We start from the raw sequence: 57,671 nt of genomic DNA, 5'->3' as shown, positions 1-57,671 counted from the left end.
ATGCCGCCCTCCAGAACTCTGCGCTGTCCGGGTCGATTTGAGGACGTGGCCGCATCGCAGCCTGGGCCACGGTGTCTCTGCTCGAAGTGCTCACCGGTCCACTCCGTCCGCTCCGTAGAGGACCGCTCCGCCGCCAGGTCCCGCACCCGCAGTCACGAGCGCGACCTGCGCATCGTCGACCTGCCGGGCGCCCGCCTGACCCCGCAACTGCAGGACGGCCTCGTAGTGGTGGTTGAGACCGTGGATATAGCCTTCGGAGAGCAAACCGCCGTGCGGATTCACCACGATATCGCCACCGTAGGTGGCTCGACCTTCCGAGTAGAACGCTCCGGCCTCTCCCTTTCCGCAGAACCCGTAGTCCTCGAAGGTCACCAGCGCTGTATAGGTGAAGCAGTCGTACAAACACGCGACGTCGACGTCGGCGGGCGTGAGGGAACTCCTGCTCCACAGACGCTTGGCCGCATAGTGCGAGTACATGGTCGACAGATCCTCGAATTGACTCCACGAGCTGCTGTGCGTATGGGCCTCTGCAGAGGCCAGCGGAACAATCGGGGCATGGCGCAGATCTCGGGCACGCTCGAGAGAGGTCACTATGACGGCAACTGCTCCGTCGGTCTCGAGGCAGCAATCGAGGAGTCGAAATGGTTCGACGATCCATCGGCTCGAGAGGTAATCATCCATCGTGATCGGTTTCCGTTGACTTGCATGAGGATTCGACACCGCATGGCTTCTGTGCGTGATCGCAATTTGGCCGAAGTCCTCGGCGGTCGTGCCGTAGATCTCCTTGTGCCGCTGAGCCCACATCCCGATCCACATCGGTGGGATGATGTAACCGTTGGGTGCACTGAATTGAAACTCGCCGCCGAGGTTTGGGGAATCCTCGCCTCGGCCGAACCTGCTGCCTGAGCGACCGTTGAGCGAGCGGAAGACCACTACCGTCTCGCACCGGCCGGTTTTCACCGCTTCAACTGCTTCGGAGATGCTCAGGCATGCGACGTTTCCGCCGCCGAAGATGTCGAGGGAGAATGCTAGGTCATAGGCTCCCACAGCGCCCCCGACCTCGGGCGCTGCCACCGAGTCGTTGAGGTGAAAGCTGACAACGCCATCGACGTCCGTTCCCGACAAGCCGGCATCAGCGAGTGCATTACGCACTGCTTCGGTCGCCATTCCCAGCGTGGTACGCCCTGATTCTTTACTGAACACGGTTCGCCCGATCCCGACGATGGCCGCTTCTCGGTCCATGACCTCTCCTTCACTGGGACGACAACGGCGGTCCGGCGTGCGACCGGCCGCGAAATCAGCACCCTTGCGCATACTTGCAATGATGGCTAGTTTTATCATGGAAGATCGTCGATGGCTAGAAGACTGATCAAGACCTAGCCCAAATCGGAAGGTGGTACGACCTCGCTATGGGACCACTGGCTGGTATTCGAGTTGTGGAGTTGGCAATTTGGGGCATGGTCCCGATGGCGGGGACGATTCTGTCCGAGTGGGGCGCAGACGTGATCAAGGTCGAGCATCCTGAGACGGCAGATCCTATGCGCGCGCTTGTCCTCAGCGGTCGCGGGCCCGAGGACGCTGGAGTCAATTTCATGTGGGAGATGCACAATCGTGGAAAGCGTGGCATCACCCTTGATCTGACCAAGCCCGGAGCTCATGACATCTTAGGTCGACTACTGGAGGAGGCCGACGTATTCCTGACCAACGTTCGTGTGGGTTCTCGGGTGAAACTCGGAATCGACGTCGAAAGCGTTCAAGCAATAAATCCAGCAATTGTCTACGCGAGTGCAACAGGTATGGGCTCGCTCGGCCCCGAAGCAGACCGTGGCGGCTTCGACACCGCAGCGTTCTGGGCTCGTTCCGGCCTGTCCTATAAGATCACGGCGCCCGAAGCGGAGTCTCCGCCGGACCTGCCCTCACCTGCTTTCGGGGACATCCTGACCGGCCAGATGCTGGCGGGCAGTATCGCTGCAGCCCTGGTGAATCGGGCAAATTGGGCAGACGGCCGCGGGCCGGTTCTCGAGACGTCGCTGCTCGCCAGTGGGATGTGGGCGATGCGCAATGAGATCGCAGCCTGTGAACTGTTCGACGTCGATCGATTCTTCGGACTCGAGCGGTCTTCGATCAAGAACCCTCTTGTCGCCGCCTACCGGACCAAGGACGATCGATTCGTTCAGTTGGTCATGTTGGAGGCCGAGCTTCATTGGCCGGACCTCTGCATGCGCCTCGAGCGCGAGGACTTGATAGCGGATCCCCGGTTTGCCTCGATGAGCCTGCGTGCCGATAACGCATCGGAGTGTGTCCGCGTCTTGGAAGAGGAGTTCGGGAAACGGACGATCGAGGAGTGGACCAAGATTCTCACGGACGCCACCGGCGTCTGGGGCGTGGTCCAGACGCCGCGCGAACTGAGCCGCGACCCTCAAGTGCTCGCCAATGAATACCTGGTGGATGCGCCAAGCGCCACCGGCAAGTCGTTTTCGATGGTGCCCAATCCGGTGAAGTTCGATGGAGCCGTTCTCGACCCCGGCCCGGCACCCGACTGGGGTGAGCATACGGATGAGGTCCTTGCGGAGGTCGGTATCGAAGACGACCAGATAATCGATCTCCGCATATCCGGCGCAATTCTCTGACGTCTGGCAGGCCCGCGCATCGAGCTCGGCCCCTACCCCCATCGCGGACCGAGAGCACGCCCATCGAGGAACCCGACGCCCTACACCTCGCACGCGACCGGCTCGGCGACGACGTCCGTATTCGACCACGAGAGGGTCTCGACATGTTCTTCCTTCACGCCAATATCGTGTGCACAGATTTCGATCGATCCCTCGACTTCTACACACGGGTGATGGGCGGCTCGACTCTTGGCGTCGCCGAGGGTGATGGCGGTATCGACCTCTCCCTCGCGCTGGGAGCGACCGGGCCGAGCGGGTACCGCGCCGCGATGATTCACTGGGACAACGGGAGGCACGGTCCATACCTCGACCTTCTGGAGTGGCGTGAGAAGGGCGAGCATCCCAAACGAAACGGCAAGGACGTGGGCCTCGGTCGACTTGCGTTCCGAGTGGACGACCTCGACTCGACTGTGGCCATGCTCGAAGCAGAGGGCATACAACTGAACTCCCCTCCGGGCTTCGACACTGTCGGGCGGTGGCCCATGAAGTTCGCGTTCTTCCACGATCCCGACGGCGTACTGCTGGAGATCATTCAGTTGATGCCGCGCGGTACGACCGAAGTCTGACCTGCAAGTCGCCTTCTCGACCTCCTTGCAGGACTTTGTCGCCTCTGCCCCTTTCGGTGTGTGTCTTGAGTTTCGAGGTAATGACCGGGTGCGCGCCGCATCCCTGTCTGAGATCGATGAATGCGTCGATAGTTCTGTCGGCGAGTGTTCTTCACTTCCGTCACAAGGCGGCGGCAACGGGTATGTACACATGAGGTCGCTACTCACCGATAACCGTAAGGCGGTGCATGCGGGATAGCCGGCGAACTGATCGTCGGGTGGCCGACCACGACCCGGCAGGGCGGTTGCCGGCTACGGTGACAGCGCACAGTTCGCGCCAACTCACCGATCGCGACCTCGACCTCGACCTCGACCTCGACCTCGACGGTACTGTCGTGGTTGAGGGTGCTGCCGGATTTGGGAGACTATGCCGCCTCAAAGGCGGCCGTCGTTCTATTGACGGACACTACTGCCGTCGAAGCGGCCGAGTATGAGGTGTCGGTCTTCCCCGTCGGGCCCGGTATGGTCGACACCGTTCTGACGCGTGACTTGGACGCCGCCGACTCGGGACGTCGCTGGATGGGCCCGTTGTACAAGAACTCCACATCGGTTCCGGCCGCGTTGGCAGCGCACGCCGCGGTGTATCTCGCCTCTGGTCGCGCGGATACTCTCCGGGGCGATGGGTCGACGCGATCGACGATCTGGATGAGGTTGTGCGTCGCGCCACCGAGGTCACCGAAAATGGCCTGCTCCAACTGCGGAGGTCCAAATCCGTGGACCCCTTCAACCATGGAGCCCAGCGCTCGGTCGGTGGGTCGGCCGGGTTGTCGCGCAGAGCGCAGGTCCACGATCGGAACCGTCCGATCATCATCTCTGAAGCGAGCCGTCCGTCAAGCAGGGTCTCGCAGACCAGTTCGCCCTGCGTCCTCGCTAAAACGCCGAGCATCGGTCCGCTTTGGACGGTGGAATCGCTTGCGTACGACCGATCAGCATGTGTGGGCGAACAAAAAAGGGCTGTACCTGAACTTCTAAACATGTATCATTACAAGTATTGCGATTGTGGACGCAGGCACCGGAACTGATCCTCACCTGCGCCGACTCCGGAAGGACGCGAAGTGAACATAACCTTGCTGCTCGACTTGGCTGCGGAACACTATGGCGACCGCATCGCCCTCGGTCACCCGGAGACCGGCATCTCGTACCGGGAGTTGGAACGGCGTAGTCGCGTCGGAGCTGCCGAGTTGATGCGAGTGGGCGCACGATCGCTTGTATATGTCGGAGTGAACGGCCCAGCAGTACCCGTCTTGTTGTTCTCGGCGGCGCGCGCGGGGATTCCGTTCGTACCGCTCAACTACCGCCTGGCGAGTACAGCTATCGATGATCTGATTGCCGGCCTAGACGATCCACTGATCGTGGCAGACGAGTCGATTTCGCAAAATTTGACTTTGCCTCAAGATGCTCGAGGCTGCATTACGAGCAATGACTGGATAACACGTTCGTCGGTGACAGACGCGGAAGCGGTCGAAAATCCCGATGCGCGCGAGTCTCCTGTTGCGATCATTCTTTTCACCAGCGGAACCACGGCTAAACCCAAGGGAGTCCTACTTCGTCACGAAAACCTGGCGAGCTACATCTTGAGTACCGTGGACCTGAATGGCGCTGTGTCTGGTGAATGCGTCCTAGCGAGCGTGCCCCCGTACCATGTCGCGGGCATGAGTGGCGCATTGTCCAACATTTACAGCGGTCGTCGAATCTCATACCTGCCCGACTTCGACGCTGATGCTTGGCTCGATGTCGTGGTCGAGGAGAACGTTACCCACGCAATGCTGGTGCCAACGATGCTCAGCCGCGTGGTCGCCGCATATCGCACCGCTCCTAGAGATCTCCCCTCACTTAAATCGATCGCATACGGTGGCGCCAAGATTCCCGAGCGGGTACTCCACCAGGCTCTTGAACTCTTCCCTCGAATCGAGTTCACTAATGCTTATGGTCTGACTGAGACCAGTTCTACCATCGCCTTGCTTTCACCGGAGGACCACCGCATTGCGGTTGCCTCGAATGACACGGAGGTGAGGTCCCGTCTGCGCTCGGTCGGTCGACTGGTGCCTGGTGTAGAGGCTCAGATTCGCGACACGGACGGACGCGTGATCACAGAGGCCGGGGCCGTCGGCGAACTCTGGATCCGCGGACCCCAGGTATCCGGGGAGTACCAGAGAACAGGTGCAGCCCTCGACGCAGAAGGCTGGTTCCCGACGCGGGATCGTGCGCGCTTCGATCATGGGGGCTATCTTTTCATCGAGGGACGGGCAGACGACACGATCATTCGCGGCGGTGAGAATATCTATCCTGCCGAGATCGAGCGGGTACTCCAGATGCATTCAGCTGTGGCCGACGCCTGCGTATTCGGTCTTCCCGACGAAGACTGGGGAGAACGAACGGTCGCAGCTGTCGTTCCTGCGCAAGGAATCGTTCCGGACGCCGAGGAGATTCGCAGCTTCGTGCGGTCCCGGTTGAGAGGCTCCCGTACGCCCGATCTGGTGGTGATCCGCGAAGACTTGCCTTACGGCCCCACCGGAAAGATTGTCCGCCGTGACCTGGTCAGCGAAACTCTTGCTGACCTCGAGAAGAAGGAGGTTATGCAATGAAGCTGGGAGTGGGCGCACGTCTGCGCAGCCAAGTTTGCTCAACTCAAGTCGTTGTCGTCCGCACAAACGGGGACGACCATAAATTCACCTGCGGGGGCCACCCACTGGTCCCACTCGACTCCCCCATGGACACGAGCCTGACGCTCGAGGACGAGTCCGATACTGGGAATCTTGTAGGTAAGCGTTACGTCAACGCGTCTCGGGACTTCGAGGTACTGATCACCTCTCCTGGCGCCGGAGCTTTGATCATCGATGGGGAGAGTCTGCAGATCAAACAGGCAAAGCCGCTGCCGTCGAGCGACTGAGCGCTTTCCGTCGAGGGGCTTGTCCTCCGCGTCGGCATCACCGAGGCGAGCCACGCGTCCGACTTGATCTACCTGGACAGGCAATTCTCATTCGACCACCCCATAGTCCTCCGAGCCGAAGGTGCACGCCATGGAACAGAACAGAAGTCTCGAGGAACGGCTTCGTGCGGTCGAAGCACGCCTTGCCATCGGCGAACTCTTGAACCGCTATGCCCAAGCTCTCGATTACGGTGACGAGGACACCTTCGTCGACTGCTTCACCGAGACAGCCCGGTACGACATGTACCTTCCCCCCGACTCCGAAGACCCGCCATTCCCAGCCCGCGGAGGAGAACTCGTCGACGGCTGCCTGCGCTATACAGGACACACTGCGATGCGTGCGTTCATCGAGGGCCACACACGCGCGCCATTCGTCATCCACAAGCACTACGCAGTCAATCCGATCATTACGGTCGACGGATCGACAGCATCCTCGGTAAGTTACATGCTGCGCCTCGATGTCTCGCCCGAGCACACGGTCTACGTACGCGCCTTCGGACGCTACGTAGACGACCTCATCGAGTGTGCCGACGGACGGTGGCGCATCGCTCACCGTCGCGCCTATGCAGAGAACCTCGACATGCGCCAGTTCCAACGCCTGGAACAGGTCGGTCCAGGCGATTAGCGCTGTTTCTCGCCACCCACCGCTTCTCATCGGTCGTGCGTGCACATGATGACAGTCGAGAGGCGCACTCTCGAACGCGTCCTCGAAGGCCCTACGACGGGTTCACGTCACGTCCGGTCAGGCTTGATCGCTCGCGGGCTCAGGGTCTACAGGATCTTGCACGCGGGCTCGGCCAGCTCTCAACCCTCTCGCGATCCCGCAGTCCCGGCACCGTCCTCCCCCAGTGGCGAAACGCCGCGACCTGATCCTTCCTGTTAGGAGTCCGCATGACCAGATCTACACCTCGAACCGCCCTCGTCACCGGCGCTGCCCGTGGAATCGGCGCCGCCGTCGCGCGCCGCCTGGCTGCGGACGGTCTGTCCGTCGCCCTGGTCGACCTTGATGAGGCGTCATGCGACTCGGTGGTCAAGGAGATCCATGACGCAGGTGGGCGGGCGCTGGGGTGCGGCGTCGATGTGGCCGACGAGAGTGCCGTACATGCCGCCATCGAGCGAATCGACTCCGAGCTCGGTGAACCGACCGTGCTCGTCAACAACGCGGGCATCCTCCGTGACAACCTCCTTTTCAAGATGAGCGTCGAGGACTGGGACGCTGTGATGAACGTCCACCTCCGTGGTTCGTTCCTCATGACGCGTGCTGTTCAGGAGTACATGACCACCGCAGGTTGGGGTCGCATCGTCAACCTGTCGAGCACCTCGGCTCTGGGCAATCGAGGTCAAGCCAACTATGCGGCCGCGAAGGCCGGGATTCAGGGCTTCACCAAGACCCTTGCTATCGAGCTCGGGAAGTTCGGGATCACGGCGAACGCTATCGCGCCAGGGTTCATCGAGACCGAGATGACGATGGCCACCGCAGAGCGCGTGGGCGTCACATTCGACGACTTCAAGTCCGCCGTGACCAAGCAGATCCCCGTCGGTCGCGGCGGGTTGCCAGATGACATCGCCCACGCGGTGTCATTCTTCGTAAGCGAGGACGCGGGGTACGTTTCCGGTCAGGTACTGTACGTCGCTGGAGGTCCCGCGGCGTGAGAACATTCAACGGGGTCGCCGAGCTCGAAGAAGCAGTTGGAAACCACCTGGGATATTCGAAGTGGCACAAGGTTACTCAGGACCAGATCGATGCTTTTGCTGAAGCAACCGGAGACCATCAGTGGATCCATATTGATACAGAACGGGCTGCCCAGGGACCGTTCGGCACGACGATCGCACATGGATTTCTGACGCTCAGCCTGCTCCCCAAGTTCACCGAGGAGGTCTACGAGGTCGCCGGCGTGAGGATGGGCATGAATTACGGCGCAGACAGGGTGCGGTTCCCGTCTCCAGTCCCGGCGGGCGCACGAGTCCGCGCCGGGGTGGAACTGTTATCGGTCTCGCAGATCGCTATGGGCTACCAGGTCGCCACGCGGGTGACGATCGAACGTGACGGCGGCGAGAAACCGGCTTGCGTTGTCGACATGCTCGCGGTTGTGGTGCCCTAGCTGCTGCGCCGCTCCGATGGCCAGGAACCATCGTGGCCTCCGTGGTGCAGATCGTCCCATCGACGCTGCTACGGAACTAGTTGTACTGCCCAGGCAGGTGTTGGTTGAGGGATTGCGGCGACACGCTGTAGCGGGCCGTTGAACAGCGAAGGTCTCCCGTCGTGAAGTGGCGCTGCTACAACACACTTCACGACCCGGAGACCTTCGTGGTTCACGCTAACGCACCTTGGTCTCCAAGGGCCGACCGCCAAACTCTTCTCGGCGAGGTGGTGTTCGCTGGTCCAGGTGCGGCATAGAGGAACTCTTCCACGAGGATGCGGTGGTAGCGCTCGGCCTTCCCGTTGTGGCGGTGTGTGTACGGGGTGATCCGCTGATGCCGGGCCCCGTACAGCGCTTTCACGAAGTCCTTCGCCCGATAGCAGGACCATTTGTCGGTAACGACACGAGAATGTGTGTGATGCAGTGGGCGGCGAAGAAATACCCGTTCGCGATGCATGAAATGGATTGCGGCTACCGAGTTCTCATAGGAGACACCTCGGTGTGCGCCAAGCCGGAGAGCCCGTCGACCGCCGAATGCAGATAGACGTAACCGGCGCGGACACCGGCGGTCCTGGTCCGGTCGACCTGCTTGGCCTGCTCACTGTCGCGCCCGTGGCGGGTTGGTGGTGCGGGATGTCGGGCGGTCGAGCATGTCGTGTTCGCGGTAGCGGGTCATCCATTTGCCGGCGCAGGCACGGGAGATCTCCCATCTCGGCGGTGACCTGGAAATCGGACGGGGCCGGCACCTCTCGACCGGACGGTGGTGGCCTTCGACGGACAACGGGTCATTACTGTGGACCGCGGACGGGTTCTTTCGTTCGGTGGATGAATTGGTGGTACTTCCCATGCTGCCGCCGAAAGACCCGTCCGCCTTGTTCCGCCCCTCGTGGTCTCTACACCGTCATGACCCGCAACAAGTAGTTTCTCGCTCATTGAGCGAGCCTCATGGTGATGTTTCGTCTGCAGATTCCTCAGACGACTTCGTCACCTTGCAAGGAAGCCGTATAGCGCGTTGTCGAAGTACTCGATGAAGTTTCCGATTGCACCGGCTCGATGCATGGTGCGGATGTCGGAGGAGGTCGATGATCGCTAGGATACCAAGTGTCATAGCCTCGTTCGGGTTGGGTAGGGGTCCGCGGCCGTGATCAGGGACGGGTGCGCGATCCTGTGTGGGCCACGATTCGAGGAAACAATCGAGGTTCCGGCCGAGTGTTGGCGAACGCCTCAGTCGCAATGCTCGGAATCCGATGTATTTATAATCATTGTAATGTAGTTTACTGCCATGCTTTGAGGTCACATGGATCATATCGGACTGGTCCGCTGGCAGATCAAAGAGCTTCAGATGAGATTCACTGGCACGAAGCTGTTTCGTCTTCAGTCTTGGGTCCTGCCCGGGCCGACATCAGGGCCGGAGACTTGCCGCGGTGTGCGGCAATGCCCTTGACTCACTTGACCGGGGCGTACCTTCCAACCCCTCTCGAGGGTATCTGGCGAGGCAGATCGTCGAGAGGGGCGACGGAGTTGCTCTGCGAACCCTGCTCCTGCGCGGAGGCGAGGCCGATGCCACTGCAGTATCTGCAGCGACAACACAGCAGGGCTGCTGTGTCCACCACGTCGAGGTTGTCGTAGACGACCCGAGAGTATCTAACGACAAGCTAGCGGAATGGAGTTCCTGTGCCAAGGAAGAACGTAGGGCGTATCGATCATATTGCGATCTTGGTGCGTCTCGAGAACCTGACGAAAGCAGTTGAGCATTATTCGAACCTATTGAATATCTCGTTCGAGGGACCGTTCGAATCTGACGTTTCCGGAATCACCTTCTATATCGACTGGGAGTCCGGCGTAGAGATCTACGCACCCCGAGTCCGAGAACTCGCCGAGGATCGCTTCAAGTTCCTCGAGGAGCATGGCGAAGGAGTGTTTAGGGTCGTGTTCGGGGTCCCCGATATCGACAACGCCGTGGCGCGTGCCCGCGGGATGGGCCATGATGTTCCGGTTCAGTTGACAGCATTCGACCTGAATCCCTCATGGAGAGAGCGTTTCGACAGGATGGATGAAGCTTTCGTGGCGGACACCGTCCACGGTGTACGAATTGCATTCAGTCAAATCGAACCGAAGGAAGAGTACTGACACTTGGCCTTGGACACGCGGAATCCAGCACGATGCTGTGGAAGCGAAAATCAAGGGTGGCCAGGAAGAACTACACGGACGAGTCGGCCGCCGGGCGATGGACTGTTCGAGTCCACGCCGCGCGCGACGCTCAAGAGGATCACAGCGGATCTGGGTGTGTCCCGGGCACATTGAACAGTGGGTCGACAAACTCGGCTCCTGGACGACGATCGCACCGGCCGCTGTAGGTGTGGTGGCGGGGCGGCCGGAGTCGCAAGCGGCGAGGATCGCCCGGTTTGGAAGCCGGGCTGGCCGCCTCGCAGGCCTGGGGCCCGAAAGCTCGCGTCCGGCACGCCCGTGGCGGCGGCGTTCAAGCCACACCCGAGGGCTGCCAAAAACGAACCACTGCTAACCCGACCCACCCGGGGAACAGCACAACGTATCGAACGAAGTAACTGAACCTACGAACTTAAGGAACATCACCCATGGGACAGCTCAACGGCCAGGTTGCCTTCATCACCGGCGGAGCGAGAGGTCAGGGGCGTTCGCACGCCAACCTCTTGGCGAGCGAGGGCGCAGACATCGTTCTCTTCGACATCCTCGGCCCCAACGACCACACGCCCTACGACATGGCCTGTCAGTCGGACATGGACGAGACCCTGGCGATCGTCGAGCGCCATGGACGTAGGGCACTCGCCATTCAGGGCAATGTGAAGAACCTCGACGAGTTGGTCGCGGCGGCGGCCCAGGCCGTCGACACATTCGGCAGGATCGACATCCTGCTCGCGAACGCGGGGATCATGACCGGTGTGCCGATCACCGAGATGACGTCCGAGTTGTGGGGGGAGACGATCGACGTCAACCTGACAGGTGTCTTCAACTCCTTCCGAGCGGTCCTGCCTCACATGGTCGAGAAGGGGTACGGCCGGGTTGTCGCTACCTCGTCTGGCGGCGGGCACATCGGCCACAACAACCTGGCCCACTATTGCGCCTCGAAGTGGGGTGTCATCGGGCTGGTGAAGTCCGCGGCGATGGAGGTCTGCAACCACGGCATCACCGTAAACTCTGTCACACCGACCAACATCAGAACCGACATGATCACGAACGATCACTGCAAGTCACTATTCCTTCCCGGGATCGAGAACCCGACCGAGGAACAGATGCGCAAGGCCTACGTGATCAACCCGATGGGCGAGCCCTGGCTCGAGCCCATTGAGGTGTCGCGCGCGATACTCTTCCTGGTGAACCCGGATAACCGCTTCATCAACGGCGAGACCATTGGTCCGCTCGCCGGGTCGGGTGCCGTCAACGGCGCCGCTTGAGCGAGCAACGACTGACCTGGGACTTGGTGCACAGGCGTCGCGGGTCCGGTGGAACATCGGCCGGGCCCGCAAATCGGTCTTCGACATGCGAAACGACTGCTCGACATGCCACAGGTCGTGGTACTTGCCGATCACCTCGCCCGGTTCCATGGGGGTGACGGGAATGTTGGTGCCATCTCCCTTCGAGCCCACCAGCGAGCGGGCTCGTGCCAGCGCCGCATCATCGACCTGCTGACCTGCGGTCGTGGTGTTGACGAAGCGGGTGGCCTTGGCCTTCTTTGTGCCCTCGACCACCGCCCGCGCCCGCGCTTCCTGCGCGTTCAATGTTTGGTTGTCGCGGACAGCGCGTTTGCGGGTGTACTGCCAGATCGCCCGCCACGAGGTGGGATGCCGAACCGGATCCCAGATCGGTTCGGTTCGCTTCTTCACGGGGTTGACTACGCTGCGGGCATACCGGGTCGTGACGGTATCGATAATCCGCCCATCGGTGAATACCTCACCGTGCCAATGGAAATAGGAGCTTAGACCACCCGGCGTTTTCGTGACCCGGAGCCGTCGATGAACTTCAGGCCGGCCTCGTCCAGGACGGTCAGATCCGATGCCGACAGCATGCCGGCATCCGCGGTGATGACCATCTCCACACCCTCGATACCGTGGCGGGCCCGGAACTGACGCACGATCGGGACCAGGGTGTGGGTTTCGGCCTTGTTGCCTTCGAAACAGCCGATCTCCAGTAGCAATCCGAGCCCGCCGGTGCTGGCCGCGTACTCGAAACAGCGGCGGCCGATCCGGTCGCGGTAGCCGCCGGTGATGGTCTGCGCGAGGCGGCGTTGAATTATTTTGTACGACACCGGATTCGCACCGGGGTCGTCGAGCACGCGCAGCGCATCGATCTTCGAGGTCGGTTCGACGATCCGGGCGATGACAGGTCTTCGAAGACCGGGTCGGCGATGATGTCGAAACCGAGTCGGTCGTAGACGAAGGTAAGCACGTCGTAGAGCAGCCGGGCGCTGGTGCACATGGTTCGTCCCGCGCCGGCGAACTCACCGGCCTTGCTCGTCGTCGGGCCCGACAGCTGACCGGTCCGCCAGTCGGCAACATCGGCACTCTGCTCGACGAGCGTCGGCACACCCAAATCCAACATGCCCTGATCGTTCCGTCTCGGAGTCGCGTGCGGTGTAGGGGAACAGGATGTCCGCATCGGTGAGTTCACGGCGACGAGTTTGAGGTCGAACTCGTGACGATGTGCTGCGGTGGCAGTTTGGACACCGCGACCCTCGTTCCGAGAGTGTGAACGACGATGGATCCCGCCGAGCGGATACGACCGGGTGACCGCATCTGGTGGGGCCAGGAGCGCGGAACCGACCCCCTGATCAATGCCGTACTCGATGCCGCCGGCAGGATCGGGCCGATCACGGCGTTCGCCGGAGCGACCTCGAACGCACAAGCTGGGCAAGGACCTGCCGGACTCGCTGCCCCTCACATATGTATGAATCTCGGCGCTTCTCATCCATGTAGTCCAGGAAGCACTTTCCTTAGCTGACCGGCCACAGGGGTGACGCTGGTGCATCGGAGGAGAGACAACGACAGGGTGACCGTTTCGTCGCACGCCTAGGAGAGCTGTTCCAGTGCGTGGTGATAGGCCACGGGAACCTGTTGCCCGCCAGCACGAACAGGGACGACACCGCCGAGCCCACATTTCCCACACACGCAATCGTGAATCAGCGTACGGATGTGCGTCGATCTTGGATAGACGGCGGGGCGGGAACCGACCGATGGCCGGATTCCCGCCCCGCCTCCGCTCCGCGAGCACTGAGTACGTGCTCACTCAGGCTGTCTGCGCCGACCCTTTCCAGGCCGACGCAGAAGAATCGTCCCCGGTCTTGTCGAGCTCGGTGTAGGCGGCGAGATCCAAGTTCCGGCCGTCCCGAGTACGGGTGACCGCGATACCGGAGACCACGAGGATCGCCAGCGTGAAGCCGGTGACGAGTCCGGGGCCACCGAGCGTGCTCAGCGCAGCGGCGATGAAGGCCGACGGCGACGAGAAGATCAGGTTCGAGATGGAGTGCGACAGTGCCGCACCCGAGAATCGCACCTCGGTGGGGAACTGCTCGGCGAACACGGCGGGCTGCACGCCGGCTATCGCCTGGAGGGAGATGAGGACCAAGGACATGCTGGCCCCGGTGATGAAGTAGTTGTCGGGGCCGGAGAAGGGGAAGAACACCGCTATGCCCACCATCGTGGAGATTATGCTTCCGATCCACACCGGCTTGCGACCGATCTTGTCGGACAACCACCCACCACCGATACAGCCTACGATCGACACGGCGTTGGCGATCATCAGGAGCAGGAAGCCGCTGCCCCGCGACATCCCCGTGTTGCTCGTCAGATGGTTGAGTCCGTAGACCGCGACGAGATAGAACGACAGCGCCGACCCGCCTAAGGCCAGGACGAGCGTGATGACAGTGCGCGGGTGGGACCGCAGGACCGCCAGCCCTTTGCCGCCAGTGCTCGGCGCTTCGGCGCGCATCTCTTCCTCGACGACGAATGCCGGGGTCTCCTCGAGCTTGGCGCGGATGAACATCGCGACGAAGACCAGCAGGATGCTCGACAGGAACGGGACACGCCAGCCCCACGATTCGAACTGTTCGGTGGTGAGCGTAGCGCTGAGCGCCACGAGCGCCAGGTTCGCGAACACTTGGCTGAGCGGGGAGCCGAGGGTGATGACCGAGCCGAGGAGCCCTCGTCGACTCTGATTGCCGTGTTCCATGGTCATGAGCTGGTTGCCGACCAGCTCACCACCGAGCGAGACGCCCTGGATGAAGCGCAGCCCCACGAGGATGGTGGCGACGACGACGCCCTGCCCGGTCGGCAGCAACCCGATCGCGACAGAGGCGAGGCCCATCATCACGAGCGTGGTCAGCAGGATGGGTTTGCGTCCGAAGCGGTCACCCAGGTAGCCGAAGAGGAGAGCGCCGATGGGCCGGGCCGCGAAACCGACACCGAACGTGGCGAACGACGCGAGCACGCTTCCCGTGGGGCCGAGGTCGCCGAAGAACAGTTGCGGGAAGAGCGTGGCGGAGAGGACGCCGTACAGCGCAAAGTCGAAGTATTCGAGCGCCGACCCTATCGCACCGCTGGTCACTGCGCGTCTCTCCATCCGCTTCGAATAGCTTCCCGATGCGGATGGAGTGGGTGATGTCTGCCCGTCTATGTCATGGGACGCCATGCGAACTCCAATCGGTTTCTACCGCTGAACTGCGGTATGCTTGTCTGCTTCGTACAGGGTCTGCATTCCACAGCAGACCGAGCAGTCGGTGCGGAATACCCCGGGCGGATGTGGTGGGGCCAAACGGAATACCACCGAAGTGTGTCCGCGGTCACGCACAGCGTACAGTATTGTCAACGAAGTCATAATGTCAACGGCTCGACGACTTTCCTCGGGGGTTTTCGAGCGCCGGAAAATACGGCTTCGGTTGCGGTGCAGAAGAATCGACTTCTCAGTTCCTCCGAACCGCAGCTGAACACATTTCGACAGTCGTCGGCGACGCCATTTCACCCCGACACCCGCCACAGGATGACGAGCTCGCTCCCCCTTCGGGAATCATGGCTCGCAGACCGAATTCGACAGCCACAGCATGCTTTCCGGACACAGAATGAACACCAGGGCCAGCGCATAGGGTGATGCGCTTCGAAAGTCCTCCATCGTGTCGCCACCTGCCGACCAAGCGACCACGAAGATGTTCAGACCCAGAGGAGGTCGCCCACGTGGTGGTAGACGAACCGAAGGGTGACCCTTACTCCCAGCCGAGCGGGTGGACAGGTCACCGACTCGTGAGGTCGACACGTCGACCTCCGCGATACGCAGATCACACACCTGACGGGCACTCTTACGAACACTTTTCCTACCAAGTATCTTTCACAACCACAGGGATTTTTGAGATGGCATGCGCCGGTCTCCTGAACTTCCCGTACCTTGCTCGTAGCTACTGCTGCGGAATCGGCGTGACCGCATGCGACGACCCTGTGTCGAGATAGGTTTCTATTACGGCCTCGCTGATGACGAACTCATCAGGTGTACCTTCCCAAATCTTTTCGCCGGTGCGAAGGAGCAGCATTCGCTCGCACAACGGCAGCAGGAACTCCATATGGTGGTCGACGGCGGACCGGGCCGCTTCGGCGGTACGGTTTCCGGTCAACCTTCAGGGATAGGGCCTCAAGTCGAGACACCCAGACAGTTGTTCAGGAGACGCCGGCTCCGAGGGGTGCTCAACCCGGGTCGGACACACGTAGTACCAGCAGGCCGCAGCAACCATGCGCCCTGAGAGCAGGGTCGAATTCTCGAGTTGGTTTCTGTGCGAGTCGATCTCGATGAGATCATCCGACAACCATCGGCTGTGCATCAGACCAGCGAGCGTCGCACGCGCGATCACAAATATGGAGACATATTTATCACCGTCCCAAATGACGAGGAAGCCATTGCGCCGGTGACTCGCGACTTCCCCCGATGTCGCTATGCCGACCAACCAGATAGCCCCCAGCGCGGTCGCAAATCGCAACAAGAGTCCAACGCCGGCAGTCAACTCCAGGCGCTCACCGGCCGAGACATGCACGCGCTCGGACCAACCCGCGCTCTCGAACAGCGTCGCGGTCCTGCCCCCGCCTCCGAATCCCGAGGTGGGATTGCATCTCCGGGCGATCATCGTCGAACCCAGGACGACGCGAGGCGCCGCTGACGCAATATCTACGTCGTCCATGTTCCGTCTCCTGCACCTTATTTGCTCAACGCGAGGCAGGCCGTCCGAGTTGGCTCCATCACAACACCCGGACTGTAACTTAACTCATAATGATTGTAAACACACAAGTCTTTGGACTTTTCTCGCCGAGAATTCAGCCGCTACTCCGAGTTACGTCTATCAGCGCGGTGTGGCGTGCCCGCGGCAGAGCCACGGGTTACGAGAGTCTCTCCGTTGTCAGGCACGTCGTTCTCGGATTGACAGACCAATATCGTTGGTTGAACGCCCACGCGGTGAACACCGCCAGCAATTTCGCCATCAGACCTTCGACCAAGGCTCACATGCCCTTCGTCGCTGTCGAGACCCTGATGCTGAATGTCCGTGAGGACGGTCGGTGGTTCAAATCCATGCCATGAGGCGGTCCGCGGCAACACAGGCCGCCGCTTCCGTGACGGGTCGACCTGTCCCCCGCGGTCCGGTCCGACGCCGTCCGGCGGCGATGTCAGGTAGTCCGGAAGAGCGAGTCGATAGGGATATTGACGGACAGGGCGAACAACCAATAAGATGGTTGGCGACCTGGGCGGTGGCCAGGTACCTCACGCGCATTTGTCATAACGCGATGTCACCGCCCCCACACCTGCGGTTGGCAGATCCCTACTCGACCGCATTCCGCAGGCGGTAGACATCTTGATTAAACACCGGCTGCCGTCCGCTTCTCGGGCCGCGGTTGCGGTGGTAGACAAGACTGCCGGATGAATTGTAATTGTGGCTCGATGCGGCGTTTCAACAGATAGAACCGGTGCCCGCGGGCCAGCTCGCCGATCCGACGGCCTCCGCGCTCACGGAGCCCCAACCGAGGAACCGAGCCGCAGCGGACTGCGGACTGCGGACTATCACCGTGCCAACCGGCAGTAAGCACCAGCGACAATGCGCCGACTCTGCTCACCCTGCACGTAGCGTTGTCACCCCCTCAAGCACCCTCCCCGACGAGTGGCGGTAGGTTCTGATCGCCAAAGCCACAACGATTGGCTGAACGCGTCCAGGATCGTGCCGCAGTAGACCCCCTCTTCTGTGGTCGGATGCTCGACGACCGATACCATCGGTCCCGTCGGATCGGTAGGTCACGACTCCGCTGAAGCCGTTGGGGACGGGACTCTTGCCAGCTGGTGCTCGACCCTGGAACACAGTGCCCCGGGAAACCGCACGTGTTTGGTGATCTTCCCTTCCAGCTCCAATTGTCGGTATCTCGGCGCAGACGCATATTGCGCCAACACGGCATCGAGCGAATCTGCAGGGGCGTCCAGTCCGCTCCCCAAGGCATGCGACGACAGGAGCGAACCGCGGAGTAAGCTCACACGTGTTGCCGAGGTCCTTCGTGTCCCACGGCAACCACGAAAACCTCATGTCCGTTAGTTCTCGAAGGTAGCCCGATGCGCCCCACGTCCCACCGAAGTGTCCGCGCAGCGCAGCGCAGCGCAGAGGTCCTCGATGCTGCTGCAGCCGTCCTGGCACGACAAGGCTACGACGGTACAAGTGTCGACGCCATCGCCGACGAACTCGGTGCGACGAAGGGCGTCATCTACCACTACTACCGCAGCAAGGCCGACATCCTCCTCGGCGTGCTGGAAGCCGGCTTCCAGCACCTGATGGCAGACGTCGCGCCAATAGCCGCCCGTTCTGATGTTCCAGCAGACGAGCGGCTGTACGAGATGTGTCTCGCCCACTCCCGAGCGATGATGAATCACCACTCATACCAGGTCGTGTCGATTCGAAACATCGAGCAGAACATCGGGCACCGTGACGGTCGCCAGGAGGGACAATGGTCGAAGATCGTCGCGCGCCGGGGAGAGTATGAGCAACTCTTCGTGCGAGTCGTCAGTGAAGGATGCGACGACGGCATCTTCAAGACCGCGGATCCGCGACTGACTACGCGTGCACTTCTTGGGGCTTTGAACTGGATTGCCGTGTGGTTCGACCCTGCAGCGGATCCTCATGGAAAAGCGACCCCAGCCGAAATTTCCGAACACATCTCTCGGTTCGTCGTCGCGGGAGCCCACGGACTGCCCGATTGGCCAGCATCGTAAGCAACGACTACGCGCACCAGAAGGACGCTCTCGACACCGGTGGAGGGCGACAAATTATGGGGCCTACTCCTCACCCTGGATGGCTCGTCGCCTCTTCACGGGGCCTTTGGTTATGGTTGTTGCGCGGCACTGCGGCCGTCACGATCTCCTCGTCCAGCAATGGACTGAGAATGCTGCAAAGATGCGTCTCGGAGGCACGCTGAGCGCCCCTGACGTCGCCCCGTTCGATGCACGTGATGAGTCGACGGTGCTGCTTAACGACGCTCTCGCGTTCCTTCCGCGTCGTGTACGAGCCGTGGAGCTCGGTCCACTCGTCCACATGCTGGTGATAGAGGACAAAAAGGCTCGCGATAATCTCGCGCACCGCGAAGTTGCCACACAGATCGCCGAGTGCATCGTGGAAACGCATAGCTTCGTATTCCCACGGGTCGACATCGATCCGCGTCTCCGACTCGTCCACGATCTTCTTCAAGACGGGAACGACTTCGGTTGCTCGGTCTTCGCGTTCGGCGCAAAGTCGTGCGCTGACCGGCTCCAGGAGCCACAACGACTCCGCAACCTCCTTGACATGGACGCGCTTCGCTTGGAGCGCCAACCCGAGGGCATACGCAGTGTCATTGGCATCGGGGAGCCGGATGGACGCTCCCCCCACATTGCCGCGACGTACCGAGATCAGTCCCTCGGACTCGAGAACGCGAAACGCCTCGCGTATCGATGGCGCGCTGACCTGGAAATCCTCCATGAGCGCCTCCTGCTTCGGCAGGGAGCCGACATACTCGCCGCGAAAGATTCGCTCACGCAGCTCCTGAGCGACCATTTCACCCACGCGTAAGGGCTGATAGTTGGCTCTTCGAGCGCGAGGTGGCACGGTGCATCCTTTGAGGTCTGAGGTGTTCGACACAGGCTTTGACTATAAGCATTGTAGGCCCACACGGGCCACCCTGTTCGAACCTGTCTCAATTGGTGTTTACTCCAGCACGTCAGAGCGACGGCGAGTCGGAGATAATCGGCGAAGCACTCCCATGGCGGGCATCGCGGAGCGTCAACCGGCGTAGCCGTTGAGCCAGGCCAAGAGGCGCTCGATCTTCCACCGGCACCGACTCAAGCGCTCACTGCTGTCGATACCGCGACGGTCGATCCAGAGACGATTCCTGGACCCCGATTGTGAGGCGGCGGCGATAGGCGGTCGGCACGCCGGCCCGAACGACGGCGCCAGGTGCCACCAGGCCCATCCTGGTGAGTACGTGGACGGCGGTGGTGAAGACCGCCGGGTCGTCCAGCATTGCCCTCCAGATGTCCTGCGGCCGCGCTCGGAATCTGGGCAGGAACGGTTCGACGATATCTCACAAGGCATCCGCATCAGCCGTTGACGACGCGTCAACCGCGACCGTGATCATGGCCGCACAGACCGATCGACCCCATAAGGGACACGCTGTCGGTGGCCATATGCGAACACCTACGTCGATGGCCCGCGAACAGGGACCGCGCCGTCGGCATCGAGCCGGCAGGCACCCGGTTCCATGGATGGCAGCATGCCGCAGTGGATCAAGGTCGGGCCGAGGATCTCGGCTCCGCCTGGCACGTTCCTGCCCATGCGCCGGCAGACGACGCATGGCCTTCGCTGCCGGCGCCGCGACGGAGCGCTCTGGATCCGCATGCCCTCGAGCCCGTTCACCCCCGACGTCCCCGAGCGAACCCAACCAACCTATTGCACTCACAATCATTACATGTATAGTCGCAGGACGATGTAGAGACGTGACGGTTCATCCGCTCCGTGATTCGCGAGTCGATGCCCATTGTCCCGCGGGGTACCGCCGAACCGGACAGTGAGTCGCGGTTCAGGAAGCCGATTTCGACCGACACACGGGCAACCATCGAGGGGCCGGCAGACGCCCCACACAATACAAAGTCGCGAGCATTTGAAATGGACGCTTCCGCGTAGCAGTAGTCACTGTGCGCGATAAACCGAAGTAGGGAGTCGATCAGATGTCGTTCGAATCGAGTACTCCGAGGCCGCGGACCGTGGTGGTGACCGGCGGCACGGGTGGCATCGGCTTGGCCTGCGCGCGCCACTTCCGCAGCGCCGGCGACCGAGTCGTCGTCCTAGCCCGTGGGCAAGAGCGACTGGACAATGTCAAAGCCGAATTCGGACTCGAAGGCTATCGCGTCGACACAACGGACCTGCGCGCGATGGCGCAGGTGCGTGACATCGTCGGACCCGTCGATCTGCTCGTGCACTCCGCCGGGACACTTTGGGGACAGCGGTTCCGCAAGCAAGATCTCTCGGACTTCGAGTCCGTAGTGCGAGCCAATCTCTCATCTGCCTATGCAGCAGCGTCCACGTTCGTTCCCTCGATGACCGCCGGCGGACGAATCGTCTTCATCTCATCGACTGCCGCACTTGATGCCGGGATGTACATGTCCGCCTATGGCGCCTCCAAAGCAGCAGTGCGGATGATGGCCGCCACGATGCGCGAAGAGCTGGAGCCGGAAGGCATCGGGGTCCACGTGGTCATGCCCGGGGTCGTCGATACCGAGAGCATGTCCGTCACCCACATCGTTCGGGCAGCGATGCTCCCGGAAGACGTCGTGTCGGCAGTCGCCTGGCTGGCAGAACTCTCGCCGCGGGTTCGCGTCGACGAACTCGTATTACGACCCGTGGAAGCCTCGCCGCTGGCCCACTCGATACATCCTGTGGCCGCGAATTCCGAGAAGACGGTTGCTGCGCCGTGACCGACCTTGCTGTGAACGACCTCACGGAGCGACTCGCAACTCTCGTCTCGACCTGGAACCCGACTGCACGAGTTTCGCAGGTTGTGCCCATGACCGGCGGAGCCTCGAGCCTGACATTCCAAATGAGGCTGACCCTAGCGGACGATACCGAGCAGCGGGTCGTCGCTAAGGTTGCCCCACCCGGCCTTGCGCCAGTGAAGAACAGAAACGTACTTCGTCAGGCGAAGATCATGCGAAGTCTCGAAGCGCGTGCTGTCATCCCCGTCCCGACGATCTATCTGGAGGATGGTGGCGAGCCCCCTGGTACCCCGCCGCTCTTCTTGATGGAGCATATCGAGGGAGACTGTTGGGAGCCATTACTCGATCAGCTCGATCTAGGACTTTCGACAACCGAAGTCTGCGCTCGGGAGATCGACGCCGCGCGAGTCCTGGGACAGCTGCACTCAGTTGATCCACACGACATCGGACTGGCCGATGAGCGGGTGGTGCCCCTTCAGGACGAGCTCGATCGCTGGGTGAAGGTGATCGGCACGCTCGACGAGGACGTTCGCGAACACAGCGAACCTGTGACTCGAAAGCTGCGAGTCGCCATGCCGCCGCAGGTCGAACCCGTACTGCAGCATGGGGATTTCCGTCTCGGCAACACTCTGGCGACAAATGGAAGAATTGCGGCGGTAATCGACTGGGAGATCTGGAGCGTCGGAGATCCACGGGTCGACCTCGGTTGGTTCCTCATGAGTTCGGATCCTTCGAAGCAGGCGATGGCGATTCGCGAGGTAGCAGGCCTTCCGTCAGCCAGCGAACTGCTCGCCGCCTACGAGAGCGCATCGGGTCGGAAAGTCACCGACTTGGGCTGGTTCGAAGCCCTGGCTCAGTTCAAGGCGGCCGCCATCACAGCACAGATCCTCAAGCACAACCGACGGCGCGCCGAGCAGAACCCCATCGTGAACTCTTGGGATCCCGAACTGCCGAAGGCGCTGCTCGACTCGGCCGCACGAATCCTGGATGATCACGTTTCGTAGACGCTTGTCGCGCCGACCTCGGTGGAGGTGGCCTGCCTGACCCGGTGGCATCAGGGTGGGAAGAGCGATATCGGTGCAGATGCCCTCTTCTGGCACCTCGAGTCCGGTTCTACACACTGACCTAACCCCTCGGTCGGAGCCGCTTGATCCAGTACACGACGTCGACCAACTCGAACGTACGGTCCCGTGGTGAGAGACCTACAGCGCTCGGCGGCCGACGCCAATGTCGAACTCGCTCCGGTCTAGGACTGTGCGCAGGTCGTCGACGCTCCCTCTCCGACCGGCGCTGGTTTCGCCGCCCTTTGTGGTGGCAACCGACACCGGTTGTCTGCGTGACGATCCCGCTCGGGTCGAAGAGTATCGACACTTTCCGACGGGTGCTGCTTCTACTCATCTGGCGTTGGTATCGCGAGTCCCGGCATATGCCGCGTTCTCAGCCGACTCCTGCCACGTCGAGACAGTGGTGCGAATGGAGACATTGCAGCGACACCTATGGTCCGCCTTCCGGACGGCGTGCGGGCTCAGCATCGACAGCACGAGCAGTTTGGATGCGTACCGACAGCCGGCACCCGGAGATCCCGACTCCGATCCGCATCGGTTCCTCTCCGCCCGGACAGAGCACCTGGCAACCGCGTCGGATCATCACCTACAGGCCCGGACACCGCACTCTGAAGGGTGAAATCAAGAAGATCGGTGTGACAAAAGAGATCCAGGATTGCACCGGCGTTTGTCGCGCAACGTGCTTCGACCGAAACTCGAGTGATCACTCGCCTACATCGACGCCTACAAGACCAATACGGGGATCGAACCGATCTGCCCAGCCCCTCATTCAGTTCAGCATGCCCAATCACCCCATCGACGTACTACGCGGCCAGGTCTTGTTGACTCTCGCACGGACGGTTCGTGACGGGCAAATGGTCCACCAGACCCAGCGCGACAACTACGGCATCTATGGTGCCCGCAAGGTCTAGGCGGAACTGAACCGGGCAGAACGTGCGGATCCGCACTCGGCGCACTGAAGAGGGGTACGGACCTGGGAACATGCGAGCCACCACCTTTCTCGGCTGATTCATCACTCCGACCGCGGCGCGTAAAAGCGGATACAACCGGTTGATTCATCAAGTGCCATCCCGATGCCGGCGCGGTCGCGTCGGTCTGCAGCCGTGCCGATATCTACGGCCAAACCCTCCCCGAGACGTCCAACTTTCTGTTCGAGGCCGAGCCGGTCCGCAACAAGGGCCGGGAAAGTCGATCGACGATTTCGAGATCGAAGTAACCGCGTACAACACCCGGTCGGCGTCGCCGGAGTCTGCACGGCGGGATCGGGTGGTCCGACCCGTCGACGCGAACGGTCCTACTGTCATTCACACAACCACGGGACACCCGAGCGGATCATCGAGCGCGCCCAACTGAACTCGAGGGCGCAACAATTGTCGACGAACGGGACGAGATACGAGACCTGAGCCGCAATCAGACCTGGAATGAGACGCCGGCACGGCAAGCAGTTCAGTGAAGTGTCTTCTCCATCGCCTTCGTATAAGCGCGTACCTCACCGAATCGTCCGTCGGCAACCTTCCGCACCCAGTCCGGATCTGCGAGGCTCGCTCGACCGAGACCCACCAAGTCGAACTCACCGCGATGGAACAAATCCACCAATGGAGTGAGATCCGTGGCCTGACGTGCCTCATCCTTACCGGTGCCGGCGAAAGGCGAGCTGACGCCTACTGATCCGAGTGCGATCACGGGGACGTCGAACAATTGCTTGGTCCAGCCGGCCAGCGTTCGGTCGGAACCGGCGAAAGCCGGTTGCCAGTAGCGGCGGGTTGAGGGGTGCAACAGATCTACTCCTGCATCGACTACCGGTGTAAGAAGATCCTGTAGTTCCTGCGGAGCATCCGCGATGCGCGCGTCGTACTGCCCATCCTTCCACTGAGAGAACCTGAAGCCGATCGGGAACTCGTCGCCGACGGCGGCCCGGACGGCGGATACCACTTCCGAAGCGAATCGGTTTCGCCCTTGCGGACTGCCGCCATAACCATCGGTGCGGCGATTCGTAAATGCCCACAAGAACTCGTCGATCAAATACCCATGGGCGCCGTGCAATTCGATGCCGTCGAATCCCACATCGCGGGCGTTTACGGCGGAACGTGCGTATGCAGCGATGATGTCGTTGATCACGCCGACCGAGGCGGGATTGCCGCAATTCTCGCCAGCCAAGCCGATGCCTGACGGGCTCACCACAGGACTTTCGCGCCCGGGGGGACCTGCCGGGCGCCGCGTGCCGCCAATATGCCACAGCTGCGCCCAAATCTGACCACCCTGGTCATGGATTGCGTCAACGACCTGCGACCATCCTTTCAGGGCGTCGGTGCCGTACATCGTCGGTACCTCGCTCGAATCGCCGGCAGAGCCGTGGTCGATATACGTACCTTCGGTGATAAGGAGTCCCATGCTCGAGGCCCGACGTGCATAGTAGGCAGCAACGTCCTGTCCCGGAACATTGCCCGGCGATCGACGACGAGTCATCGGCGCCATGACAAAGCGGTTCTTGAGTGCGATGCCACGCTTCGTGTCGAACGGAGTGAGCAATGGTGAGAGGTCCACCGCAGTGAGCGCTTCCATGTATTGACCCTTACGTGACAGGTGGTCCGGTCGAGGAGACGCCTTCTTGGCGACTCAACTTGTCTCGGTCGGCAATGCCAGCGCTGATCGGTCGGGGCTAGCTGTCCGCAATGGGACGAGAGCAAGGCTTCCGGCTTCCTGATTTGCCGGCTACCCCCGCAAAATCCACAGCACCGTCTATCATTGTAATCTTTACTCAGATGAATTTCTATCAATTACCTTGCTCGTAGTCAATCCCTTGTCGATCGCATGTCGCACAACCGGCTACTACAGCCGGCGCACCGGGCAGGTGAGCGTTGCTGCGGAAATTTCAGTGAGCGCCATCAATGCGTGGTGCCGACCATGGGCAACGCTCCGACGACTGCCTTAACATCCGCAATGGTAGCGACATCAGAACTTCGCTCCCCAAGGACTTCGCTCAAGGCGACGATGGTGCTCGAAGTCCCCGAGGACGACCGGCGGGGTGATCGCGTATGCCTTGGTTGAAGTCGATATCAGCGCCGACGACTGCAGTCGACGTGATACGGACCGGGCGCAGTAGCTGACGATGAGCGACCCCGTGACTGCCTCGCACACCACTTCTGGGATATGAACGCCTCGGCACTCGGTGTCCGCTGAACATCCGGACATTTCCACACTCTCCCAGAAAGCAGGTGATTCAACAGTCACAACAACTACGAAGCGACCTGCACGAGCACTGTCGGCCATCTCCAGGACGGTCACCACGAAGACTTACAGGCGATTCAGTCCTTTCGACGCGAACTGCCCGGAAGTGTTCGAAACACACGCTGGTCCGTCCATGGGTCCGAGCGGACCAGCGCGGCGGATCGGTGTTAGAGGGATGCACCCTCTTTCACGCGAAGATCGATGTGCTGCGACTCCGCCGGGGTGGACCGACTCGTCCGGGCACGTCGCTGGCGCACCAGCGAAAGCAGGTACTGGATGAGCGGCAGTGCCACAATTCCTGCTCCCTGGACGAACAACTGGCTGGACTTCGGTGCACCCAGAGAGAGGGTGAACTGAGTGAGTTGCGTGAGGAACAGCGCACCCAACGCGGTTGCCACGAGGCTGATCTTTGCGGAGCCGAACGAGTTCCCACCCAGCACTACGACCGCAATCGACGCAAGCAGGTACTCATTACCCACATTCAGACTGGGTGAGCTCAAGTACCCTGCCAGCAGCACTCCGGCCAGCCAATAACAGACCGAGCACGTGACGTAGGCAACGACTGCGTGGAAGTCGGCTCGCGAACCGCGACTGATGGATGCAGTCCGGTTGATCCCGCTCTCCACGAAGCGCCTGCCCACCGACGTCAGACGTAGGACGATTGTTCCCAATCCGACGACGACACCGACGATCAACACGCTCACCGGGATACCGAGGACCGATCTGTTGACGAAGGCGCTCAATGACGCGGGCACGGAGCCGGCCACACCGTTCGACCATTCGTAGACCACCCCGGTCAGCACCTGATAGGTGGCGAGCGTCATGACGATGGAGATCAGGCCGAAACGCACCAACGATCCGTTGATCAATCCGACCAGGATGGCAATTATCAGTGACAGCAACAGTGCTGGCACCAGACCCTGCGTCTGCTGGGAGAGAATGACCGCTGTCAACGCGATCACTCCCGCACCCGAAAGATCCATGCCTCGCTGTTGGATGACAAGGCTCTGTCCCACGCCGGCGAGGGCAAGCACCGCGGCCAGGGGAAGCATGGTCCGTAGGGACCCGCCACTGAGAGAACCGCTCGCGAAGATTGCACTGACCACAAAGATCACGACAACCATCACGATGATCGGCAGGTTCGGAACGGAACGAAGCCTCATGAGGATCGACTTCGCTTCTGCAGTTGGGTCGTTGCGGTCGTTCACGCGTGCTCTCCCTTCGAGCGGAGCCGTAGTGCGGAACCGACACGGTCGACGAGATCGGAGAACCGACCGCGACCACCGTTGATGAGGGCGGCGATGATGATGAGACCCCCGACGAAGTAGTACTGCACCGCGTCGCTGAGCCCGGCGAAGGTCGTCGCGGAAAATGCCTGCTGGACCAAGGCCGCTCCCAGCAACGCAGTGAGGAACGAACCGCGCCCGCCAGTGAGGACAGCACCACCGACAATCGCCGCCGTCATACTGCTGAAGGTGTAGTTCAGTCCGGCGGTGTTGACGCCGGTGCCAACCTGGGTCATCAGCATGATCCCGCCAATACCGGCGAGCGTCGACGCCAGCAGATAAGCACTCAACCTCAACCGTTTGGTCTTCATCCCCACGGTGGCAGCGACGTCAGGTGCGCCGCCCACCGCCCTGAGCGAGGCGCCCCACACCGTGCGAGACAGTGCCCACTGAAGCAGGAACCCGATCGCGATGCACACGATGAGAATGATCGGAACCGGCCCCACGGTCGCGCCGATGATGTCGGTCAACCCGGCATCGATGACCCCGCCCGGAGCCGGCCGCATGGTGATCATCACCGCCTGAAGGACGGTATACGTGGCCAGTGTTCCGATGAACGGAGTGAGACCGATGGTATCGCCGACAAAGTAGTTGATCGCAGCCACCACTGCGATCATCGCCAGCAAAACCCCCACGAAGATCAGCAGATTGGCCGCGAGATTGACCCCGGTCAACAAGAAGGAGGCGACCACGACGGTGAGACCGGCAAGCGCACCGACCGAGAGGTCGATACCACCGATGAGCAGCATCGCCTGCTGCGCCATGGCCACCAACCCGAGCGTGGTGAATGCCGCCAACATGAAACCAAAATTGAGCTCGGACAGATAGCTGGAGTCAATCAGACTCACCGCAGCGGCAAGCAGCACGTTGAAAAGCAGCAGCAGCCACGAGCGTGACAGAGTGAGAGACACACCGCCTTTGTGGCGCGGCTCCTCCTCACTGTCACGGTGATCCGCGTCTGCGGTCACCGCCGCTCCGACGATGTTGCGCTCGGTGAGGTTGTTGCCGGTCAACTCCGCGACGACGGCACCCCGAGCGAACACCAGTACCCGGTCGCACAGACCCTCGAGTTCTGCCGCGTCCGAACCGGCGATCACAACGGAGGCTCCGCCGTCCACCGATGACCGGATCATTCTGTAGATCTCTTCACGCGCGCCCACGTCGACACCCTGCGACGGCTCATCGAGCAGCAACACTTTCGGATCACGATTCAATGCCCGTGCGAGAACAGTTTTCTGGGCGTTTCCACCCGACAATGAACTGACGACCGTTTCGGGCGAAGGGGTGCGGATCCCGAAGCGTCGGACGACGTCAACCGCCGCTCGCTGTTCGACAGACCGCCGGATCAAGCCGCCACGCTTCCCACCGTCAGCCGTGTCGAGTTGCAGGTTCTCCCGCACCGACAAGCTCCCGAAGAGGCCCTCTGCCCGGCGATCACGCGGCACATACTCGATACGTTGCTCGCTGGCAGCCTGTCGGGTGCGGCGACGCAGACTGTGCCCCACGATCTCGTAGCTACCGGTGGTCGGAACCAAGCAGGCGAGGCCGCGCAGGAACTCTCGTTGCCCGTTGCCCTCGATTCCGGCCAGTCCGACAACCTCGCCCGCGGCCAATGTGAAGTCAACCGCCTTGAAGCCCGAGCCCGCGAGCTGGCGCACCTCCAACACCGGGGGCAGTGTCTCGTCGATCTTCGGCGACTTCGGTGGGAAGATTCTATCGACCGGTCGGCCCGCGATGTGCGCGACTATCTCGTCGATCGTGAGTTCTCCGGAACCAAAGGTCTCGACGAGTCTGCCGTCTCTCATGACGCTGATTCGGTCAGCGAGCCCCTGCACGTCACGGAGTCGGTGCGAGATGTAGAGCACAGCACAGCCGGCCTCGCGGAGCTCACGCAGTCGTTCGAACAGCGTCGCCACCAGGTCCGCCCCGAGATGCTCGGTGGGCTCGTCCAGGAGCATCACTTTCGGATTCTGAGCGAGCGCAACAGCGAGCTCGGCCGTGTACAGGGCCTCGACACTGAGGTCGCTGGCCAACGCGCGCTCGCTCACCAGACCCGGCGCGATGCCGGTGTCGAGAACCCTCCGCGCCCACTCATACATCTCCGAGCGTGGCGGGCGGATCGACTTCGGCGCCTTGAGCCAGAGGTTCTCCGCGACCGACATATCCGGGAATATCGCTGGATCCTGTCGAACTGCGGCCAGACCAAGTTGCTGCGGCTGGCGGGGGTTCGCCCCCTCCAGTCGCTCGCCCATGACCTCGACAATCCCGGTGGTCTGAGGACGCGCGGCCGTCGCCATTCCCACGAGAGTCGACTTACCGGCGCCGTTCTCCCCGACGACTCCATGGATCTCGCTGGCCAGGATCTCGAGACTCACGCCCTTGACGGCGACGACCGGTCCAAAGGTTTTAGTGACGCCGATGAACCGCAACGACGGCTCGGCCGAGTACATGGATGCAGCCTCTGGCGACATCTCCCCAGTTGCAGACCCTGCGTTCATGTTGTCTCGCTTTCTAACTGTGGTGAGGCCGAGACGCGCACCCCTCACCTCACGTCGCTGAAGGGTGCGCGCTCACTCCACTCATTCCAGTACTTTGGCCAGGTCCTCAGCAGTAAGTGAGCTGGAGAGGTCAGCGCCCGGCGGCAACGTCGGATCACATTTCGGCTCAACGCCAGCGGTGGTGTCGATGTACGGGAACAGCGAGTAGGTCGTCGACTCGTCGTTGACGCTGCCGGTGAGATCCGCGAGCACCTTCCGGAAGGCAATGCGAATTCCTCGGGTCGTCCCCTCCACCGAGAACATTTGGGTGTCCGGCTGGCGCAACTTCAGCCAGTCGCATGCCATCTCGTTGGAAGTACTGGAGGTCGCGATCGGCGGGAGCGGCTTCCCCGCAGCGGTGTAGGCACGGAAGGCGCCGGGTAGTCCGGCACCGTAAGGGGCTACCAGTCCGTCGATCTCCGGGAATCGGGCGAGCATTCCAGCCATGGCCTTCTGGGTGCTCTCCGCTGTCCAATCGGTCGGAACCGGGGCATCGCTGAGCATCTCGATGCCGGGGTACTTCGCGATCTGTTCCTTGAACCCGTTCCAGACCCCGGTGTCCCACGGGTCACCGGCCATTCCACCCAGGTAGGCGACCTTGCCCTGCTCTCCCAGTTGCTTCGCGATCCAGTCGGCGTGCTGCTGGCCGATAAGATCCAGGGCCTGATCGATGCGGGCGGTGTAGTCCTTGCCGACTTCTCCGCCGATGACAATGTTGAACGGCGCGATCGAGACACCCTGCTCGAAGGCAGCTCGGATACCAGGGAGCTGCGCGTCGGGCCAGTTGGTGCTCACGAGCACACCATCGAATCCCTGCGCGACCACGCTCTGCAGGTTCGCTATCGCCTTCTGCTGGTCGCCCTTCGCGTTGAAGAACGCAGTCTCGACGTTGGGGCACGCCGAGGCCTCGTCGATCATCTCCGCGTTGGTGATCGCTCCCCACATGTCCGACTGCCCCAGCATGAAGGCGATGCGCAACGGCTTGTCCCCACACAGCGTGCTGGTCTCGGGATGAACCAACTCATTAGCAGGCAGGACCACGCCTCCTGCCTTGGACGTGCCGGCGACGCCAACTCCGTCACCGTCGCTCGCCGTGTCACCCAGCCCGCACCCGGCCAGTATCAATATCGCGGCACCCGCGCTGACACCCTTGATCAAGCGAGTACGCTTGTCTAGCTGTCGATTTCCTCGTGCATCAAGCATGTAGGGTTACTCCCCTTCGAATCCGTTGAGCACGCGGATCGACCGCGCGCGAGCAGTACGATCAGAACGAGCCGGAATCCGTTCCGGGGAGCACGGTCCCCGGCCCACCCCCGCGAGGTACTCCGCGAGTGACTTCCTGCGGCATTACCGTGCCCGGATCCATAGATATTGTGCGACTGTGCAGGTACTCGTCCACAGCCGTCGGGCCGTGCTCACGTCCAATCCCCGACTTGCGATATCCGCCGAAGGGCGAGCCGAGGTCGGCGACGAAGGTGTTTACCGAGAAGATCCCTGTTCGGATACGTCGTGCCACCTCAAAGCCGTGGGCATCATCGGCGGTGAACACCGAGCCTGCGAGGCCGTAGGGGCTGTCGTTCGCAATGCGGATCGCGTCCTCCTCACCGTCGTGCGGAATAAGGACAGCGACTGGGCCGAAGACCTCCTCGCGTGAAACCTTCATACCGTTGTGAGCATTGGTGATGAGCGTGGGTTCGTAGTACCACCCCACCGGCAGGTCTGCGGGCCGACGCCCGCCTGTAGCGACGGTGGCACCCTCGCTACGGGCTGATTCGACGAACGACTCCACTCGATCACGCTGTGTTGCGGTGACGAGCGGGCTGATCACCGTGTCCGCGTCCATCGGGTCACCGACCTTCAGAGACGAGAACGCCTGCGCGAGTACCTCGGCGTACCCGTCATACTGCTGGGCCGGCACGATGAACCGGGTCTGCGCAACACAGACCTGACCAGAGTTCGAGCCGACACTGCTGTCCACCAGCACGGGTACGACATCTTCCAGCCGTGCATCCTCCAGGACGATCGCTGCGGATTTCCCCCCTAGTTCCAGAACGCATGGTCGCACGAGCGCGCCACACGCGGCGGCCACCTTGGAGCCGACCTCGTCCGACCCGGTGAAGCTAACCATGTCGACGCCCGGGTGTTGGACAAGGTACGCGGACTCGCTCGCCCCCGCGGCCACGATATTTACTACGCCTGGTGGGAGACCCGCTTCTTCGAAGATCTCGCCGTAGACGAATGTGGCCAGCGGGTTGGGTTCCGTGACCTTGAGGACCACCGTGCATCCCGCGAGCAGCGCTGGCCCCAGCTTCTGTCCGACCGCTGCGAAGGCGAAGTTGTAGGCGGGGAACGCCGCCACCACGCCTACGGGTTCCCGGACGACGAGGCTGTTTCCTCGCATGGGAATTATGCTCGCCCCCCCTGCGCTACCTGCTAGGGGGGTGAGATCACTGACTCGCACCTCTTCTAGTTCGAGCGTGCGGCCGAGTTCGGCGGAGTAGTTGAAGCTCATCGCCGGTGCCGGCACCTGGTAGAGCTGGGAGTAGCGCAGGGTGCAGCCGAGCTCCTCGGAGATGAGCAGCGCCAGTTCGTCCTTGCGCTTCTCGATCCCTGTAGCGATGCGCTTGAAGTACTCTGCCCGTTCCTGCGGGTTGATCCGTGGCCAGGGTCCCTCGTCGAAGGCTCGGCGGGCTGCGGCGACCGCGGCGTCGATGTCGGCCCGCGACGCGGCGGGGACACGTCCGATCCGCTCTTCCGAGCGCGGGGAGATTACGTCGAAGGATCGGTCGGTCTGGGCGGCGCGCCAGGCACCGTCGATGAAAAAGGATGTGTGGTCAATCGGCTGCATCGGTGCTCCGCATCATCTGGGCGTATGGAAGGCTGCGGCAGATTTGCCGTCAGCCCTTCTTTATGGCGTTTCCGGCGTCAATCGGCAGGGAGACGCCCGTGACGTACCTGGCGTGCTCGGAAGACAACCACAGGACCGCCTCCGACACGTCGCTCGGTTCGACCCAGGGCAGGTTCGGCAAGACGTGGAGGGAGGCAAACCCATCCCGTACGTCGTCAACTCCAGGGTTCTCGATGTGCGGCGCGAAGACGTCGAATGTCTCTTGGTTGATGATGAGGGGTGTATTGACATTGGTGGGACACACGGCGTTCACCCGGATGTTGTGGGTACCAGTTTCTTGCGCAAGCACTTTCATGAGCCCGATCACGCCATGTTTCGCCGCCGTGTAATGCGCGGTATGACGGTAGCCGTTGATGCCAGTCGCCGAGCTGATCAGAATGACAGATCCACCCTGACCCCGCTCGACCATTGACGGCAACGCCGCACGTGTGGTGTTGAATACGCCTGTGAGGTTGGTGTCAATCACGTCGCGCCAGTTTTCCGCAGTTATCTCCCAGGAGACCCCGATAGCACCGATTCCAGCGTTGGCACAGACGATGTCGATGTGGCCGAATGCGGCGAGGCCCTCGTCCACCACTTTCTGCACCTGGTCGAGCTCACGCACGTCGCCTACTCCTGCCACCACCCGGCGGCCGACGCTCTCGATGAGCCGCACGGTCTCGTCTAGGTCGGCCCGGGTCGCCAGATCGTAATTGACCGTTCCGATGTCCTGGGAGCAGATGTCAAGGGCGATAATGTCCGCCCCCTCCTGGGCCAGCCGGAGAGCGTGCGAGCGACCCTGGCCACGAGCGGCTCCCGTAACGAATGCAACTTTGTTCGCCAGCAGTCCCATGCATCTTCCCTTCAGATCCAACTCATCGATGTCAATGCGCACACCACCGCCGACAGTCCGCGTACGCGACGAGATATCATTATCTCTATCATTGTAGTGATTGCAATCACATCATATTCAGACTTCATGTAAGTGCGCAAGTACCTCCGCTGAATCGCCTACCCTGTAAGGCCTTCGCCTCCAACACGACTCCGGTTCCGCCTCCGTTTGATCGAACGTTTCGTCAAGACGCCCGCTCCGCGCGCCCTGATTCTGTTGTCGCAAGATCACCCGTTTTTACCAACATCACCTCGTCGGTGGACATGCCGATGTCACCCATCGCGGGACGACTATCGACAGTCCCCTGACCCAAATCCTGGCGGGACGTCTCGGGCGAACTCCACGTAAGTCTGTGGCCGGCGATCGCATATACTCCACTGCGTGCGAGCGGTGCTCTGACGGGTGGTGGGCATATGCGCGCTCGTGAGGCGGCGCTGCGGCGGAAAATCTCCAATATCCTACGGCGCGTTGATCGACGGGGACAACCGTCCAGGCAATGCCGACGAGCCTGCGACAGGATCGGCAGTCGAAGAGGTGGGCCCGGCGCCGCGAAAGAGTCTCGTGCGCAATCGAGTTTGAAGGTGTGGTCTTGAACACACCGGTCTCAAGCAAGCGCGCCCAGTCCCACATTCATCGCATTACTGTGGGACTGGGCGCCGCAGCGATCTGGCGTTGTAGTTGGTCAGGTCGCGAAACTTAATGTGGAGCCACGGAGGTTAGGCTAAGTACCCGCCGTCCACAGCCAGGGTAGTGCCCGTAATCATCCGCGCCTGGTCCGAGCACAGCCAGACGGCCGCATTGGCCTGGTCCTCGGGCCTCAAGAGGTCGCGCATCGGCAGAGACGCGTACATGGCGTTTTTAAACTCCGGCGTGTGACGCTCTAGCGCTTCGGTGAGCATGGGGGTGGTCGTGGGTCCGGGAGCCAGGGCATTCACGCGGATGCCCCTGAACCCGTAGTCGATCGCGACATTCTTGGTTATGCCAATTACGGCGAACTTCGAGGCGTTGTACGAGGCGTTGCGGGGTATACCGATCAAACCATTACTCGAGGATGTGTTGACGATTGCACCGCCAACGCCTGCCTCCATCGCAAGGACCTCATGCTTCATGCAGTAGAAGACGCCATATAGATTGATCTTCATGACCCGGTCGAAGACGGCACTGTCCATTTCGCCGATTGGGGCGAACTCTCCATCGGTACCAGCGTTATTGAAAGCGAAATCCAGCGCACCATACGTACTTACGGTGAAGTCGACAAGTGCCTTAACCTGATCTTCTTCGCTCACGTCACACCGGAAGAAATCGGCCCGGCCCCCGGCCTCGTTGATCAAGGCAACGGTCTCTTGGCCCGACTCTTCGTTGTAGTCCGAAACGACCACTTTACCACCGTGGTTCGCGAAGGCGATGGCACCTGCGCGGCCGATACCAGAGCCCGCGCCTGTCACCAGACCGGCCTTACCATCCATCAGTTGCATGTACGGTTGCTCCTATTCGTCTTTTGTTGAGCACGTGGATCGCCCACGCGCGGATGTGCACTCAGAACGAGCCTGGTCCCGCTCGCGGTCCCCCGATTTACCACCGCCCAGGGGCATCTCTCAAGCCGCGTCGTCTAGATCATGCTTGCACGATTTTTCGGCGGCTGCGCGCGGTCGCAGACCTCCCCAAATTCCATGGTATTCGGCGTGCGTTTCGGCATAATCACGGCATATCGCCACTTTAAATTCGCGATGTAGAACAGCGGACTGCGGCTTCAACGGCCTACTCGCGTTCACGGCTCAAAGTTAACTCCGGACAGCTCCGGACGGGCATAGAAAAAGACGCCAACCAGTCATGAAAGTCCGTCACCGCGCTGAGGTTTTCACTCTCGGCCAGACGGTGTGAGGGTGCCCCGGAAAATTTCACTAGCTCCGAGGGATGCGGGGCCGGGGCCCTCTCACCCATGTAGGAATTGGCCCTGCTCGGTCTATCCAACAGTGGTGGGAGGCCCCGGCGATTACCGAGCGACGAGTGTCGGTCTCGATGTGTACGCACCGTTCGGTCGCAGCAGCAGCGATCGAAGGCGTGAGCGGCGAGACCGTCAGACCCACGTTGACCCCGGATTACGAACACATCCGATCCTGGATCGCGGGTTTGCCTGGTCCGACCGCGGTCGCGTACGAAGCAGACCCGAGTGGGTTCGGCCTGTAGTCGCAGTCAATTTCTGGAACAAGCCGACCACGTTCTGGCGAGAGACTGCTTGCATATCGTGCACAACCAAAGTTTCTTACCGGACCTTCAATCATCGAATTCGAGGTGCAGCGAATATGCAAATTCGAGGTGCGGTCCAGGCAAGCGGTACAATGGATAATCGTAGAAACAGCGCTGGGAGTGGAGCAACGCAGAGGCCATTGGCTGGTGGCAGCCTAAGAAAGGCACGCCCTCTGCTCGGATCGCAGTTGAATCAGCAAAACGATGCCATAATGGCCTTCGCAGTCAAATGGCGACATTGGAATGGTGGGTCGGCCGAAGACATATTTGTTGAATTCGGCCTGACCGCAGGCCATTCTTTCTCCGACTCGACACCTCCTCGAAGCGAAGGATTGGCCCTTGCCGAGTGTGATATTGGGTGACATCAGGCGCATCTGCAACAGACGCCTCGGAATCACCCGGCGCTAGCCTGGCGCTAGCCTCGATCTTTCCTCCTAGACACCAACCGCCCTACTGGCCGTCGGCGCCGTTCGGGCCCCCAAGATCAAGGATCGAGTCCTACCGCACCGCAAGCCCGACGAGATCGGCCAACCGTGCGTAGTGCACCCTAGGAGTACCCAGAGCCAACGAATCGGCCTTCGCGCGCTTCAAGCACAGATGCAATTGAGGTGATCCGGGACTGCGGCGTGATCGGCGCACAACAGTGGGGCACCGAGGTTGTCTACGCGATCTGTTCGCTGCGGTGCGAGCAGGCGCCGCCGAGATTGCTGGCGTCGTGGATCCGGGGTCGCTGGGCAGTCGAAAACAAGGTCCATTACGTGCGGGATGTGACGTTCGATGAAAACAGGTCCACCGTTCGCACCGGACGCGCTCCTCAGGTGATGGCGGCGCTGAGGAACGTGGTCATCGGGCTGCATCGTCGGGTTGGGCAGTCGAACATCGCCCAGGCATGCCGACGTCTGGCGGCGACTCCTCATCATGCTGTCGACCTGGTCCTGAGCGCGTGAAACGCTGGTGAAAGATCTCTGGGATTCAACAACTACGGAACCCTGCCGCCGTCTACAACGAGGGTCGTACCTGTAATCATTCGTGCCTGGTCCGAGCACAGCCAAACGGCCGCGTTGGCCTGATCCTCGGGCTTCAAGAGGTCGCGCATCGGAAGAGACGCGTACATAGATTCTCTGAACTCCGGCGTGTGGCGCTCCAGCGCGTCTGTGAGCATGGGGGTCGTCGTGGGTCCCGGAGCCAGGGCATTCACGCGGATGCCCTTGGCCCCATAGTCGATCGCAACATTCTTAGTTATGCCAATGACGGCGAACTTCGAGGCGTTGTACGAGGCGTTACGGGGGATGCCGATTAGACCGTTGATCGAGGATGTGTTGACGATGGCGCCGCCACCACTGGCCTCCATCGCGAGGACCTCATACTTCATGCAATAGAAGACGCCATACAGGTTGATCTTCATGACCCGGTCGAATACGGCGCTGTCCATCTCTCCGATAGGGGCGAATTCGCCGGCGGTGCCGGCATTGTTGAAGGCGAAGTCCAGTGTTCCGTACGTGTTCGCGGTGAGGTCGACCAGCGCCTTCACCTGCTCCTCTTCGCTGACGTCGCACCTGAAGAACTCGGCCTTGCCTCCTGCCTCGTTGATCAGGGCAACAGTCTCTTTGCCCGACTCTTCGTTGTAGTCCGAAACGCCCACCGTGGCACCATGATTCGCAACGGCGATCGCAGTTGCGCGCCCGATACCGGAACCCGCGCCCGTCACGAGACCGGCCTTACCTTCCATCAATAGCATGTACGGTTGCTCCTATTCCGAATTTGGTCGAGCATGCGGACCGACCGCGCGCGAGTAGCCGACCGCGCGCGAGTATGCGCTCAGAACGAGCCTGACTCTGCGGCCGGGAGCCCGGTCCCCCGTGCACCATCGGGGGTACTGCGCGAGGCGCCGCCTCCGGCATTGCTGTGTCCTGACCCATAGACAAGACCGAGTCCTATGTCACCGCAAGCCCGACGAGATCGGCCAACCGTGTGTAGTGCACCCTAGGAGCACCCAGAGCCAACGAATCGGCCTTCGCTCGCTTCAAGTACAGATGCAGCGGGGCCTCCCAGGTGAAGCCGATGCCGCCATGAAGCTGAATGCACTCTTCCGCCACTCGGACTGCCACCGCGCTGATGTACGCCTTTGCAACCGATGCCGCCACAACCGTATCCGGATCATCGTCCGCCAAGCAAGCAGCGGCATAGCGAGCCACCGCTCGCGCCTGGGTCATGAGGGCCCACTGGTCCGCCACTCGGTGCTTCAGGGCCTGGAAGGATCCGATGTGCATACCGAACTGACGACGCTCCTTGAGGTAGTCGATGGTCAGTTCCATGCAACGTTCCGCCACGCCCAACAGCTCCGATGACAGCATCACGGCACCTGCGATGAGGCCGGCATCCACGGCCCGGCGAGCGGCCGTACCATCTGCCAGCAGCCGGGCCTCCGACAGGTCGACGTCGAACGTCGCATCGGCCACCGGGCGGGTGAGATCAAGCGAGACCACCGCCGTCACGGACGCCGATTCTCGCAGAACGCGGTACAGGGCGCACCGGCCTTGTGAGTCGGTGACCGGCATGAGCAGGTAATCGGCCGCGGCGATGTCGACTACGTTGCGAACTCGCCCGACGATGCGGCCGTCGCGAACAACAAGGTCCGTTGGCCACGCTCCGTGCGCACGGTCGATGGAACAGACCAATGCAGCTGTACGCGCCCCCGAGGCAAGATCCCCGAGCAACTCGACGCAGCCGAGGGATTGAACGGTCGCCGTAGCAAGGACGGTGCTGCCGAGGAACGGGGTCGGGGCAAGGCTCCGGCCCAGTTCTTCGGCAATTACCGACATCTCGCGCCAGGTACCACCCTGGCCTCCTGAGCTGTCGGCCACGGCGAGCCCCGCCACCCCTAGGTCACGGGCCAGCGCCGCCCACAGGTCCGAATCGTCGGAATCGACGGCCTCTACCCTGGCTGTCATCTCGGTCGACGGCCAGAACTTGTCGAGGAGTGCGCGAGTCGAGTCTCGAAGAGACTCCTCCACGTCGGTGTAGAGTAAATTCTTCATCGAGGCAGGTCCTTCCACGGCTTGGTCTTGTCCGGCCTCTCGCCGACAGGCAGGCCAAGCACCCGTTCGGAAATGATGTTGCGAAGTACCTCCGATGTGCCGCCCTCGATGGAGTTGGCCTTCGCACGGAGGTAGCGATAGCCGGCGTCGCGGCCGAAGAAGTTGATCCCAGGGGCGCGTTCCTCGGGCCAGGTGTCGGTCAGCCAGTCGTCGTAGCGAAGTCCGTCACCTCGCAATAGTTCCAGCTCGAACCCCGATACCTCTTGGGTCAGTCGGGCGAACTCCAGCTTGATGGCAGACCCTTCCGGACCCGGTTCGCCCGCTGCCATCTGCTGGGCGAGCCGCGCGCTTGTGAGCCTCATTGCCTCGTTGTTGACCCACAGACGCATCAGTTCGGCCAGGGCGACAGGATCCCGCAGTTCCCGTCGTTCCCGCCACGTCCGGGCCACGGCCGCGATGGCCCCTGATTCCCGAGGTTTCACGTCTCCGCCGAGGGCGACGCGTTCGTTGAACAGGGTGGTCTGCGCCACCCGCCAGCCGTCTCCGATCTCACCTACCCTCTGCGTGTCCGGGACCCGGACGTCATTGAGGAAGACTTCGTTGAACTCCGCATCTCCCGTCATCTGCCGCAGGGGTCGGACCTCGACACCGGGCGCTGACATATCGAGGATGAAGTAGGTCAGGCCTGCGTGCTTGGGTACGTTCGGATCCGTGCGGGCCAGCAGGATCGCCCAGTCTGCTTCTCGGGCCATCGATGTCCAGACCTTCTGTCCGGAGACAATCCACTCATCCCCGTCCTGCACAGCACGCGTCGCTAGACCGGCAAGGTCGCTACCTGCTCCCGGCTCGCTGAAGAGCTGGCACCACACCTCCTCGCCGGTCCACAGGGGGCGCAGGTGTCGCGCACACTGTGCCGGAGTTCCATGTGCCACGATCGTCGGGGCAGCCATCCCCAGGCCGACTGGCAAGGAGTCCGGGTCGTTGTCCGGGGCGCCGGCCGATGCGAACGCCGCATCAACCACCTGCTGCAACTCGCGAGCGGCGCCCAGACCGCCGGAGCCGGTCGGATAGTGAACAAACGCAAGCCCGGCATCGAACCGCGCGCGCAAGAACGGCAGGCGGTCGGTCGGATCATTCTGCTCAAGGACCCTGTCTGCGTGTCTCAGGATCTCCATCTCATCCAATGTTCCTCCTTCACCGCGAGACCCTCACGATCCGCGGTACGCAACAGCTCGACTTGTTCCCGAGTTTCCTTCTTCGGCCTTTACTGACGTCGGCGCACTGCGCCTCACGTCCCGTCAGCGGCGAAAGTGCAGCACCGGAACTGGGATTCTTGTGGGTTATTCGCTCTCGGCCAGCTCGGCGAATCCGATCAGCCGCTCTGCCAGGCTCCGGGCTTCTTCTGATGTCAGGCCAATTACGCGGTATCGCCCGCTGCGATGATGAGCGAGTTCCACGTACGTCCTCACGTCACCTTCGTCCTTATACTCGGATACGTACTGCACCGTCTTGATATCGAACCAGTCGCTGGGTCCCACTTCGGGGGGCCAAGTAAGGGCGATGGCTTTCGACTCACTCTCGTGCTCGTGTAATGCCGCCCGATACCTATGGCCTTGGTGAACACACCATTTGGGGCACCGTTGGGTGGTCAACCGACATCGCCTCTTGCGGACACAACCCCGGAGGGTAATAGAACGCCACACCGTCCGCTCTGTGGAACCGCTGCTCTACAGGTTCTCGGCATGGGCAGTATTCATCATCTGAAAGTTTCGAACGTCACCCAAGCGCTGGCCGCCATCGATCACCATCGTCTCACCGGTGATCCAGGAAGCCGCGTCTGATGCTAGGAAGGCGATGGCCGCTGCTACATCCTCTGGTTCACCAATGCGCCCTGATGGAGTCGACGCAGCGACCTCGGCCTCGTGTTCCGCCCAGAGCGCCTCAGCTAGTTTCGTGCGTACCACTCCCGGCGCGACCGAGTTGACCCTGACCGCCGGTGCAAGCTCGATTGCAAGCTGCTTGGTGAGGTAAATGAGCGCTGCCTTCGAAAGGTTGTACATGCCGATTCCTGGGGATTGCGCAAACCCACCGATCGATGAGGTGTTGATGACCACGCCTCCGCTGTCTGCCATGGAGGCAGCGACGGCGATCTTGGTCCATAGAATCGGCGCCCACAGATTTACGTCCATCGTCTTAACGAACCTGGCGCGGTCCTGCTCGATTACAGGCCCGTAGGCCGGATTTGTCCCTGCATTGTTGACGAGGATGTCCAGCGAACCGAAGCGCTCGATAGTCGCCATGATGCAGCGCCGGGCCTGGTCCTCGTCAGCAGCATGAGCAGCGAAGCCCACGACTGTGCCGCCCGGGGCGACAATCCGCCCCGCCGCCGCATCCGCCGACTCCTGGCTGCGGGAGGTGAGCACAACGTTCGCCCCAGCCGACGCCAATGCTTGGGCGGTCGCAAATCCGATACCTCGCGATGCGCCAGTGACGATTGCAGTCCGCCCGCTCAGGTCGCCACCAGGCTTCGTTTGCTTGTCACGCAACGTAATCACAATCCTTCCGACCGGAGTGCCACATACTGTTTCAACTCGCGGCGAGCGATAGCGCGCTTGTGCACTTCGTCCGGGCCATCGGCCAAACGCAAAGTCCTGATGTGGGCGTAGGCCATCGCAAGTGGAAAGTCGCCAGTAACCCCGGCTGCGCCATGCACTTGAATCGCGCGATCGATTATCTTGAGCGCAATCGAGGGAGCCGCTACCTTGATTGCCGCGATTTCAGTCTGCGCAGCCTTGTTGCCGACAGTGTCCATCAGATGAGCTGCCTTCAGCGTTAACAACCGAATCATCTCGATTTCAATGCGGGCCTCAGCAATCCAGTCCTGGATGTTGGCGTTGTCCGCGAGCGGCTTACCGAAGGTCACACGCGACTGGGCACGCCGACAGAGCAGCTCCAATGCTCGCTCAGCCATGCCGATCGTACGCATGCAGTGATGAATGCGACCGGGGCCGAGTCGTGCTTGGCTGATCGCAAATCCTTCGCCCTCGCCTTTAAGGACGTCTTCGATGGGTACCCTGACGTTGTCGAATCGAATCTCGGGGTGGCCCTCGCGATCGCGGTATCCGAAGACGCTGAGGTCTCGAACAATCGTGACTCCCGGTGCATCTGCAGGAACGACCATCATCGACTGCTGTCGGTGGGGAGGCGCAGTCGGATCGGTCTTACCCATGACGATCAGAACCTCGAGGTTCTTGTGCATCGCGTTGGACGCGAACCACTTACGCCCATTGAGCACATATTCGTCACCGTCACGAACCATTGAAAGCTCGACGTTTGTTGCGTCCGCGCTCGCTACTCCGGGCTCAGTCATGGCAAAGGCGGACGCGATCTTGCCGTCCAGGAGAGGCTTTAGGTACTTCGTGCTGTGCTCGGCGGTACCGAAGAGTTCCAGTACCTCCATGTTTCCGGTATCTGGCGCGTTGCAGTTGCATGCCTCCGACGCGATGTGACTCCGACCCATGATCTCCGCCAAAGGCGCGTATTCGAGATTCGTCAGTCCAGCGCCTGTTTCCGGGTGCGGATGGAACAAGTTCCACAGACCACGTCGACGAGCCTCGACCTTCAAATCCTCGAGGATCGGAGGCTGGAAGTGCGGGTCACCCGACTCCAGCATCTGCTGCTCATAGACAGCTTCAGCCGGATACACATGGGCGTCCATGAACGACAACAATTCGTCTTGTAACTGCTGAGCGCGCGGGGAGGTCTCAAAGAAGGACACGAGTGCTCCTGGGTCTGGCAATTTGGTCGCCGGCGCTGCAGGTGAACCCTCACGGCGGCAACTGGTCGATTTCAGATAGAAACTGTTATGTAGGCACGTCTAGGTTCGGCACCGGCTGGCTGTGACGTAATGGATCGCCGCCCACGGTGGCCCCGATCCGGAACGCCCGGCCCTAGAGCGACTCGACGACGGTGGCGTTTGCCATGCCACCGCCCTCACACATCGTCTGTAGGCCGAAGCGCCCACCCGTTCGGCGCAAGTTGTGAACCAGGGTGGTCATCAATCGTGCGCCGGTTGCACCGAGAGGGTGCCCGAGCGAGATTGCGCCCCCTAGAGGATTGACCCTGGCAGGGTCAGCGCCCATCTGCTTCTGCCAAGCAAGCACTACGGAGGCAAAGGCCTCGTTGACTTCGAAGTGGTCGATCTCATCAATCCCCAGACCCGAACTCTTGAGGACCTTCTCGGTAGCGGGAATTGGTCCGGTCAGCATTCTGATCGGGTCCGACCCGACGACTGCCAAGCTGTGAACCCGAGCGAGCGGCGTCAGGCTATGCTCTCGCACGGCCCGCTCGGAGGCGATCAGCATTGCCGCCGCCCCGTCGGAGATCTGACTCGACACAGCCGCAGTCAAGAGGCCGTCCTCCGCGAGCGGCCTCAGTCCTGCCATTCGCTCGAGAGTCGTGTCCGGTCGAGGGCATTCGTCACGAACCATTCCGAATACTTCGGCGATCTCGGCATCGAAAGCCCCATCGTCCTGTGCCGCAGTCGCGCGCTGGTGGCTGCCGAGCGCAAAACGCTCCATGTCCTCACGCGAAATCTGCCACTCACTGGCAATCAGCTCAGCTCCCCGGAACTGGGAAACCTCCTGATCCCCATACTGCTCCTGCCAGCCAGCGCCGCCGTACGGACTACCCATTCCAGCCTCGTCGCCGACAGACGCCGGGCTGCCGATCGGAACCAGGCTCATCACCTCAACGCCGCCGGCTACCACTAGATCGGCAAAGCCAGAACGCACAGCCTGAGCAGCGAAGTGCACGGCTTGCTGAGATGATCCGCACTGCCGGTCGAGCGTTGTGCCGGGAACGTGCTCGGGAAGCCCGGCAGAGAGCCACGCGGTCCGAGCAATATTGCTGGATTGCGCACCGATCTGGCAGACGCAGCCAAAATACACATCGTCGACCGCTGCTGGATCGGCACTCGTGCGCTCAAGCAGCGCACGAAGAATCTCAGCACCGAGGTCGGCTGGGTGTACGGCACTGAGGGCGCCATTGCGGCGGCCTACGGGGGTACGGACCGCTCCCACAATGAATGCGTCGGACACGATTTGCTCCTTACTGGTCGGATCGGCGCATGCTCACGCGGAGGCGCACCGTGCTGCTATTGCGTTCAGGTCCGTAGGGCTGTCCCCAACACTGCGTCTACCCGGCCGGACCAGGCGGCGTTGAGGAGCGGATGAGATGGCGTCCGTTCGGAGCCTGCCGACTCGTTGTTGAATATCCCGCGGGTCGTTTGCCGCTCGCCTCGGATCGATGACGGTTCCCGCGACAGTAAGTCGGCAACTGAGCTCACAGGAGATCTCCACATATCCGGCGACGTCCGGCGTCGCGGGGCGAACGCCCGAGAACAGAGTCCGGCAGCGAAGATTGAGCCTGTTCCCCCAATGCCAGTTGGATCAGGCGTAGGAGGAACAGGACTCATTCCTGCAAGGCGATGGGTACGGTCGGCCGACCTGAGCCCTCGCCCCACCGTCCCGTTTCGCGAGGCGGCTGTCTACAGGTTGTAGATCCGCGCGGCGTTGTCGTGGACGAGCTTCGCGATCGTTTCGTCAGGGAATCCGCCGAGCGACTCCACCATGAAGTCGAGTGGATTCTGGGCGACCGATGCCGGACCCGGAGACATGCTCGTCGGATGGGGATAGTCGGTCTCATAGAGGAAGTTGTCAGGTCCGAGAATTTCGATCGCGGCCTTGGCGGACTCCTTCTCGAACCAGAAGCAGCCGTAGATCTGGCGCTTGAAGTACTCGCTCGGGAGATCCCAGTCGGGGTGATCGCGCCGCACACCACTGTTCATGAACTGCCAGTCCATCGCTTCGAGCAACGCCGGGATCCACCCGATTCCGCTCTCAACCGAGACGAAGTTGAGTCGAGGGAACCGGTGACAGATTCCGGAGAAGATGAGGCCAGCGATCGTCCTCACGTTGCCCTGGAAGTTCATCGTAGTGGTCCACGCGTAGCCAGCGTGCTCACCATTCTCGGGCAGGCCGTAGTTGGTGATTTTTCCCGACCCGATGTGGAAGTTCACCGGCAGCCCGAGGTCCTGGGCTTGAGCCCACAGCGGGTCCCAGTGCTTGTGATCGAGAGGCGGTAGCCCGAAATTGTCGGGTTGCTGAGTCATGACGATTCCCTTGTGGCCCAGGGCGGCCGCGCGATCGATCTCCTTGCGGGTCTCATCCAGATCCCAGAAGGGCAGCGTCATGACGGGGATGTACCGGCTGCGATCGGTTGAAGAGAAGTCAACCAGAAAGTCGTTGTAGGCCTTCGTGCAATCCACAGCGAACTGCTGGTCGACAGACATTCCGAGGTAGTCAGCTGCGGCGAACACACCGACATTTGGGTACAGGATGGCGGCGTGAACCCCGTATTCGTCCATTTTCTTCAGTCGAAGCGCAGGATCAATCTGGTCCCCGGGGATGTCCGCCATCCGGATGGGATGCAGAGGCGCGTAGTCGTCGAACCCGGCCATGGCGGGGAGTCCGACCGGATAGATCGGCTTGTCGCCGACGTACCACTGCTCCTCGCCAATTACCGGATCCCACTTGACGTGAGGGATCAAATTGCCCCACTTCTTTGCTGACAGGCGTGAAGTCCATAGATCGGCGGGCTCGATCACATGCGTGTCCGCGTCAATGACCTTGAGGGCTTTGAACCCGGTTGCGTCCATTGGCCGGTCCCTTCTCGTTGGAGTCTTCGGCGTGAGGCCGTTGTGTCCAACATCTAATCATTGCTAGGATAGCAATACAAGGGGTTACTTGATCGCAATGTTGAACCGCTGAGGTGGGTGACATGGGAGATCGAGCTCCCCGCACGATCGACGAAAGAAGCGGCGAACAGGCACTCGCGGTCCAGAGGATCCCGTTGTCGCCTAGGTGATGGCGCTCCGGGGGAATTCGACCATTTCTGAGGACCTCGGTTGCGGGTGAGGCGCAACCCCAACAGCGAAGGTGGCGAGCTGATGTATATGAGAGCGCCAGTCGGTACCCGTGGAAACCCGACCGCGTTTATGCGGCAATGTGTCTCGACACTCACGAACTCGAACGACGATCGGATGCACTACTCCGACCACCGCCCGGATCCACACGGGACACCGCCACCACACTCGAAAAACCGTAACGTCGCTGAAACGCAGGTTCTCGAACTCGAATCGAGTGCTCATGCGCGGTTGCTTGTGGCATCAGCGACCGGCATAGTGCGGCTCCGGACGAAAATGGCAGCGGCGGCGGAGCCGGGTCCCTCCGTCGATGTCGGGGCAGTCGAGGTCACGAAGACCCTGCTCCGCAAGAGGGTGGGGCGGACAGACGGCGGGTTATCGGGCAGTATCAGTACCGCGTTCCGTGCCCTCTTCCCGTGGCTGACCATCTTTACCCGTGACGACCACATGAACGGTTCCGGCAACGAGCACACCAGCAGCCAATCCGGTCATTCTGCTCTTTGTAGGCCCCAGCCTTGCCCGTACACCTCGACGGCGAGATCGGGCACATCGGACACATCGAAGGTTCGAGAAACACGATGTCCAGCAACCTCATTCCGAGGTTTGCAGTCAACTGGCACATCTCGTTCGCGTGGGTCCATTGTCAGCGCCACACTCCAGGGATCATCGACGATTTTGCATCGGCACCCGTGTGGCCATATTTCCTTACCCGGCAGCTGCGAACTCGATGATCCCCTCGACAACACACCATCGCTATGGGGAGTAGCGGAAATTGTGCCGACTCGACTCGGACTACCGGAACACGTACACCGACTCCGGTACTGCCCCACACTCCATCAGGCCATAGCGCAGCTCGACCGCTATACAACGAATGGCAACCCCCGACCACATATCCCCTATGCAGTCATCCACCGTAGCGGTCTCGGCCAGCGCTGGAGAGCCGTGCACATACCGAACGTCGAATGACGCCTCCGACGACTCTGGACGATCGCCACATCGGTTAACCTTTCGCTCGAGGAAATGACGTATCCGATAGACAGACAGGACTGCGTGGGGCGCCAGGCCGATTGTCGACCGTCACGTCGATGACTTCACCGCTGCGCCTGATACCCCTCAGGCTCGACTGGTCTGGCCCCTCCCCCACCGAACACGGGTCCGGGACCGCCAGCGGCTCAACGCGACTCCGATTCCTCACGTATCGCATGATCACGGCCCGAAGTGCCGCAGTTCAAGGAAAAAGCGGTGGTGCAGACTACCCTGGCGCCCGTAGAGCATCGGCCGGGGCACTGGGTGAACAGTTGAGGGCTCACCCGTCCGTGGCCGGGCACCTCCGGCAGTGCGTCGACGACCGCCACACCCGCGATCAAGTCATCGATGCCGCGCGCGGCCGTAGTGGGAACCTCAGCTCGTCTGAGGACACGACCGGCACCGGAATCGTTGGAGCCGGACCCCGTGGGCGCGAGAGCTCCCAGCGTTCACCAGCGCGGCAACGAGGGCACCTCGAGTGACCCGGTCGTCGTCAGCCTGCCCCGGCCCGGCCATCGCAACAGCGTGGTTGCGCACCAGCCCGCAATCGATCTCCCCGCTGCTCAATGCTCCCTGGCGATGTCCCACGTGAAACAAGCCGCTGGCGTGAGGGAGACGAATACTGCCATCCCCTTCCCACCGTGGTGCCGTTTGCGTACCGCCTCCGAGTTATCGCGGGTGGGTACCGCGATGTCCGCAGTCCCCACACCACCTCCGGCGGACGGCGAGGTTATGGGACCCGGGACCTCATGCGGCGCGTCCGATCTGCAGGGTGAGCCAGTCCGCGACTACGCGGTGGCGGTGCGGCCGGCCGCGACGAACCCGACCGCACCGGCTCCCATCTCAGGGCCGGGCGGATGCCGGGCGTACTGCGCGGACACCGACGCCAAAAGGCAGGTGTTCCGTGTATTTGACCTGTAAACCCTTACAGTCGAACTCATGGCCAATGCTGCCTATCGGCCACCGGCCGAGCCGCCATCGGTCCACTTGCATTCTCTGATGGGGACGGAGCGAGGGGGATTCTTGTGTACGGTTGCGCGCGTTGAGGAGCGGAAGCCTCCCGCTGCTGAAGCACGCCACAATCGTCAACCGGCACAGGGTTACCCACGGTAAGGGCCGATGCATCAAGGGCGATTTCGGCGCGACACCCTCACCGCCTCGTACACAACTTCCGCACCGATCCGACTTGACAACTGCAACTTCGGCATTCACCGAGACAGCGGACGGCTGTGTACACCACCACTCGCTTCGCGTGCCATCAAGATATTTCAAATACCTATGGCGCCAAACGAAATAGCTTGGTATCTTTTAGGAACTGCTCCGCACCCCTGCTGGGGCAGTAGACCACTCCCCCACGTGTCCGATGAAGAGTGGTCGAGTCCTGCTCCACCCCCTGCGGAGCAGGGCCAAGGCCCTGCCGGGTGCGGCGCATGCCCCCGGCAGGGCCTATTCCCTGTCGGCTCTGAGTGTGGAATGCCTCCTACCTGCGGCGGGTCGCGCTGTGCCGCCGCATCCCGGAAAGTACATCGATCATGTGAAACACATGATCGATGTGTAGTACAGGTGTTATATTGTTTCGCGGCTGCTGCGGCTCTCCTACCTGCGCAACTGGTAAACTGTTAGGGTCGGCTTCCCATACGGGGATATCCGCCCTCTGAGCCCGGCGCATCCACGCCGCGGTGCCGAGACTCGCACCGAAGAACGGATCGGCCGCAAAGCGGAGCGCCGCTGTATCGGACGAATCCACACCAATTCCGCAGAGCCGAAAGATGATCAGCGCTCGCTGAGTCGACAGCAGATAAGCTATTCTACGTCGAGTGGCCGCACCGGAAGCACGTCGACGCCGGAAGCCATTTCACTCATGAACATTCGCGCGTCTTCCGGAAGTGAAGACGTCTCCTCGGTACCACATATGGGTCACTTCCAAAGGCCCACGGTCGTCGTGCCTGGTCCGCACAGCGAACAGGACTGGCGAGCCAATCGGCACCTCAAGTTCGCGAGCAACGAAGAAGTCTGCCAAACGAGCACAGATAAGTTGGTCCCCCTCTATGACCTTGAATCCCCGCTACTGGAGAAATCCCGCCATGTCGCCTACTTCAAGCGTCATTTCGTGTAAGACCAACGCCGCCAGGTGGTTTGTGAGATATAGTTTCGCAAGAATGCCGACACCTATCCCTGAAGACGACACATGCCGACGCTCCGTCGTGGAGGTAATCGAAGTGGTCGCCGGGAGGAAAGACCACGTGCCCGCCATCGGTATGGATTTCTCCGATGCGAACCCACGCCGGATCACCGCCCGGACCGAACTCTGGTCGGTCCCCGCGAAAGATTTTGCTCGACCAAATCGCTGATCCTCTTGGGGCCACCGCGGTAGCGCTTCGGGTGTTACTCAGAGGCTACGGGCCCGGCGGGCATGGCGCCCCCGCGGGCCCAGCCCGACCTCGAATTCGACCTCTTGCCCGTCCCGAAAGGCGCGGTGGCCGCATTCGATGTCGGTGTGAGCCGAGACGCCGGGATCGCGTTCGTTCGATCGTGGACCGGACGTGGCCCCTCGATGCGTCGTGCGTGGGCGTGGCAGAGTCCTTCCCGGCGACCGGCCCGGCGACGGGCACGACTGTGCCGGTGTCGCAGCGGACAAGGGGTGTGGGGACATGTCCACACAGGTCGAGACGCTGCTCAGTATTCTGCGGCTTGCGGTCGGAATCGGCGGCTCATTCTGCGTTCTCACGGGAATCGCAATCACGGCGCACCAGGAGACGAGCCGGGCACCGATTCGCGGCCCGAGGAGAACACCTGCGACGTCCCGGCAACGAAGGACACCGTCGACAACCTGAGTCTTCTACCGACCGCCCTGCCGGAGGAGGGGCCCACTCGGTCACGACCTCGCGGCACCCTCTGACCGGGACACTCTTTCTCCCCTAACACAAAGGCACCCTGCCCAGGGTGTAGGCAGGGTGCCCTGCCTCGGGTAGATGCGCGCGGCTACCCGAGCCCGGCCCGCAGGGGATATGACGGGCCGTGGACATCGTGGCGGACGGAAAACCCGTTCGACCTCGGCGACGATACCTTTCGGCTCGGCCCGGGCGCGGAATATGGTGTAGCACCTGCTCGGCGGTACCGCGAAGTTGCGCCAGTCGTGCCGCGGCGCGTGTTGAGCTGCGCGCGGATGGCGGTGATTCGTCCGGGCGCTGCGAGGCCGGCTCGGTCGTGGAAGTAGTTGATCGCCGAGACCCGGCAGATCTGCGTGTGGGATGTGGCGGGGTTTTCGTGGAGGAATTGGGCGAGCGTCACGGGTTCGGCCGGTAGGGCCGTCAGATCTGCTGCACTGCACCAGTCTTCGAAGAGTGACCAGTCGTACCGGTAACGTTGCGGGGCGTGGCGGCCGCTCGGGGCAGGCATGGTGTCACAGGCCGATCTCGGTGACGGCGTTGGTCGCTGCCGGCGTCGGGAGGTAGGTGTTGAGCATGGCGGTGCTGACATGCCCGGTTTGCTGCATGATCGCGTGAATGTCGGCGCCGTTGCGCAGGGCCTGCGCGATGAATCCCGCACGCAGGCTGTGTCCGCCGAGTCGGGCGACGATGGCGTCGTCGTAGCCGGCGTTGTGCGCGCGTCGGCGGATCATGGCTTGGATGGCTGAGCCGGAGAGCGCGGTGGCACTGAGGTTGCCGTTCTTGCGGATCGGTCGGAAGACCGGCACGTGGGGGTGGTGTGGTTTCGGCAGCGGCCTCGAGCAGAGGTGGTCGTCGAATGGTGCCGGGTGGCGAAGTAGGCGGATCACTCCCGGGCGCCCGGTGCTGTCCCATGCCTTGACCACGTGGAGCCATCGTGCGTATGCGCACGGCGGACAGGTCTCGTGGTTGTCCGTAGGTGGCAGGAACGCGGTGGGGATGCGGTCGTCGTGCTGTCCGGTCGCGCGCGTCACGTGGATGTGCAAGCCCTTGGGGCGGTTCGTGGTGACGTCGGCGACACGGAGTGTTTCGAGGTCGGAGCGACGGAGGGCACCGGCGAATCCTATGAGCAGTAGGGCGCTGTCGCGGCGCTCTGTGACGTGGGAGGCCCATCCGGTGCACGTGTTGCGCGTGGCGGTCAGGATGGTGGTGAGGTCCTCCACGAGCAGGGGTGCGGTGCGGCGGGACCGTTGGGGAGAGGAGGGTGTCGGGCTGCTGGGGAGGGCGGCCAGGGCGGTCTTGACGCGTGGGTCCGTTCCGGGGGGAGCGTATCCGGCGCGGCGATGGGCGTGGTTGATTGCGGCGACCCATCGGGTCAAGGTGGCGTGGGAGTATCGGCGTCCGTGTCGTGTCGTGCTGTGGGTGGCCGTGTCGGCCAGGTAGGTCGCGATCGTGTCCGGCTCGGCGGGTAGGGCGCGGCGGTGGGTGTGGTGGCACCACTGCTCGAATCGGTCCCAGTCTGCGGAATAGGCGCGCTGTGTGTTGCCGACGGGGGTACTGAAGATGGGTGAGGATTCAGGGATCCGGTGGAACGCGGTGAGCTGGTGCGGACCGGTGCAGAGGACGATCCAGGCGAGGACACCGCGTGCTCCCCTCTCGGCAGGTGAATCGATTGCCGCGCGAAGAATATCGCAGGTGCCTGCGGCACCTCGGGCTCCGAAGAGTCAGGCGGCGAGTTGGCCGCGGACGTTCCATATTCGCTGCGCGAAGACGTGGTGCGGGGTTCATGGGTCGGGCAGGAGACCATGTCTCATGGGGACGGATCCGGCGACGAGGACGAGGACCGCGTGACACCACTATCCGGGACTCAACTCGCCACTTGGACAGGACGGGGATGAAGGTGCGACGCTTCCCCTATTCCATATGGGAACTTATACCCCATATGGGGAAGAGGCCTGTAGTTCACCCTACCTGCACCTCTTGCTCACCGAAGACACAGAGCCCCCTCGGATAGGCCACCGCGAGGCGACCGCCACAGTATCACCGGGCCACGCCGCACCACCGACGCCGCCGTCACCCCCGGAACCCACCTCCTACCGCTGCGATTCCGGCGAGGGCGACGACCAGGCACGCCGCAGCGGAGATCTGACACAAGGGCAGGCAGCCGGAGGCGCCCCCGGTGGCGAGCCGAGGGAAGGCACGGGCCACTCGGCCGCCTCGTGCACCTTCACAAGTTCTGCCCAGCGGTCGCGCCACCCCAGGTTGTTCTTGGTCGGTTCCGATCCCCCATCACAGCGGCGACGGGACCCCGTTGGCCGGCTTCTCTTCGCTCGCCGGCGGGCCCCTCACTCGGCGCTGCCCGGGCGGCCCGGTAATCGAACTCCCGCTCATCGTCGCCAGCCCGAGTGCGCTGGCTCCGTCACGAACTGCATCTGAGCAACGCTGCGCTCGATCATCGCGAGGGGCGACGTCACGTCGTCGGTCCCGCCGGCCTCCCTCACCGAGTGGGAGTTCCCTCGGTGCTCCTGCATACCCTTCCGCACTCCCGGACCCGACAGGCAGGCAATGGATGAATTTCGTCACTGTGACATGAACATCGGACGGAGTTCCCTCCGGTGCAGTCTCGGCTCCACCGGCGTCCTTCGTCGGCGCGCCAAGATCCTCGACCGGCGCGTCGCCGTGCGCGGCATGTTCGCCGACGAACCCGAACGCCACCACGCGACCGCCCTTTTCCCGCCTCCGGCACCCAACCACCCCTACCTCGCCGCAACCCTTCCCTCACCCATATGGTCCCCTATATCCCCTATGGGTTATAGGTCCGAGCATGATCCGAATTCGCCGACGACAGAACTTCTCCCGCGTTCCGGGATTGCGGGGTGGTGGGTGCGGAGGTGCTGGTTCAGGCGGCACGGGCGATCTGCAGGGTGAGCCAATCCGCCAGCCAGGTCAGGGCGGTGCGGCCGGCGTTGTCGACGACGAGGGAGTCGTACTCGGTGTGCGCCCCGGAGGTGAAGAAGCGTGCGGCGTCGAGTCCCTCGTCGACCAGCGCCCTCAGGTCCTCGGCGCCGTCGGATTCGTCCAGGGCGGTCAGGGACCCGGACAGCGCCGGCAGATCCAGATTCGGGGCGGGGGTGGCGGGCCCCGTCGCGGTGGCCCGGGTGCCCGGCAGCGCGGGCGGGGTCGCGGTGGCGGTGCCGGTGCCGGTGCCGGTGCCGGTGAGCATGGTCCCCGCCACCGCCGTGAGCTCGAGCCCGACCGGCAGCAGGCCGGTCATCACCGCTCCCGCCCCGATCGGGTCGGGTGCCTGGCCGGGTGGTGGGAAGAGCTTTTCCACGGCGGTCCAGGCGATCTCCTGGATCTGCCCGACCAGCTCGGCGAGCCGGAGGAGGTCCACCTGGGCCAGGATCGAGGCCACCAGCGCGGCGATCCGGGCGGCCCCGGACGGGTCCGGGAGGGCCGTGAGGACTTGCGCCACCCACTCGAGGTCGACTTCGGCGGCCATGGTGACCAGCGGGGCGAACTGGTTGTTCAGCTCCCCCGCGATCCGGTGGGCGCTGCGGGCGTCGAGCGCGGCGACCTTCTGCGGCAACACGGTCAGGTTGTGCAGGATGCCGGGGAGGTCGAGGGCGGTGATCCCGGTGGCCACGGTGAGGACCTGCTCGATCACCACGGTCGGCTTGAGCACCGCCAGCACCCGTGGGGCGGCGGTCAGCGCCTCGGTGGGGGTGGCGGCGAGCGGCGACAGGGTCTGCCCCTCGGTCGAGGCGGCGGGCACGGTGGTGGTGCCGGAGTGCAGGAGCGTGGTGGCGGTGTCCGCGATCGTGGTGGCGGCGGTCAGGGCCCCGGTCAAGTCGGATCGACGGGCACCGTCGAGGACCTGCGCGGCGCTGTGCGCGGCACTGCCGGGGGCCGCGGCGGCGAGCCGCCCGGTGGCGGCCGGGTGGGCGGCGCCGGAGGCGAGCAGGTCGGCCAGCGGCGCGAGGGTGCCCCGCACCGTGGTGGCGGTGTCGGCGACCTGCGCCGCGTCGATCGTCGGGGCGGACAGCTGCCGGCCGAGGGCCTCGACCTGCGCGGCGAGGGCGGGCAGGTCCGCGTGGGAGAAGTCGGAGGTCAGCGCGGCGGTGAGCTGGGTGTGGTCGCCGGTCTGCCGGTCGGCGGTCGGGGCGGCGGGGGTCTTGCTCAGCAGGGTGCCGAGTGCGCCGAGCAGCGGATTGTCGGCCGTGTCGAGCGCGCAGTACAGATCGTTCGGGGCGCAGATCGAGGCCACCTTCCCGGACAGGGCGCCCATCCCGTGGGGGCGGGGGCCGGCGATCCCGGCCCCGGGAGTCTGCGGGCCGACGGCGGCGACGCCGGCGGTGCCGGCGCCGGGGTCGGCGAGCAGTCCGACGGCAAGGACCCGCTCCGGCGGGATCGGGCCCCGGCCGTGGCCGATGGCGGCGGCGAGATCACCGGCGGCGTCGGCGCCCTGCGAGTAGCCGGTGAGCGTGAACCTGGTGCTGGGGCACCGTTCGGCGGTGGCGGACAGAACGTGTTCGGCCCTGGTGAAGGCGTCGGCCTTGCTGTCGGCGTAGGTGTGGCCGTGGTCGAAGGCCCGCGCCAGGTAGGGCAGGGTGTAGACCTCGGCGGCGGCGCCGTGGGCGCGCTGCAGGGCCTCGGCGACGGGGGCGAGCATGCCCACCGGGCGGGTCGGGTCGGCGTGTTCGTCGGTCTCCCAGGTGCCGGGGATCAGCAGGTTGAACGTCGCCGCGCAGCCGGCCGGCGCGGCGTGCGCGAGCGCCGGCACGGTCACGGCGATGGAGCCGGTGGCGGCCGCACCGGCGACCAGCACAGCCACCACGCCTTGGGTTTTCGAACGTCTGGGGGGCACCGAGCACCTCGTTGTTGGCGGTAGGGACGCAAACGCTCTCGCCCGCCGGCGCGGCTCGCGGCGACCCGCGTCCGTGCTCGGTGTGCGGTTCACCGAAAGCGCCCCGGCGGTGAGGTGCCCACCCTGGCCGATCTCGAGCGCCGAGTTCAACTGTTCGGGGTGCGGCTCGCCCAGCCGTCCCGGCCTGGTGGTGCTGGGCGCAGGACACGTCCCCCTGGATGATCCCCGGCAACCTCCCGATCACAGTCTTTCTGGGTGGTCCGGCGCGGTTCCTCCGGCGTCCCTGACAATCTGTCCGGTTGCCGAGGACCGAGCCAGCGGGCGGGCGGCGGGGCACCGGGTCCGGTGGACGAACCGGAGGTCGGCTCCAGTCGATGTGGATGTTCTCGATCGCCTCGAAGTGGAAGCCGAACTCGTCGCCGTAGACGTCGAACCCCTTGTTCTCCGGATACTCCAACGTGGCATGCCGCTCGGGGAGCGCCACCACCCGGCCGTGCTCGTCGTTCGCCAACGCCGCCGCCACCGCCTCCGATTCGGCCACGGTGAACGGCGCCTCGGAATTGGCGAAATCCAGGGTGCGGGTGCGGAAGTCGTAACCGGCCTCGGAACCGTTGCGCACCCCCGACCCGGCCGGTGACCCGGATCGTGGCCCGCTTCGGCGTGCCGTCCGGCCGCAGCACCCCCGCCCGGCGCATCGTGTCCTGCGCCCGGGCCGCCCGCAGCGTGCCGGCGGCATCGTTGCGCAACTCGTTGGTCGTGCCGGAGCGGTAACGCGACACCGCCGACGGGGTACGGCCGATCCGCTGCGCCACCGCCGCCACTGCCCCGAGTCGTGCGATCGCCGCACGACGCTGCGCGAGCTCATGGCTATCGGCATGCGGGATGCGTCCTTGCTGCACCCAGCGGCGCAGGGTGCGCCGAGACCACATTCTCGACATATCCCTCGATCGCCCGGGCCAGCAGCCTCTGTGGGGCCCGACGGGTACCGGACTGAGCCCGCAACGCCTCGTAGTGATCGATCCATCCGAAACGGGCGGCCACCTCCGCCGTGGTCGTCGCCATCCAGGTGGACTTGGTCTCCGTGTCGATACACCCGCCCTGGTGCATCGCAATCGCCGCCATCGCCGGCGACACCCCGAACAGCTGAACGATTCGCGACAGCGCCCCCACCGCGGCCGGATGCTCACCGACCACCTCCCTCACCCCCTCGACGGGAACGAGCAGGTGCCGCGCGAACGCGTCCGCACGGATCTCGTGACGGTGGCGCCGAGCGGTACTCGTATGCGGGTCGTCGGTCCAGTCCTCGAACACCACGTGCGCCAACTCGTGGGCCAAGGTGCTGCGTTGCCGCATCGGATGCCGCGTGCGAGCCACCGCAATGAACACCAGACCTCGCGCACGGTCCCGCATGCTCAGGCCGTGCTCGTCCGGTCCGACATCGACAACCGCAACATCGTTCCCGGTCGTCTGCTCGATCAGGGCCACCACATCCCCGAGCGGCTGGGTCCCGAGGTGATGGGTCCGACGGAACTCAACGGCCGCGCGGCGTCCCTCCGCCTCCGCGTTCACGCACCGAGCCCGATGCCCCGGTCCTCGAGATAGGCATCCAGCTCGAGAAAGTGCCACAGCTGCCGACACACCCGGTCCATCTCCGCGCCATTGGTGGAACGGGCCGCGCACTGGACCCGAGCGGCGACGGTGGACGCTCCGGTCAACTCCGCCAGAGTGCAACCGGTCGCCACCGCGATCGCCACCAGCTCGTTCGCCTTCGCAGCCCGCGTGCCGGCCCTGATGCGGGAGAACGTGGGCTGGGAGATACCGGCCCTTTCGGCCAACTGCCGATGACTCTTGATCCCGGCGGCGAGCCACGCCTGCTCGATCCGCCCGGCGGTCGAGGGTGCACTCCTCACATCCCCTCCTCGCTGACCGACATCATGACCTCGGGGCACGTCGCCGTGTCCCGACTCGAATCCGCAGCCGCCCCGCTCCGCATGCCAGTGCTCGTCCGCGCCCCGACCACATCGCCCCGCCGCTGCACAACAGATCCACCCGGTCGACCGGTGCGAGCAGGCGTTCGCCGATGCCGTGCCGGAGCGGGCTTCGGTGGGCGCCCCGGGCACTCCCCTACTCACCTCGCTAACAGTGCGATAGACTGTTAGTGGCTGTTAGGAGGTGGTCGGGGTGACCGAGGTGGAAGACCGCTACCTGGCCGGTGACGTCGACTTCGAAAGCGCCGCCGCCGCCGCACTCGACACCCCCAGCATCGATCGCCGCGATCTGCTGCCCCTGCTGCGCGCGCTGCGGGCCGCCAAGCACCCCGCCGCATCCCTGGCCACCCACGACGCCGACCTGCTCGACGCCGGCGGCGCACCCGAATCACCCCTCGCCCTGGCCACCGCCGTCGCCGACCGGACCGCACGGATGCGCCGCCTGCTCGACAGCGCCCTGACCGTCGAGCAGGCCGCCGAACGACTCGGCGGGGTCGGCCCCTCCCGCGTCCGCCAGCGCGTCGGCGACCGCAGCCTGTGGGCGCTCAAGCGAGCGAACCGACTGCTGCTCCCCGCCGTGCAGTTCACCGACGACGGCCCGGTGCCCGGCCTCGACGCCGTCCTGCAGGCCCTGCCCGAGACCATGGCGCCCCTGTCGATCCACGGTCTGCTCACCACGCCGCAACCGTCCCTTCTCGTCGACGGTGCCCCGACCTCGGTGGTCGACTGGCTGCTCACCGGCGGCGCCGTCGAGGACGCCCTGTCGGTCGTCGACCAGTACCTGGCGGCCTGAGCCGCCGATGCCCCCAGCACTGCCCCACCCGCCGGGCGTGGAGGCGCTCCGCGCGGCCGGGATCACCCCCGACGAATACCTGATCCTCGACACCGACACGATCGTCTGGCGGGTGCACCCCACCAGCGGCGACCACGTCCTGCCGTGGAACACCCTGCGCACCTTCGGTCCGGTCCTGCGGTTCGACCCGCACCCGATGCCGCGCCGGGACCACGCCCGCCACGGGGTCTGGTACGGCGCCGCCGAGGTGCCCGGTGCGTTGGCCGAGGCGTTCCAGACCACCCGGGTGATCGATACCCACACCCGTGTCCCCTACCTGACCGCCGTGCGGTTCACCCGACCCCTGCACCTGCTCGACGTCGCCGCCCACGGACCCGGCCGATGGCCCACGCGCGTCGGAGCGAACTTCGCGCTCTCGACCGCAGCACACGGCATCGCCCAGCACTGGGCGCGCACCATCCGCGCCGCCCACCCGGATCTCGACGGGCTCGCCTACCGAGGCCGGTTCGCCGGTGGACTGTGCGTCGCCCTCTTCCCGCCCGCCGCCCAGGCGTTCCCGGATCAGCCCGAGATGACCATCCCCCTCGACCACCCGGGAT

Annotated in this window: 38 protein-coding genes and 5 pseudogenes; 15 read left to right on the top strand and 28 right to left on the bottom strand. The window is 63.0% G+C overall.

Features of this window, described 5'->3' with window-relative positions:
- Positions 1-90: 90 nt before the first annotated feature.
- Positions 91-1,242, bottom strand: a complete 1,152-nt coding sequence (locus G6038_RS14990) for a nonspecific lipid-transfer protein (protein ID WP_206024749.1) — start codon at positions 1,240-1,242, stop codon at positions 91-93.
- Positions 1,243-1,409: 167 nt separating this feature from the next.
- Between G6038_RS14990 and G6038_RS14985 the strand changes: the two genes are divergently transcribed.
- The 7 genes from G6038_RS14985 to G6038_RS14950 all read left to right on the top strand — a co-directional run bounded on the left by G6038_RS14985 (position 1,410) and on the right by G6038_RS14950 (position 8,305).
- Positions 1,410-2,630, top strand: coding sequence for a CoA transferase (locus G6038_RS14985; protein WP_165038639.1), 1,221 nt, complete (start codon positions 1,410-1,412; stop codon positions 2,628-2,630).
- Between the two features lie 143 nt (positions 2,631-2,773).
- Positions 2,774-3,235: a VOC family protein gene (locus G6038_RS14980; protein WP_165038638.1), complete on the top strand. Its 462-nt coding sequence runs from the start codon at positions 2,774-2,776 to the stop codon at positions 3,233-3,235.
- Between the two features lie 1,094 nt (positions 3,236-4,329).
- Positions 4,330-5,859: a class I adenylate-forming enzyme family protein gene (locus G6038_RS14970; protein WP_165038637.1), complete on the top strand. Its 1,530-nt coding sequence runs from the start codon at positions 4,330-4,332 to the stop codon at positions 5,857-5,859.
- Positions 5,856-6,164: a hypothetical protein gene (locus G6038_RS14965; RefSeq protein ID WP_165038636.1), complete on the top strand. Its 309-nt coding sequence runs from the start codon at positions 5,856-5,858 to the stop codon at positions 6,162-6,164. The genes G6038_RS14970 and G6038_RS14965 overlap by 4 nt, the downstream gene beginning before the upstream one ends.
- A gap of 130 nt (positions 6,165-6,294) precedes the next feature.
- Complete coding sequence (locus G6038_RS14960; protein WP_165038635.1) at positions 6,295-6,828, top strand: nuclear transport factor 2 family protein; 534 nt, start codon at positions 6,295-6,297, stop codon at positions 6,826-6,828.
- 266 nt (positions 6,829-7,094) lie between these two features.
- Positions 7,095-7,856, top strand: a complete 762-nt coding sequence (gene fabG / locus G6038_RS14955) for a 3-oxoacyl-ACP reductase FabG (RefSeq protein WP_165038634.1) — start codon at positions 7,095-7,097, stop codon at positions 7,854-7,856.
- A complete protein-coding gene (locus tag G6038_RS14950; protein ID WP_165038633.1) occupies positions 7,853-8,305 on the top strand; it encodes a MaoC family dehydratase in 453 nt (150 codons plus the stop codon). The genes fabG and G6038_RS14950 overlap by 4 nt, the downstream gene beginning before the upstream one ends.
- A 289-nt stretch (positions 8,306-8,594) precedes the next feature.
- On the opposite strand, the pseudogene G6038_RS31365 reads toward G6038_RS14950, so the two are convergent.
- Positions 8,595-9,191: pseudogene (locus G6038_RS31365) on the bottom strand (IS481 family transposase); the annotation flags it as partial.
- Between the two features lie 827 nt (positions 9,192-10,018).
- On the opposite strand from G6038_RS31365, the gene G6038_RS14945 reads away from it, so the two are divergent.
- On the top strand, positions 10,019-10,474 hold the full coding sequence (locus tag G6038_RS14945) for a VOC family protein (protein ID WP_165038632.1): 456 nt from the start codon (positions 10,019-10,021) through the stop codon (positions 10,472-10,474).
- A 464-nt stretch (positions 10,475-10,938) separates the two neighbouring features.
- A complete protein-coding gene (locus tag G6038_RS14940; RefSeq protein WP_165038631.1) occupies positions 10,939-11,775 on the top strand; it encodes a mycofactocin-coupled SDR family oxidoreductase in 837 nt (278 codons plus the stop codon).
- Positions 11,776-11,808: 33 nt separating this feature from the next.
- On the opposite strand, the pseudogene G6038_RS31360 reads toward G6038_RS14940, so the two are convergent.
- The 4 genes and pseudogenes from G6038_RS31360 to G6038_RS14915 all read right to left on the bottom strand — a co-directional run.
- Positions 11,809-12,976: pseudogene (locus tag G6038_RS31360) on the bottom strand (transposase); the annotation flags it as partial.
- 627 nt (positions 12,977-13,603) lie between these two features.
- Positions 13,604-14,920 (bottom strand): MFS transporter, encoded by a 1,317-nt coding sequence (locus G6038_RS14925; protein ID WP_165038628.1) that lies wholly within the window; start codon positions 14,918-14,920, stop codon positions 13,604-13,606.
- 841 nt (positions 14,921-15,761) lie between these two features.
- Entirely contained in the window at positions 15,762-15,974 is a 213-nt protein-coding gene (locus tag G6038_RS14920) for a hypothetical protein (RefSeq protein WP_165038627.1), read from the bottom strand.
- Between the two features lie 3 nt (positions 15,975-15,977).
- Positions 15,978-16,532, bottom strand: a complete 555-nt coding sequence (locus G6038_RS14915) for a hypothetical protein (RefSeq protein ID WP_165038626.1) — start codon at positions 16,530-16,532, stop codon at positions 15,978-15,980.
- A 1,409-nt stretch (positions 16,533-17,941) separates the two neighbouring features.
- Between G6038_RS14915 and G6038_RS14910 the strand changes: the two genes are divergently transcribed.
- Positions 17,942-18,595, top strand: coding sequence for a TetR/AcrR family transcriptional regulator (locus G6038_RS14910; protein ID WP_165038625.1), 654 nt, complete (start codon positions 17,942-17,944; stop codon positions 18,593-18,595).
- A gap of 70 nt (positions 18,596-18,665) precedes the next feature.
- On the opposite strand, the gene G6038_RS14905 is transcribed toward G6038_RS14910, so the two are convergent.
- The 3 genes and pseudogenes from G6038_RS14905 to G6038_RS31350 all read right to left on the bottom strand — a co-directional run.
- Complete coding sequence (locus tag G6038_RS14905) at positions 18,666-19,412, bottom strand: FCD domain-containing protein (RefSeq protein WP_240918509.1); 747 nt, start codon at positions 19,410-19,412, stop codon at positions 18,666-18,668.
- A gap of 217 nt (positions 19,413-19,629) precedes the next feature.
- Positions 19,630-19,733: pseudogene (locus tag G6038_RS31355) on the bottom strand (IS5/IS1182 family transposase); the annotation flags it as partial.
- 60 nt (positions 19,734-19,793) lie between these two features.
- Positions 19,794-19,935 (bottom strand): annotated as a pseudogene (locus tag G6038_RS31350) (IS5/IS1182 family transposase); the annotation flags it as partial.
- A gap of 646 nt (positions 19,936-20,581) precedes the next feature.
- On the opposite strand from G6038_RS31350, the gene G6038_RS14900 reads away from it, so the two are divergent.
- The gene (locus G6038_RS14900) at positions 20,582-21,328 is read left to right on the top strand and encodes an SDR family oxidoreductase (RefSeq protein ID WP_165038623.1); all 747 of its coding nucleotides are present in this window, start codon (positions 20,582-20,584) and stop codon (positions 21,326-21,328) included.
- An 89-nt stretch (positions 21,329-21,417) separates the two neighbouring features.
- On the top strand, positions 21,418-22,350 hold the full coding sequence (locus G6038_RS14895; protein ID WP_165038622.1) for a phosphotransferase family protein: 933 nt from the start codon (positions 21,418-21,420) through the stop codon (positions 22,348-22,350).
- A gap of 1,506 nt (positions 22,351-23,856) precedes the next feature.
- Here G6038_RS14895 and G6038_RS14890 read toward each other — a convergent pair.
- The 7 genes from G6038_RS14890 to G6038_RS14860 all read right to left on the bottom strand — a co-directional run bounded on the left by G6038_RS14890 (position 23,857) and on the right by G6038_RS14860 (position 34,715).
- Positions 23,857-24,972 (bottom strand): NADH:flavin oxidoreductase, encoded by a 1,116-nt coding sequence (locus G6038_RS14890; protein ID WP_165038621.1) that lies wholly within the window; start codon positions 24,970-24,972, stop codon positions 23,857-23,859.
- An 833-nt stretch (positions 24,973-25,805) separates the two neighbouring features.
- Positions 25,806-26,846, bottom strand: a complete 1,041-nt coding sequence (locus G6038_RS14885) for an ABC transporter permease (protein ID WP_165038620.1) — start codon at positions 26,844-26,846, stop codon at positions 25,806-25,808.
- Complete coding sequence (locus G6038_RS14880; protein ID WP_165038619.1) at positions 26,843-29,374, bottom strand: ATP-binding cassette domain-containing protein; 2,532 nt, start codon at positions 29,372-29,374, stop codon at positions 26,843-26,845. Before G6038_RS14880 ends, G6038_RS14885 begins: the two co-directional genes overlap by 4 nt.
- A gap of 129 nt (positions 29,375-29,503) precedes the next feature.
- The gene (locus tag G6038_RS14875) at positions 29,504-30,619 is read right to left on the bottom strand and encodes a substrate-binding domain-containing protein (RefSeq protein ID WP_165038618.1); all 1,116 of its coding nucleotides are present in this window, start codon (positions 30,617-30,619) and stop codon (positions 29,504-29,506) included.
- 106 nt (positions 30,620-30,725) lie between these two features.
- Entirely contained in the window at positions 30,726-32,309 is a 1,584-nt protein-coding gene (locus tag G6038_RS14870; protein ID WP_165038617.1) for an aldehyde dehydrogenase, read from the bottom strand.
- Positions 32,310-32,358: 49 nt separating this feature from the next.
- Positions 32,359-33,201 carry a mycofactocin-coupled SDR family oxidoreductase gene (locus G6038_RS14865; protein WP_165038616.1) on the bottom strand — a complete coding sequence of 281 codons (843 nt, stop codon included), beginning with the start codon at positions 33,199-33,201 and terminating at the stop codon, positions 32,359-32,361.
- Positions 33,202-33,956: 755 nt separating this feature from the next.
- Positions 33,957-34,715 (bottom strand): glucose 1-dehydrogenase, encoded by a 759-nt coding sequence (locus G6038_RS14860; RefSeq protein ID WP_165038615.1) that lies wholly within the window; start codon positions 34,713-34,715, stop codon positions 33,957-33,959.
- A gap of 1,398 nt (positions 34,716-36,113) precedes the next feature.
- On the opposite strand from G6038_RS14860, the gene G6038_RS14855 reads away from it, so the two are divergent.
- Complete coding sequence (locus G6038_RS14855; protein WP_165038614.1) at positions 36,114-36,434, top strand: hypothetical protein; 321 nt, start codon at positions 36,114-36,116, stop codon at positions 36,432-36,434.
- Between the two features lie 32 nt (positions 36,435-36,466).
- Here the strand turns inward: G6038_RS14855 and G6038_RS14850 are convergent, their stop codons facing one another.
- The 12 genes and pseudogenes from G6038_RS14850 to G6038_RS14790 form a co-directional block, all read right to left on the bottom strand.
- The gene (locus G6038_RS14850; protein WP_165038613.1) at positions 36,467-37,225 is read right to left on the bottom strand and encodes a glucose 1-dehydrogenase; all 759 of its coding nucleotides are present in this window, start codon (positions 37,223-37,225) and stop codon (positions 36,467-36,469) included.
- Positions 37,226-37,421: 196 nt separating this feature from the next.
- On the bottom strand, positions 37,422-38,525 hold the full coding sequence (locus tag G6038_RS14845; RefSeq protein WP_165038612.1) for an acyl-CoA dehydrogenase family protein: 1,104 nt from the start codon (positions 38,523-38,525) through the stop codon (positions 37,422-37,424).
- Positions 38,522-39,700: an acyl-CoA dehydrogenase family protein gene (locus tag G6038_RS14840; protein ID WP_165038648.1), complete on the bottom strand. Its 1,179-nt coding sequence runs from the start codon at positions 39,698-39,700 to the stop codon at positions 38,522-38,524. Before G6038_RS14840 ends, G6038_RS14845 begins: the two co-directional genes overlap by 4 nt.
- A gap of 552 nt (positions 39,701-40,252) precedes the next feature.
- On the bottom strand, positions 40,253-41,071 hold the full coding sequence (locus tag G6038_RS14835; RefSeq protein ID WP_165038647.1) for an SDR family oxidoreductase: 819 nt from the start codon (positions 41,069-41,071) through the stop codon (positions 40,253-40,255).
- Positions 41,072-41,076: 5 nt separating this feature from the next.
- On the bottom strand, positions 41,077-42,303 hold the full coding sequence (locus G6038_RS14830) for an acyl-CoA dehydrogenase family protein (protein ID WP_165038611.1): 1,227 nt from the start codon (positions 42,301-42,303) through the stop codon (positions 41,077-41,079).
- A 172-nt stretch (positions 42,304-42,475) separates the two neighbouring features.
- On the bottom strand, positions 42,476-43,624 hold the full coding sequence (locus tag G6038_RS14825; RefSeq protein WP_165038610.1) for an acetyl-CoA C-acetyltransferase: 1,149 nt from the start codon (positions 43,622-43,624) through the stop codon (positions 42,476-42,478).
- 449 nt (positions 43,625-44,073) lie between these two features.
- Positions 44,074-45,243 (bottom strand): amidohydrolase family protein, encoded by a 1,170-nt coding sequence (locus G6038_RS14820; RefSeq protein ID WP_165038609.1) that lies wholly within the window; start codon positions 45,241-45,243, stop codon positions 44,074-44,076.
- Positions 45,244-49,939: 4,696 nt separating this feature from the next.
- Positions 49,940-50,803, bottom strand: coding sequence for a tyrosine-type recombinase/integrase (locus tag G6038_RS14810; RefSeq protein WP_165038607.1), 864 nt, complete (start codon positions 50,801-50,803; stop codon positions 49,940-49,942).
- A gap of 1,520 nt (positions 50,804-52,323) precedes the next feature.
- Positions 52,324-54,258: a cutinase family protein gene (locus G6038_RS14805; protein ID WP_165038606.1), complete on the bottom strand. Its 1,935-nt coding sequence runs from the start codon at positions 54,256-54,258 to the stop codon at positions 52,324-52,326.
- 400 nt (positions 54,259-54,658) lie between these two features.
- Positions 54,659-55,214 (bottom strand): annotated as a pseudogene (locus G6038_RS32100) (hypothetical protein); the annotation flags it as partial.
- Positions 55,159-55,701, bottom strand: coding sequence for an ImmA/IrrE family metallo-endopeptidase (locus tag G6038_RS14795; protein WP_346772822.1), 543 nt, complete (start codon positions 55,699-55,701; stop codon positions 55,159-55,161). The gene G6038_RS14795 and the pseudogene G6038_RS32100, both read right to left, overlap by 56 nt.
- A gap of 155 nt (positions 55,702-55,856) precedes the next feature.
- Entirely contained in the window at positions 55,857-56,201 is a 345-nt protein-coding gene (locus G6038_RS14790) for a helix-turn-helix transcriptional regulator (protein ID WP_165038604.1), read from the bottom strand.
- Between the two features lie 271 nt (positions 56,202-56,472).
- Between G6038_RS14790 and G6038_RS14785 the strand changes: the two genes are divergently transcribed.
- On the top strand, positions 56,473-57,072 hold the full coding sequence (locus G6038_RS14785; RefSeq protein ID WP_165038603.1) for a DNA-binding protein: 600 nt from the start codon (positions 56,473-56,475) through the stop codon (positions 57,070-57,072).
- Positions 57,073-57,079: 7 nt separating this feature from the next.
- Positions 57,080-57,671, top strand: a 592-nt coding sequence (locus tag G6038_RS14780) for an RES family NAD+ phosphorylase (protein WP_206024745.1), incomplete at its 3' end; no start/stop codon positions are given.

Origin of the sequence: Rhodococcus sp. 14C212 (assembly GCF_011058195.1) — a bacterium.
Lineage (GTDB): Bacteria > Actinomycetota > Actinomycetes > Mycobacteriales > Mycobacteriaceae > Rhodococcus > Rhodococcus aetherivorans.
This window is presented reverse-complemented; position numbering and strand designations above follow the sequence as displayed.

Bases quoted from the DNA above. Each gene is read 5' to 3' on its own strand.
- G6038_RS14845 (WP_165038612.1), bottom strand. From the start codon at position 38,525: ATGAAGAATTTACTCTACACCGACGTGGAGGAGTCTCTTCGAGACTCG.
- G6038_RS14840 (WP_165038648.1), bottom strand. From the start codon at position 39,700: ATGGAGATCCTGAGACACGCAGACAGGGTCCTTGAGCAGAATGATCCG.
- G6038_RS14965 (WP_165038636.1), top strand. From the start codon at position 5,856: ATGAAGCTGGGAGTGGGCGCACGTCTGCGCAGCCAAGTTTGCTCAACT.
- G6038_RS14865 (WP_165038616.1), bottom strand. From the start codon at position 33,201: ATGGGACTGCTGGCGAACAAAGTTGCATTCGTTACGGGAGCCGCTCGT.
- G6038_RS14905 (WP_240918509.1), bottom strand. From the start codon at position 19,412: ATGGTCGCTCAGGAGCTGCGTGAGCGAATCTTTCGCGGCGAGTATGTC.
- G6038_RS14915 (WP_165038626.1), bottom strand. From the start codon at position 16,532: ATGGACGACGTAGATATTGCGTCAGCGGCGCCTCGCGTCGTCCTGGGT.
- G6038_RS14895 (WP_165038622.1), top strand. From the start codon at position 21,418: ATGACCGGCGGAGCCTCGAGCCTGACATTCCAAATGAGGCTGACCCTA.
- G6038_RS14890 (WP_165038621.1), bottom strand. From the start codon at position 24,972: ATGGAAGCGCTCACTGCGGTGGACCTCTCACCATTGCTCACTCCGTTC.
- G6038_RS14910 (WP_165038625.1), top strand. From the start codon at position 17,942: ATGCGCCCCACGTCCCACCGAAGTGTCCGCGCAGCGCAGCGCAGCGCA.
- fabG (WP_165038634.1), top strand. From the start codon at position 7,095: ATGACCAGATCTACACCTCGAACCGCCCTCGTCACCGGCGCTGCCCGT.
- G6038_RS14940 (WP_165038631.1), top strand. From the start codon at position 10,939: ATGGGACAGCTCAACGGCCAGGTTGCCTTCATCACCGGCGGAGCGAGA.
- G6038_RS14960 (WP_165038635.1), top strand. From the start codon at position 6,295: ATGGAACAGAACAGAAGTCTCGAGGAACGGCTTCGTGCGGTCGAAGCA.
- G6038_RS14820 (WP_165038609.1), bottom strand. From the start codon at position 45,243: ATGGACGCAACCGGGTTCAAAGCCCTCAAGGTCATTGACGCGGACACG.
- G6038_RS14860 (WP_165038615.1), bottom strand. From the start codon at position 34,715: ATGCAACTGATGGATGGTAAGGCCGGTCTGGTGACAGGCGCGGGCTCT.
- G6038_RS14880 (WP_165038619.1), bottom strand. From the start codon at position 29,374: ATGTACTCGGCCGAGCCGTCGTTGCGGTTCATCGGCGTCACTAAAACC.
- G6038_RS14985 (WP_165038639.1), top strand. From the start codon at position 1,410: ATGGGACCACTGGCTGGTATTCGAGTTGTGGAGTTGGCAATTTGGGGC.
- G6038_RS14900 (WP_165038623.1), top strand. From the start codon at position 20,582: ATGTCGTTCGAATCGAGTACTCCGAGGCCGCGGACCGTGGTGGTGACC.
- G6038_RS14870 (WP_165038617.1), bottom strand. From the start codon at position 32,309: ATGCAGCCGATTGACCACACATCCTTTTTCATCGACGGTGCCTGGCGC.
- G6038_RS14980 (WP_165038638.1), top strand. From the start codon at position 2,774: ATGTTCTTCCTTCACGCCAATATCGTGTGCACAGATTTCGATCGATCC.
- G6038_RS14850 (WP_165038613.1), bottom strand. From the start codon at position 37,225: ATGCTATTGATGGAAGGTAAGGCCGGTCTCGTGACGGGCGCGGGTTCC.
- G6038_RS14795 (WP_346772822.1), bottom strand. From the start codon at position 55,701: ATGCGGGACCGTGCGCGAGGTCTGGTGTTCATTGCGGTGGCTCGCACG.
- G6038_RS14990 (WP_206024749.1), bottom strand. From the start codon at position 1,242: ATGGACCGAGAAGCGGCCATCGTCGGGATCGGGCGAACCGTGTTCAGT.